Annotated in this window: 53 protein-coding genes, 1 tRNA gene and 1 riboswitch (1 of these 55 cut by a window edge); of the genes, 36 read left to right on the top strand and 18 right to left on the bottom strand. The window is 73.8% G+C overall.

What is annotated here, in order from left to right; all coding sequences use genetic code 11:
• The first annotated feature begins 79 nt into the window (after positions 1–79).
• Positions 80–484: a hypothetical protein gene (locus ADL08_RS13390; protein WP_053642488.1), complete on the top strand. Its 405-nt coding sequence runs from the start codon at positions 80–82 to the stop codon at positions 482–484.
• Between the two features lie 20 nt (positions 485–504).
• Here the strand turns inward: ADL08_RS13390 and ADL08_RS13385 are convergent, their stop codons facing one another.
• Both ADL08_RS13385 and ADL08_RS13380 read right to left on the bottom strand, forming a co-directional pair.
• On the bottom strand, positions 505–2,964 hold the full coding sequence (locus ADL08_RS13385) for a Tex family protein (RefSeq protein WP_053642486.1): 2,460 nt from the start codon (positions 2,962–2,964) through the stop codon (positions 505–507).
• 126 nt (positions 2,965–3,090) lie between these two features.
• Positions 3,091–3,957: an SCO6745 family protein gene (locus ADL08_RS13380; RefSeq protein WP_053642484.1), complete on the bottom strand. Its 867-nt coding sequence runs from the start codon at positions 3,955–3,957 to the stop codon at positions 3,091–3,093.
• A gap of 194 nt (positions 3,958–4,151) precedes the next feature.
• Between ADL08_RS13380 and ADL08_RS13375 the strand changes: the two genes are divergently transcribed.
• Complete coding sequence (locus ADL08_RS13375) at positions 4,152–5,123, top strand: GlxA family transcriptional regulator (RefSeq protein ID WP_053642482.1); 972 nt, start codon at positions 4,152–4,154, stop codon at positions 5,121–5,123.
• Positions 5,124–5,157: 34 nt separating this feature from the next.
• Positions 5,158–5,796, top strand: coding sequence for a DJ-1/PfpI family protein (locus ADL08_RS13370; RefSeq protein ID WP_053642480.1), 639 nt, complete (start codon positions 5,158–5,160; stop codon positions 5,794–5,796).
• A gap of 12 nt (positions 5,797–5,808) precedes the next feature.
• Here ADL08_RS13370 and ADL08_RS13365 read toward each other — a convergent pair whose 3' ends face one another.
• Positions 5,809–6,552, bottom strand: coding sequence for an enoyl-CoA hydratase/isomerase family protein (locus ADL08_RS13365; protein ID WP_053642478.1), 744 nt, complete (start codon positions 6,550–6,552; stop codon positions 5,809–5,811).
• 120 nt (positions 6,553–6,672) lie between these two features.
• Here ADL08_RS13365 and ADL08_RS13360 point away from each other — a divergent pair, with 120 nt between their 5' ends.
• Together ADL08_RS13360 and ADL08_RS13355 are read left to right on the top strand one after the other, a co-directional pair.
• Positions 6,673–7,086, top strand: a complete 414-nt coding sequence (locus ADL08_RS13360) for a hypothetical protein (protein WP_078968141.1) — start codon at positions 6,673–6,675, stop codon at positions 7,084–7,086.
• Positions 7,087–7,216: 130 nt separating this feature from the next.
• Positions 7,217–7,738 (top strand): ATP-binding protein, encoded by a 522-nt coding sequence (locus tag ADL08_RS13355; RefSeq protein ID WP_053642474.1) that lies wholly within the window; start codon positions 7,217–7,219, stop codon positions 7,736–7,738.
• Here ADL08_RS13355 and idi read toward each other — a convergent pair.
• The 3 genes from idi to ADL08_RS13340 form a co-directional block, all read right to left on the bottom strand.
• Positions 7,704–8,324 (bottom strand): isopentenyl-diphosphate Delta-isomerase, encoded by a 621-nt coding sequence (gene idi, locus ADL08_RS13350; RefSeq protein ID WP_053642472.1) that lies wholly within the window; start codon positions 8,322–8,324, stop codon positions 7,704–7,706. The genes ADL08_RS13355 and idi overlap by 35 nt on opposite strands.
• A 151-nt stretch (positions 8,325–8,475) precedes the next feature.
• On the bottom strand, positions 8,476–9,648 hold the full coding sequence (locus tag ADL08_RS13345) for a methyltransferase domain-containing protein (protein WP_053642470.1): 1,173 nt from the start codon (positions 9,646–9,648) through the stop codon (positions 8,476–8,478).
• A gap of 207 nt (positions 9,649–9,855) precedes the next feature.
• A complete protein-coding gene (locus ADL08_RS13340; RefSeq protein WP_053642468.1) occupies positions 9,856–10,797 on the bottom strand; it encodes a cation diffusion facilitator family transporter in 942 nt (313 codons plus the stop codon).
• Positions 10,798–11,210: 413 nt separating this feature from the next.
• On the opposite strand from ADL08_RS13340, the gene ADL08_RS13335 reads away from it, so the two are divergent.
• The 18 genes from ADL08_RS13335 (at position 11,211) to ADL08_RS37605 (ending at position 30,169) form a co-directional block, all read left to right on the top strand.
• Positions 11,211–13,007: a DUF5941 domain-containing protein gene (locus ADL08_RS13335; protein WP_053642466.1), complete on the top strand. Its 1,797-nt coding sequence runs from the start codon at positions 11,211–11,213 to the stop codon at positions 13,005–13,007.
• On the top strand, positions 13,004–13,741 hold the full coding sequence (locus ADL08_RS13330) for a sugar phosphate nucleotidyltransferase (protein ID WP_053642463.1): 738 nt from the start codon (positions 13,004–13,006) through the stop codon (positions 13,739–13,741). The genes ADL08_RS13335 and ADL08_RS13330 overlap by 4 nt, the downstream gene beginning before the upstream one ends.
• Entirely contained in the window at positions 13,729–14,790 is a 1,062-nt protein-coding gene (locus tag ADL08_RS13325; protein ID WP_053642461.1) for an iron-containing alcohol dehydrogenase family protein, read from the top strand. Before ADL08_RS13330 ends, ADL08_RS13325 begins: the two co-directional genes overlap by 13 nt.
• Positions 14,768–15,547, top strand: a complete 780-nt coding sequence (locus ADL08_RS13320; RefSeq protein WP_078968137.1) for a CDP-alcohol phosphatidyltransferase family protein — start codon at positions 14,768–14,770, stop codon at positions 15,545–15,547. Before ADL08_RS13325 ends, ADL08_RS13320 begins: the two co-directional genes overlap by 23 nt.
• An 8-nt stretch (positions 15,548–15,555) precedes the next feature.
• Positions 15,556–16,440, top strand: a complete 885-nt coding sequence (locus ADL08_RS13315) for a glycosyltransferase family 2 protein (RefSeq protein WP_053642452.1) — start codon at positions 15,556–15,558, stop codon at positions 16,438–16,440.
• 50 nt (positions 16,441–16,490) lie between these two features.
• Entirely contained in the window at positions 16,491–17,420 is a 930-nt protein-coding gene (locus ADL08_RS13310) for an ABC transporter permease (RefSeq protein WP_053642450.1), read from the top strand.
• Positions 17,413–18,198, top strand: coding sequence for an ABC transporter ATP-binding protein (locus ADL08_RS13305; protein WP_053642448.1), 786 nt, complete (start codon positions 17,413–17,415; stop codon positions 18,196–18,198). Before ADL08_RS13310 ends, ADL08_RS13305 begins: the two co-directional genes overlap by 8 nt.
• A 120-nt stretch (positions 18,199–18,318) precedes the next feature.
• Complete coding sequence (locus ADL08_RS13300) at positions 18,319–18,975, top strand: TetR/AcrR family transcriptional regulator (RefSeq protein ID WP_053642446.1); 657 nt, start codon at positions 18,319–18,321, stop codon at positions 18,973–18,975.
• A 313-nt stretch (positions 18,976–19,288) separates the two neighbouring features.
• On the top strand, positions 19,289–20,200 hold the full coding sequence (hpnC, locus tag ADL08_RS13295) for a squalene synthase HpnC (protein WP_053642444.1): 912 nt from the start codon (positions 19,289–19,291) through the stop codon (positions 20,198–20,200).
• Entirely contained in the window at positions 20,197–21,147 is a 951-nt protein-coding gene (gene hpnD / locus ADL08_RS13290; RefSeq protein WP_053642442.1) for a presqualene diphosphate synthase HpnD, read from the top strand. Before hpnC ends, hpnD begins: the two co-directional genes overlap by 4 nt.
• A gap of 319 nt (positions 21,148–21,466) precedes the next feature.
• Positions 21,467–22,867: a hydroxysqualene dehydroxylase HpnE gene (gene hpnE, locus ADL08_RS13280; RefSeq protein WP_053642439.1), complete on the top strand. Its 1,401-nt coding sequence runs from the start codon at positions 21,467–21,469 to the stop codon at positions 22,865–22,867.
• Complete coding sequence (locus tag ADL08_RS13275) at positions 22,864–23,964, top strand: polyprenyl synthetase family protein (RefSeq protein WP_078968136.1); 1,101 nt, start codon at positions 22,864–22,866, stop codon at positions 23,962–23,964. Before hpnE ends, ADL08_RS13275 begins: the two co-directional genes overlap by 4 nt.
• Before the next feature lie 108 nt (positions 23,965–24,072).
• Entirely contained in the window at positions 24,073–26,076 is a 2,004-nt protein-coding gene (gene shc, locus ADL08_RS13270; protein WP_053642435.1) for a squalene--hopene cyclase, read from the top strand.
• Positions 26,076–26,750, top strand: a complete 675-nt coding sequence (locus ADL08_RS13265; RefSeq protein WP_053642433.1) for a 1-hydroxy-2-methyl-2-butenyl 4-diphosphate reductase — start codon at positions 26,076–26,078, stop codon at positions 26,748–26,750. Before shc ends, ADL08_RS13265 begins: the two co-directional genes overlap by 1 nt.
• A 7-nt stretch (positions 26,751–26,757) precedes the next feature.
• Positions 26,758–27,780: an adenosyl-hopene transferase HpnH gene (gene hpnH, locus ADL08_RS13260; protein WP_053642431.1), complete on the top strand. Its 1,023-nt coding sequence runs from the start codon at positions 26,758–26,760 to the stop codon at positions 27,778–27,780.
• Between the two features lie 7 nt (positions 27,781–27,787).
• A complete protein-coding gene (locus tag ADL08_RS13255) occupies positions 27,788–29,176 on the top strand; it encodes an aspartate aminotransferase family protein (protein ID WP_053642429.1) in 1,389 nt (462 codons plus the stop codon).
• A gap of 167 nt (positions 29,177–29,343) precedes the next feature.
• Entirely contained in the window at positions 29,344–29,973 is a 630-nt protein-coding gene (locus tag ADL08_RS13250) for a helix-turn-helix domain-containing protein (protein ID WP_053642427.1), read from the top strand.
• Positions 29,974–30,019: 46 nt separating this feature from the next.
• A complete protein-coding gene (locus tag ADL08_RS37605) occupies positions 30,020–30,169 on the top strand; it encodes a DUF6126 family protein (protein WP_163013793.1) in 150 nt (49 codons plus the stop codon).
• A 13-nt stretch (positions 30,170–30,182) separates the two neighbouring features.
• Here the strand turns inward: ADL08_RS37605 and ADL08_RS13245 are convergent, their stop codons facing one another.
• Positions 30,183–31,004, bottom strand: a complete 822-nt coding sequence (locus ADL08_RS13245; protein ID WP_053642425.1) for a tyrosine-protein phosphatase — start codon at positions 31,002–31,004, stop codon at positions 30,183–30,185.
• A gap of 389 nt (positions 31,005–31,393) precedes the next feature.
• A riboswitch (cyclic di-AMP (ydaO/yuaA leader) is annotated at positions 31,394–31,553 on the top strand.
• Positions 31,554–31,557: 4 nt separating this feature from the next.
• On the opposite strand from ADL08_RS13245, the gene ADL08_RS13240 reads away from it, so the two are divergent.
• On the top strand, positions 31,558–32,529 hold the full coding sequence (locus ADL08_RS13240) for a M23 family metallopeptidase (RefSeq protein ID WP_053642423.1): 972 nt from the start codon (positions 31,558–31,560) through the stop codon (positions 32,527–32,529).
• Between the two features lie 160 nt (positions 32,530–32,689).
• Positions 32,690–33,502 carry an SGNH/GDSL hydrolase family protein gene (locus ADL08_RS13235; RefSeq protein ID WP_053642421.1) on the top strand — a complete coding sequence of 271 codons (813 nt, stop codon included), beginning with the start codon at positions 32,690–32,692 and terminating at the stop codon, positions 33,500–33,502.
• On the opposite strand, the gene ADL08_RS13230 is transcribed toward ADL08_RS13235, so the two are convergent.
• Genes ADL08_RS13230 through ADL08_RS13210 form a run of 5 tightly spaced genes read right to left on the bottom strand, consistent with a single transcriptional unit; the run spans position 33,489 to position 38,702 of the window.
• Entirely contained in the window at positions 33,489–34,349 is an 861-nt protein-coding gene (locus ADL08_RS13230) for an STM4011 family radical SAM protein (protein WP_053642413.1), read from the bottom strand. The genes ADL08_RS13235 and ADL08_RS13230 overlap by 14 nt on opposite strands.
• A gap of 9 nt (positions 34,350–34,358) precedes the next feature.
• Entirely contained in the window at positions 34,359–35,732 is a 1,374-nt protein-coding gene (locus tag ADL08_RS13225; protein WP_234352117.1) for an STM4012 family radical SAM protein, read from the bottom strand.
• Complete coding sequence (locus ADL08_RS13220; protein ID WP_053642546.1) at positions 35,729–36,550, bottom strand: STM4013/SEN3800 family hydrolase; 822 nt, start codon at positions 36,548–36,550, stop codon at positions 35,729–35,731. The genes ADL08_RS13225 and ADL08_RS13220 overlap by 4 nt, the downstream gene beginning before the upstream one ends.
• Before the next feature lie 11 nt (positions 36,551–36,561).
• Positions 36,562–37,746: an STM4014 family protein gene (locus tag ADL08_RS13215; protein ID WP_053642411.1), complete on the bottom strand. Its 1,185-nt coding sequence runs from the start codon at positions 37,744–37,746 to the stop codon at positions 36,562–36,564.
• The gene (locus ADL08_RS13210; protein WP_053642409.1) at positions 37,743–38,702 is read right to left on the bottom strand and encodes an STM4015 family protein; all 960 of its coding nucleotides are present in this window, start codon (positions 38,700–38,702) and stop codon (positions 37,743–37,745) included. Before ADL08_RS13210 ends, ADL08_RS13215 begins: the two co-directional genes overlap by 4 nt.
• Before the next feature lie 240 nt (positions 38,703–38,942).
• Here ADL08_RS13210 and ADL08_RS13205 point away from each other — a divergent pair, with 240 nt between their 5' ends.
• The 3 genes from ADL08_RS13205 to ADL08_RS13195 all read left to right on the top strand — a co-directional run bounded on the left by ADL08_RS13205 (position 38,943) and on the right by ADL08_RS13195 (position 41,289).
• The gene (locus ADL08_RS13205) at positions 38,943–39,269 is read left to right on the top strand and encodes a hypothetical protein (RefSeq protein WP_053642407.1); all 327 of its coding nucleotides are present in this window, start codon (positions 38,943–38,945) and stop codon (positions 39,267–39,269) included.
• A 62-nt stretch (positions 39,270–39,331) separates the two neighbouring features.
• Positions 39,332–40,372, top strand: a complete 1,041-nt coding sequence (locus ADL08_RS13200; RefSeq protein ID WP_053642405.1) for a DUF6745 domain-containing protein — start codon at positions 39,332–39,334, stop codon at positions 40,370–40,372.
• Positions 40,373–40,515: 143 nt separating this feature from the next.
• Positions 40,516–41,289, top strand: a complete 774-nt coding sequence (locus tag ADL08_RS13195) for an SIMPL domain-containing protein (RefSeq protein WP_053642403.1) — start codon at positions 40,516–40,518, stop codon at positions 41,287–41,289.
• 152 nt (positions 41,290–41,441) lie between these two features.
• On the opposite strand, the gene ADL08_RS13190 is transcribed toward ADL08_RS13195, so the two are convergent.
• Positions 41,442–42,119, bottom strand: coding sequence for a TetR/AcrR family transcriptional regulator (locus tag ADL08_RS13190; RefSeq protein ID WP_063885282.1), 678 nt, complete (start codon positions 42,117–42,119; stop codon positions 41,442–41,444).
• A 197-nt stretch (positions 42,120–42,316) separates the two neighbouring features.
• Between ADL08_RS13190 and ADL08_RS13185 the strand changes: the two genes are divergently transcribed.
• Entirely contained in the window at positions 42,317–43,516 is a 1,200-nt protein-coding gene (locus tag ADL08_RS13185; RefSeq protein ID WP_053642401.1) for an MBL fold metallo-hydrolase, read from the top strand.
• A gap of 253 nt (positions 43,517–43,769) precedes the next feature.
• Here the strand turns inward: ADL08_RS13185 and ADL08_RS13180 are convergent, their stop codons facing one another.
• Positions 43,770–44,306, bottom strand: a complete 537-nt coding sequence (locus ADL08_RS13180) for a GNAT family N-acetyltransferase (RefSeq protein ID WP_053642399.1) — start codon at positions 44,304–44,306, stop codon at positions 43,770–43,772.
• Between the two features lie 139 nt (positions 44,307–44,445).
• Positions 44,446–45,549, bottom strand: coding sequence for a hypothetical protein (locus tag ADL08_RS13175; protein ID WP_053642396.1), 1,104 nt, complete (start codon positions 45,547–45,549; stop codon positions 44,446–44,448).
• Positions 45,550–46,055: 506 nt separating this feature from the next.
• On the opposite strand from ADL08_RS13175, the gene ADL08_RS13170 reads away from it, so the two are divergent.
• From ADL08_RS13170 to ADL08_RS13145, 6 genes are all read left to right on the top strand, one after another.
• Positions 46,056–46,838 (top strand): phosphotransferase family protein, encoded by a 783-nt coding sequence (locus ADL08_RS13170; RefSeq protein WP_053642394.1) that lies wholly within the window; start codon positions 46,056–46,058, stop codon positions 46,836–46,838.
• A gap of 639 nt (positions 46,839–47,477) precedes the next feature.
• Complete coding sequence (locus tag ADL08_RS13165; RefSeq protein ID WP_053642392.1) at positions 47,478–49,424, top strand: sensor histidine kinase; 1,947 nt, start codon at positions 47,478–47,480, stop codon at positions 49,422–49,424.
• Between the two features lie 7 nt (positions 49,425–49,431).
• On the top strand, positions 49,432–49,866 hold the full coding sequence (locus tag ADL08_RS13160; protein WP_030215496.1) for a roadblock/LC7 domain-containing protein: 435 nt from the start codon (positions 49,432–49,434) through the stop codon (positions 49,864–49,866).
• Between the two features lie 2 nt (positions 49,867–49,868).
• Entirely contained in the window at positions 49,869–50,240 is a 372-nt protein-coding gene (locus ADL08_RS13155) for a DUF742 domain-containing protein (protein ID WP_053642390.1), read from the top strand.
• The gene (locus ADL08_RS13150; protein ID WP_053642388.1) at positions 50,218–50,841 is read left to right on the top strand and encodes a GTP-binding protein; all 624 of its coding nucleotides are present in this window, start codon (positions 50,218–50,220) and stop codon (positions 50,839–50,841) included. The genes ADL08_RS13155 and ADL08_RS13150 overlap by 23 nt, the downstream gene beginning before the upstream one ends.
• On the top strand, positions 50,838–51,410 hold the full coding sequence (locus ADL08_RS13145; protein ID WP_053642386.1) for a GAF domain-containing protein: 573 nt from the start codon (positions 50,838–50,840) through the stop codon (positions 51,408–51,410). The genes ADL08_RS13150 and ADL08_RS13145 overlap by 4 nt, the downstream gene beginning before the upstream one ends.
• Before the next feature lie 81 nt (positions 51,411–51,491).
• On the opposite strand, the gene ADL08_RS13140 is transcribed toward ADL08_RS13145, so the two are convergent.
• The gene (locus ADL08_RS13140) at positions 51,492–52,700 is read right to left on the bottom strand and encodes an acyl-CoA dehydrogenase family protein (protein WP_053642384.1); all 1,209 of its coding nucleotides are present in this window, start codon (positions 52,698–52,700) and stop codon (positions 51,492–51,494) included.
• A 481-nt stretch (positions 52,701–53,181) separates the two neighbouring features.
• Here ADL08_RS13140 and ADL08_RS13135 point away from each other — a divergent pair.
• A tRNA-Pro gene (locus ADL08_RS13135) sits at positions 53,182–53,258 on the top strand.
• Positions 53,259–53,355: 97 nt separating this feature from the next.
• On the opposite strand, the gene ADL08_RS13130 is transcribed toward ADL08_RS13135, so the two are convergent.
• On the bottom strand, positions 53,356–55,458 hold the full coding sequence (locus tag ADL08_RS13130) for a xanthine dehydrogenase family protein molybdopterin-binding subunit (protein ID WP_053642382.1): 2,103 nt from the start codon (positions 55,456–55,458) through the stop codon (positions 53,356–53,358).
• Positions 55,459–55,493: 35 nt separating this feature from the next.
• Positions 55,494–56,196 carry the 3' portion of an FAD binding domain-containing protein gene (locus ADL08_RS13125; protein ID WP_053642380.1) on the bottom strand. The gene runs 293 nt beyond the window's last position, so 703 of the gene's 996 nt are visible here — the last part of the coding sequence; the start codon falls outside the window, past its right edge; it ends in the stop codon at positions 55,494–55,496.

Genomic DNA, 56,196 nt, shown 5'->3' with positions numbered 1-56,196 from the left:
CGTGAACTGTACGGACACCGCTCTCCGCGGGGCGCGGCCGGCCCCGTCCCCGCGGACGGCACTCTTCAGGAGGCACCACATGACCGACGACGGCATCACCCGGCTCCTCGCGATGCTGGACGACCTCGACGCGGACGTCGACGCGACGATCGACCTCGCCGACGAGATCGCGGCGACGGGCGGCCCGGAGCTGCTGCCGCGTCTGGAGGCCGGGCTCGACCGGGCGGTCGAGGAGCGCAACGGCTACGCCCGCGAGCTGCTCGGCGGCGTCGTCGCGGGCGTCGGCGGCACCGGCAGCCTCCCGGTCCTGGTGCGGGCCTCCGCCGTCGACCTGGGCGACGACCAGGACGGCCTGGCCGCCGAGATCGTCGACCTGGTCCAGGCGGACCCGCAGACGGCCCGCGGCCTCCTCCAGCCCCTGACGGAGGACGACGACCTCGCCGTCGCCCACCGCGCCGACTGGGCCCTGCGCTTCCTGCCGTAACGCCCTCCCCCCGGCGGGCGCTATCGCCGCTTGCCGCCGCCCTCGCCCAGCAGGCCCGCCTTGCGGAGGGCGTCTGCCATCGCGCTGTTGGCGGGAGCGGGGGCCGCGCCCCGGTCCCGGCCGTTGCCGCCCCGGTCGCCCCGGTCGCCCCGGTCGCCCCGGTCTCCGCGCTCGGCCCGGCGACCGCCGCCGCCGCCCTGCCGCTGCTGCGGCGGCCTGCCGGAGCGCTCGCCCCGGTCGCCCTGGTTGCCCCGGTCGCCCCGCTCGCGCCGGGGGGCGCCGCCCGCCGCGTCCGCGCCCGGCTCGTCGTCGAGCCGCAGCGTCAGCGAGATCCGCTTGCGCGGGACGTCCACGTCGAGGACCTTCACCTTCACCACGTCGCCGGGCTTCACCACGTCGCGCGGGTCCTTCACGAAGGTCTTCGACATCGCGGACACGTGCACCAGCCCGTCCTGGTGCACGCCGACGTCCACGAACGCCCCGAACGCCGCCACGTTGGTGACGACGCCCTCCAGGACCATCCCGGACGCCAGGTCGCCGATCTTCTCGACGCCGTCCTTGAAGGTGGCCGTCCGGAACGCCGGACGCGGGTCGCGGCCCGGCTTCTCCAGCTCGCGGAGGATGTCCGTCACCGTCGGCAGACCGAAGGTCTCGTCCACGAAGTCGCCCGCCCGCAGCGAGCGCAGCGTGCCCGTGTCGCCGATCAGCGCCGCGACCTCGCCGCCCGTCGTCTTCGCCATCCGGCGCACCACCGGGTACGCCTCCGGGTGCACGGAGGAGGCGTCCAGCGGGTCCTCGCCGCCCCGGATGCGCAGGAAGCCCGCGCACTGCTCGTACGCCTTCGGGCCGAGCCGGGCCACGTCCTTGAGCGCCCTGCGGGAGCGGAAGGGACCGTTGGCGTCCCGGTGCGCGACGATGTTCTCCGCGAGACCGGAGCTGATGCCGGAGACGCGCGAAAGGAGCGGCGCGGAGGCGGTGTTGACGTCCACGCCGACGCCGTTCACACAGTCCTCGACCACCGCGTCCAGCGAGCGCGAGAGCTTCACCTCGGCGAGGTCGTGCTGGTACTGGCCGACGCCGATCGACTTCGGGTCGATCTTCACCAGCTCCGCCAGCGGGTCCTGGAGCCGCCGGGCGATGGAGACGGCGCCGCGCAACGACACGTCCAGGCCCGGGAGTTCCTGCGAGGCGAACGCGGAGGCCGAGTAGACCGAGGCGCCGGCCTCCGAGACCATCACCTTGGTCAGGTTCAACTCGGGGTGCTTGGCGATGAGTTCGGTCGCCAGCCGGTCGGTCTCGCGGGAGGCCGTGCCGTTGCCGATCGCGACCAGCTCGACCGCGTGCTCCTTCGCGAGCCGCGCGAGCGCCGCCAGGGCCTGGTCCCACTTGTTGGCGGGGACGTGGGGGTAGATCGTGTCGGTGGCCACGACCTTGCCGGTCGCGTCGACGACGGCGACCTTCACGCCCGTACGGAAACCGGGGTCGAGGCCCAGGGTCGCCCGGGTGCCGGCCGGGGCGGCGAGCAGCAGGTCGCGCAGGTTCGCCGCGAAGACCCGGACCGCCTCGTCCTCGGCGGCCGTCCGCAGCCGCAGCCGCAGGTCGATCCCGAGGTGGACCAGGATCCGGGTCCGCCAGGACCAGCGGACCGTGTCCTGGAGCCACTTGTCCCCGGGGCGCCCCCGGTCGGCGACGCCGAAGCGGTGCGCGACGATCCCCTCGTACGAGGAAGGGCCCTCGACGGGCTCCTCCGGCTCCAGCTCCAGGGCGAGCACGTCCTCCTTCTCGCCGCGCAGCATGGCGAGCACCCGGTGCGAGGGGAGCGCCGTGAACGGCTCCGCGAAGTCGAAGTAGTCCGCGAACTTCGCCCCGGGCCCCTCTTTGCTGTCGCCTTTGCCCTCGCGGACCTTCGACACCAGGCGGCCCCGGCCCCACATGCGCTCGCGCAGCTCGCCGATGAGGTCGGCGTCCTCGGAGAACTTCTCCGCGAGGATCGCCCGCGCGCCCTCCAGGGCCGCCGCCGCGTCCGCGACGCCCCTGTCCGGGTCCACGAAGCCCGCCGCGGACGCCGACGGCTCCACGGACGGATCCGCGAGCAGCCCCTCCGCCAGCGGCTCCAGACCGGCCTCGCGGGCGATCTGCGCCTTGGTCCGGCGCTTCGGCTTGAAGGGCAGGTAGATGTCCTCCAGGCGCGCCTTGGTGTCGGCGGCCCGGATCCGGGCCTCCAGCTCCTCCGTCAGCCTGCCCTGCTCGCGCACCGAGTCGAGGACCGCCGACCGGCGGTCCTCCAGCTCGCGCAGATAGCGCAGCCGCTCCTCCAGGGTGCGCAGCTGCGCGTCGTCGAGCGTCTCGGTCGCTTCCTTGCGGTAGCGCGCGATGAACGGCACGGTCGAACCGCCGTCGAGGAGCTCGACGGCTGCCCTCACCTGTCGCTCGCGTACGCCGAGCTCCTCGGCGATCCTTGCTTCGATGGACGTCGTCACGGTGTCCCGACTCGCCTTCTCGTGCCTCAAGCTTGCGACTGCATTGTGCCGGGTCGGTCACCCGGACGCGGCAACCGACCCGGCCCGGACGTCCTCGCGTGTTCCGCACGGCCCGCCGGCCGCCTCTCAGCCCTTGCCGACGAGGTCCTCCGGGAAGGCGCCCGCGGCCGCCGCCGCGAAGAGGAAGCCGCGCCCCAGCTCGGTGAGGCGCTCGACGCCGGCCGCGCCGAGGTGCTCGTACGGGGCGGTGTCCAGCCGGTCGGTGTGCTCCTCGAGCTCGGCGCGCAGGGCCGTCCCGGCCTCGGTCAGCTCGCCCTGGGCGTCGATCACGCCCCGGTCGCGCAGCCGCGCCACCGCCGCCTCCCAGTCGGTGCGCCGCCAGCCCCGGGAGCTGAGGGCCCAGCGCGGGGCCATGCCCCTGCCGGTGGCGGTGTGCGAGGCGAGGGCCTCGACGGGGTCGAGCCCGGCGGAGAGCAGGGCCGCGAGGTGCCCGTCGCCCCGGTGCTCGCGCAGCAGGGTGGCGGCGTGCCAGTAGGCGAGGTGGGGCTCCTCGGGGACCGGCAGGTCGGCGTTGGCCGAGTACAGGGGCCGGGCGTGCCGCGTGCAGGCCTCGGCGGCGCGCAGCGCCAGCTCCGCCGCCTCGCTCATCTCCGGGGAGGCGACGGCGTCCTCGCCGAGCAGCCGGCGCAGGGTGGTGTCGACGGTGCGCAGCCGCGCGGCCAGGACCTCGGCGGGGGAGGCGGTCTCCCACACGGCGGGCAGGTGCCGGGCGAGCAGCTCGTGGTTGTAGTTGTAGAAGGTCGCGGCGACCGTGCCCGCGCCCACCGCGCCGAGCGGGGCGCTGCGGGCGGCGAGCCGCATCGCGCTCGGGTCGGTGAAGCCGAGGGCGGAGAACTCGCGGTCCAGGTCGGGCGAGAAGTACAGCGAGGAGTGCAGCGGGTTCAGGGCGTTGTGGCAGCGGCGTCCGGCGCGCGGCGGCAGGGCATTCGTCATGCCCCGAACGTTACCGACTGGTCGGTACGACGGGAACAGGCGCACCCCCCTCCACTGACGACGGCGACAGGACCGACGACGGCGATGGCAGGAGCAGCGACGGCGACGACGGCGACAGGACCGACGACGGCGACGGCAGGAAAGGTGGGGTCCTCGTCCTTGTGGACACCCTCTGCCCCGCCAAGGATGGAGCCATGCCACAGCGCCCCGTCCTCGTCGTCCTCTTCGACGGCGTCCTGAGCCTCGACGTCTCCGGACCCGTCGAGGTGTTCGCCGGTGCCGGCCGGGCCACCGGGGACCCGTCCGCCTACCCGATCCGCACGGCCTCCCCGGACGGCGGCCCGGTCCGCACGCAGAGCGGGCTGCGCCTGCTCCCCGACACCACGCTCGCGGACGCCGTCGCCGACGGCCCGCCGCACACCCTGGTGGTCCCCGGCGGCGAGGGCACCCGGACGCCCGACCCGGCGCTGATCGACTGGCTGCGGACGCACGGCCCGCGCGCCCGGCGCCTGGTCTCCGTCTGCACCGGGGCGCTGCTCCTCGCCGAGGCCGGACTCCTCGACGGACACCGGGCGACCACCCACTGGAACGCCTGCGAACACCTCGCCCGCCGCTACCCCGGGGTCGACGTGGACCCCGACCCGATCTTCGTACGGGACGGGCGCGTCTCCACCTCGGCCGGGGTCACCGCCGGGATCGACCTGGCGCTCGCCCTGGTCGAGGAGGACCTCGGCCGGGACGCCGCCCTCACCGTCGCCCGCCACCTGGTCGTGTTCCTGCGCCGCCCCGGCAACCAGGCCCAGTTCAGCGTCCAGCTGTCCGCCCAGACCGCCCGCCGGGAGCCGCTGCGCGACCTCCAGCACTGGATCACCGAGCACCCGGACGCGGACCTCTCCGTCGAGGCGCTCGCCGCCCGCGTCCGGCTCTCGCCCCGCCACTTCGCCCGCGCCTTCCACGCCGAGACGGGCACGCCCCCCGGCCGCTACGTCGACCGGGTCCGGCTCGAACACGCCCGCCGCCTCCTGGAGGACACCTCGCTCGGCGTCGAGGAGGTCGCCCGCGCCTCGGGCTACGGGACGCCGGAGGCGATGCGCCGCGCCTTCCTCAAGGCCCTGGAGACCGCCCCGGCGGAGTACCGCCGCCGTTTTCACGTTCCCGTCCGCTGAACCCGCCCCCCACCACCTACCGAGAGGAACCCCCGTGCAGATCGCCGTCCTTCTCCACGACCGGTTCACCGCCCTCGACGCCGTCGGACCGTACGAGCTGCTCGCCCGGCTCCCCGGCGCCGAGACCGTCTTCGTGGCCAAGGAGCGCGGCCCGGTCCGCAACGACCAGGACAGCCTCGCCCTCGTCGCCGACCGGACCCTCGCCGAGGTCCCGGCCCCGGACATCGTCCTCGTGCCCGGCGGCCCCGACGTCCGGGCGGCCATGGACGACCCTGAGGTCCTCGACTGGCTCCGCGCGGCCGACGCCACCAGCACCTGGACCACCTCCGTCTGCACCGGCTCGCTGGTCCTCGCCGCCGCGGGCCTGCTCGACGGCCGCCGGGCGACCACCCACTGGCTCGCCTTCGACGAGCTGCGGGCCCTCGGCGTCGAGCCCACCGGCGAGCGGGTCGTCTTCGACGGCAAGTACGTCACCGCCGCCGGGGTCTCCTCCGGCATCGACATGGCGCTCCACCTGCTCGGCCGGATCGCCGGGGACGAGACGGCCCAGACGGTCCAGCTGCTCACCGAGTACGACCCCCAGCCGCCCTACGACGCGGGCTCGCCGGAGAAGGCCCCGGCCGAACTCGTCGCGAAGTGGCGCGCGGAGGCCGGACGGACGGGGACCGAGTAGCCCGTACGGGGCTCAGATTCCGTACGTGAAGCGGGGCGGGCGGCGCTCCAGGAAGGCGGCGACGCCCTCCGCGGCGTCGCCGCTGCCGCGCGCCTGCTCCGCCCAGTGCCCGTCCCGGTCCGCGCGCCCGTCGGCGAACTCCTTGGCCGCCGCCTGGGTGAGCAGCGAGCGGGAGGCGAGCACCCGGCAGAAGGTCTCCACCCGCTCGTCCAGTTCGCCCACCGGGTGGAGCTCGTCCACGAGCCCCGTCCGCAGCGCCCGCTCCGCGTCGATCAGTTCGCCGGAGAACAGCAGGTACTTGGCGGCCGAGGGGCCCACGAGGGCGGCGAGGCGGCGGGTCGACGAGGACGGGTAGACGATGCCGAGCTTCGCGGGGGTGATCCCGAAGCGGGCGCCCTCCTCGGCGAACCGCAGGTCGCAGGCGGCCGCCAGCTGACTGCCGCCCCCGACGCAGAAGCCCCGGACGGCCGCCAGGGTCGGCTTGGGGAAGGCCGCGAGGGCCTCCTCCGCCCGTACCGCCAGGCTCTGCTGCTCGTCCCCGGGCTCCCGCAGCGCCGAGATGTCCGCCCCGGCGCAGAAGGTGTCGCCCTCGCCGGTCAGCACCAGGACCCGGACCTCCGGGTCGGCGGCGAGCCGCTCCAGGACGTCCGGCAGGGCGCGCCACATGCCGGCGCTCATCGCGTTGCGCTTGGCGGGGTTGGCGATGACGACGGTGGCGATCCCGTCCGTGACGCTGGCCTTCAGCTGCGGCTCCATGGGCCGGATGCTATCCGGCGCGCCCGAACGTACGATCAGGAAGGGGTCGCCCTGCCGAGGAGGCACCGGATGGCCGAGGACCACCGCGAGGCGGAGGCCGTCCCCGATCCGGCCGGAGAGATGCGGCGCCGGGGCAAGGAGTTCGACCGCGGCTTCGGTCGGCTCGCCGTGCTCGGCGCCCTGCTCGTGGTCGGCGGGATCGTCGGCCTGGTCCACACGGGCGCCGCCACCCTGACCTCGATGCTGCTCTTCGGCTGGACCCTCCTCCAGGGGGCCTTCGGCCTGCTGCTCGGTCTGCTCGCCCTGTTCGACTGGCCGCACAGCAGCTGGTACGTCCTCGGGGCCTTCTTCTCGCTCGCGCTGCTCTTCGACGGCCTCGGCCTGATCGCGATCGGGGTGGGGGGCCGACGGATCGTCAGTATGGTGACCCCGCCGGAGCCGGTTTCCGGTCCCGCCCCGAAGCCGCCTCGGGGGTCCTCCGCGGAGCCCTTTCCGGAGTCCTCAGAAAGCGTGCGCAATCGGTCGAACAACTGACATCGGCATACTCACCCGATCAGAAGGCGGCCGATAAGTGTCGACTTCTGGTCAGTAGGCCGGTCCGCCCCCGCGCATTGCCAAGACTCGATCCGTGGCGAGAATCGAGCACGAGGGCGGGAACCGGACGGTGGAGCCCAGCGAAAGCGGCCCCACCCGGCACCCGTCCTACGAAGGAGTCTGGCGCTTCACCGCTGCCGCGGTCGACGTCTCCGTCCCGCAGGCCCGGCACGCCGTGCGCGACCTGCTGGTCCGCCAGGGCGTCCCCCTCCACGACGAGATCATGGACGGCCTGCTGCTGATCGTCTCCGAGCTGGTCACCAACGCCGTGCGGCACGCGGCGCTGCTGTCCCCGGAGATAGCGGTCGAGGTGGCGATCGGCCCCGAGTGGATCCGGGTGTCCGTCGAGGACAACCACCCCTACCGTCCCAAGGCCCTGGAGGCCGACTGGGGTCAGACCGGCGGCCGGGGCCTGCTCCTGGTCCGCGAGATCGCCCAGGAGGCCGGCGGCGCCTGCGACGTCGAGCACACCGCGAGCGGCGGCAAGATCATCTGGGCGGCACTGCCCCTGGCCCCGGCGGCCCCGGAGCCGGGAGCGGCGCCGCACGAGCCGGTGGTCACCAGCCCCCGGACGGACCCGTCAACTCCCTGACGGCCGGACGCGCCGCGTCGAGCACCGTCATGAACCAGGCGGAGAACGGCGCGGCGGCGTGCCGCTCGGCCAGCTCGGCCGGGGTCACGAAGACGGTGTCCTCGATCTCCTCCGGGTCCGGGCGCGGCTCGGCCTGCACCATGCCGACGAAGAGGTGGTTGAACTCCTGCTCCACCAGGCCCGAGGCCGGGTCCGGGTGGTTGTAGCGGACCGTGCCGGCCTCCGCGAGCAGCGAGGGCGAGACGCCCAGCTCCTCGAAGGTGCGCCGGGCCGCCGCCGCGAACGGGGCCTCGCCCGGGTAGGGGTGGCCGCAGCAGGTGTTCGACCAGACGCCGGGCGAGTGGTACTTGCCGAGCGCCCGCCGCTGGAGGAGCAGCCGGCCCGACTCGTCGAAGAGGAAGACGGAGAAGGCGCGGTGCAGCTGGCCCGGTGCCCGGTGGGCGGCGAGCTTCTCCGCCGTGCCGATCGTCCTCCCGTCCTCGTCGACGAGTTCGAGCATGATCGGGGCCGGGTCTCCGGACGGCTGGACACCGTTCGACGCGATCTCCGGCGAGATCTGAGCCGCGGTGGCTGGTGTGGTCGGCATACCCATCCTTCGCTTCGGTCCTCGGCCCGGTGGGGCCCCCTCAGTCTGCCGTACAAAAGCGGCTTGTCCGTACTTCGGCGGCCGGACGCGCCCGCTCCCGCCGCCCCGGAGCGCGTCCCGGGGCGGCGGGAGCGGAGCGGACCCGGGGGCGCTACCCCCCGAAAGCCGCCGGATGTACCAGCGCGCCCCGGGGAACGGGCGCGGAGCCGTCCGGGACGAGCGCCCTCATCGCCTCGTCCGGAACCTCGAAACCTGGCCTGATTCCATACGCGGACGCCCGTTCGAACCCGAACCGGGGGCAGTACTCGGGACGGCCCAGGACGAGCACCGGGGTCTCGCCCCGCAGCCGGGCCGCGTCGAGGACCGCCCGGACGACGGCCTGCCCGGCCCCCGTCCGCTGGTGCCCGGGCGCCACCGCGACCGGGGCGAGCGCCGCCGCCGGGGCGCCGCCCACCCGGAGCGCGTCGGCCGGATCGGCCTCCGCCTCCGAACCGAAGGCCGCCGCCTCGACCCGCCGGACCTCCGCCTCCTCGCCGGCGGCCTCCGGCCGGGTGCGCCGGCGCGGAGCGGCGGGCCGGAGCACGAAACCGGCGTAGCCGTAGTCGGAGCCGTGCGCGCGCCGCAGCGCGATCTCGGCGCGGGCCCCGGCGACCGCCTCGGCCATGCCGGGCACGGAGGTGTCGGCCGCCTCGGCGCGGACGGCCAGCGGACCGTAGTACTCGTCCCAGTCGCCCTCCGGCTGGGTGAGGGTCCCCAGGACGTGGTAGCCGGCCGCGACCGCGGCCGCCGCGTTCCCGGTGACGGTACGGAGCGGATGGTGCTCGTCCCAGAAGGCGCGGGCCGCCGGGTCCGGCTCCCCGGTGGTCCACACGCACTCGGTGAGCACGAGCGTGCCGCCGGGCGCGAGGAGGCGGCGCCACTCGGCGAGGGCCCGGTCGAAACCGAGCACGAAGACGGAGCTCTCGGCCCAGACGAGGTCGAAGGAGCCGTCGGGGAACGGCAGGGCGCCCATGTCGGCGCGCAGGGCGCGGACGCGGCCGCTCCCGGGGACGGAGCCGTCGAGTCCGCGCGCGGCGGCGCACTCCCGCAGCTCGGCGAGGAACGGCTCGTGGGTGTCGACGGCGGTCACCTCGGCGCCCGCCTCGGCGGCCAGCAGCAGCGCCGAACGGCCCGGGCCGCACCCCAGGTCGAGCACGCGCGGACGCGCGGGAAGCGGCCCCGCGAGCGCGAGGAGCCGGCGGGTGGTGGTGTCGGAGCCCGGACCCTGGCGCGGCAGGCCGTGGCGCAGGGCGAAGAAGGAATCGTGCGGGGCGTTGTCGGACAACGTGGGAGACCCTTGGGTGAGAGGGCCCCGGCCGACGACGTGACGTACCGGTGCGAGCACCGGGATCAGGTCAGCCGGAGACCCGGAGGCTGAGGGACGACCGGGCGCTGCCGCACGGGGCAGCCTCCATCGCGACGGTCATCGACCCCAGCTCCTCTCACCACACGTTCGTACGAAAAGACTAACAGGCGCTCAGGTGCGCCCGTACTACAGGCAGAGCTTCGCCTCGTGCTCCGCGTGGCCCACCGGTTCCAGCTGGAAGGTGCAGTGCTCCACGTCGAAGTGCGAGCCCAGGCAGCCCTGGAGCGCGTGCAGCATCTTCTCGTGCCCCACCGAGTCAAGGGCCCCCTGGTCGACGACCACGTGCGCCGAGAGGACCGGCATCCCCGAGGTGATCGTCCAGGCGTGCAGGTCGTGCACGTCCTCGACCCCCGGCAGGTCCAGTATGTGCGCCCGCACCTCCGCCATGTCGACGCCCTTGGGGGCCGCCTCCAGGAGGACGTCCAGGGTCTCCCGCAGCAGCTTGACCGTCCGGGGGACGATCATGAGGCCGATCGCGATCGAGGCGATCGGGTCGGCGTACTGCCATCCCGTGGTCAGGATCACCGTCGCCGCGACGATCACCGTGACCGAGCCCAGCGCGTCCGCGAGCACCTCCAGGTACGCCCCGCGCACGTTGAGGCTCTCCTGCTGGCCCCGCACGAGCAGGGACAGCGAGATCACGTTGGCGACCAGGCCGACCGCCGCGAACGCGATGGCGAGGCCGCCCTTGGTCTCGGCCGGTTCGACGAACCGCTGGACCGCCTCGTACAGCACGTAGCCGCCGACGACGAGCAGCAGCAGGCAGTTGGCGAGCGCCGCCAGGATCTCGGCCCGCGCGTAGCCGAAGGTGCGGTTCCCCGAGGGCGGCCGGTTGGCGAAGTGGATCGCCAGGAGCGCCATCGCGAGGCCGACCGCGTCGGTCGCCATGTGGGCCGCGTCCGCGATCAGCGCGAGCGAGTCCGCGACCAGGCCGCCGATGATCTCGATCACCATCACGGAGAGCGTGATGCCGAGTGCGATCCGCAGCCGGTTCCGGTACGCGGCCCCCGCGGTGCCCGTCGGCGGCGGGCCCCCGTGAGCGTGCCCGTGATCGTGTCCAGCCCCCATGACATGGCCTCCCGGTCGCGTCGTCCGTATGCCCCGGTGCGCAAGTCAACTACGGGTGGGGGGTATGCGCAACACGGCACTGAACACCGTTGTCATATGCTCTGACCTGCGGTGATGTCGTCCGGACGGGGAGTGTGGGGAAACGCCTGGAAGGAGGCCCCGCCAGGGCGCGCGACCGGGGTTTGTGGGGCGGGCGGGCGATCACCCATCATGATCTCCGGCGGGCGGGGCGCATCCGGACGGACACCGGCGGGCCCGGGGGAGTCCTGCCCGCGAAGCCTCGGTGAACTGTCCTTCTGTTCATCGGATAGCCTCAGCCGACGTGTCGCCGCCCGGTGCCGGGCCGCACCGCCGTGCCCGGGGCCGCCATGGGCCCCGCCGGCCCCTCCGTCAGCTCCAAGGAGTGAGTTCGTCTGTCGACCGCCATCCTCACCGGCCCGCCGGCACCCGGATCCTCGCTCGACGGTGATCTGCGGTCGCTCGGCTTCGACGTCCGGATCGCCTCCGGCGCCGAGGAGGCCGGCGCCCTGCTGGCCGCCGTCCCGGCGGGCGAGCGCGTCGCGCTCGTCGACCCCCGGTTCGTCGGCCATGTGCACGCGCTGCGCCTCGCCCTCACCGACCCCCGGTTCCCGGCCGCCGCGGCGCCCGGCGCGCTCACCGCGCAGAGCGGGGCCCGCCCCGCCCTGACCCGCGCCCTGAGCGGCGCCCGCACGGCCCCCGGCGCCGCCGACGACCTCCCCGGCACCCTCGCCGACGCCCTCGACGCCGACGGCGTCGCCGTGCACCGGCCCCAGCTCGGCACCCTCGTCGCCACCGTGCCCACCGACGCCGGGGCCCGCCACGCGGCGCGCGCCGCCGTCGAGGCCGTCGACGACGAGGCCGTACGCCTCCGCTCGGCCGTGAAGGCCCACGACGGCTTCTTCACCACCTTCTTCATCAGCCCGTACTCGCGCTACATCGCCCGCTGGTGCGCGCGCCGCGGACTGACCCCCAACCAGGTCACCACCGCCTCGCTGCTCACCGCCCTGATCGCGGCCGGCTGCGCGGCGACCGGCGAGCGCGGCGGCTACGTCGCCGCCGGCGTCCTCCTCCTCGTCTCCTTCGTCCTGGACTGCACCGACGGGCAGCTCGCCCGCTACGCGCTGAAGTACTCGACGATGGGCGCCTGGCTCGACGCCACCTTCGACCGCGCCAAGGAGTACGCCTTCTACGCGGGCCTCGCCCTCGGCGCCGCCCGCGACGGCGACGACGTCTGGGCCCTCGCCCTCGGCGCCATGGTCCTGATGACCTGCCGGCACGTCGTGGACTTCTCCTTCAACGAGGCGAACCACGACGCCACCGCCAACACGAGCCCCACCGCGGCCCTCTCCGGCCGCCTCGACAGCCTCGGCTGGACCGTCTGGGCCCGCCGCATGATCATCCTGCCGATCGGCGAGCGCTGGGCGATGATCGCCGTCCTCACCGCCGTCACCAGCCCCCGGATCGTCTTCTGGGCGCTGATCGTCGGCTGCGCCTTCGGCGCCTGCTACACCACCGCGGGCCGCGTCCTGCGCTCCCTGACCCGCAAGGCGAAGAGGACCGACCGGGCCGCCCGGGCGCTCGCCGACCTGGCGGACTCCGGACCGCTCGCCCGGATCGCGAGCCGGCTCCTCGGCCGCTCCGGACTCCAGCTGCTCCCCGGGGTCGTCGCCGCCTTCGCCGGCACCGGCGCCCTGATCGCCGCCGTCCTCGGCCGCCCCTTCGGGGACGGGGGGACCGTCGTCGCCGCGGGCCTCTACGTGCTGTTCGCCGGCGTCGCCGTCACCCGCCCCCTCAAGGGCGCCCTCGACTGGCTCGTACCGCCGCTCTTCCGCGCCGCCGAGTACACCACCGTCCTCGTCCTGGCCGCCCGCTCCGACTCCCCGGGGGCCCTCCCGGCGGCGTTCGGGCTGGTCGCGGCGGTCGCCTACCATCACTACGACACGGTGTACCGCATTCGCGGCGGCACCGGCGCGCCGCCCGCCTGGCTGGTGCGCGTCACCGGCGGACACGAGGGGCGCACGCTCCTGGTGACCGTCCTCGCCGCCCTCCTCGCGGGCCGCGGCGACGACTTCACCCTGGCACTGACCGCCCTCGCGGTCGCCGTCGCCCTGGTGGTGCTCGTGGAGTCCATCCGCTTCTGGGTCTCCGCCGGAGCACCCGCCGTTCACGACGAAGGAGAAACAGCATGATCGGTCTCGTACTGGCAGCCGGTGCCGGACGGCGTCTGCGCCCCTACACCGACACCCTTCCGAAGGCCCTCGTGCCGGTCGACGGGGACACCACGATCCTCGACCTGACCCTGAAGAACTTCGCCGAGATCGGCCTCACCGAGGTCGCGATCGTCGTCGGCTACCGCAAGGAGGCCGTCTACGACCGCAAGGAGGCCCTGGAGGAGACGTACGGGCTGAAGATCACCCTCGTCGACAACGACAAGGCCGAGGAGTGGAACAACGCCTACTCCCTGTGGTGCGCCCGTGACGTCCTCAAGCGCGGTGTGATCCTCGCCAACGGCGACACCGTCCACCCCGTCTCCGTCGAGAAGACCCTGCTCGCCGCCCGCGGGAACGGGCAGAGGATCATCCTCGCCCTCGACACGGTGAAGAGCCTCGCCGACGAGGAGATGAAGGTCATCACCGCCGAGGGCGAGGGCGTCCGGCGGATCACCAAGCTCATGGACCCGGCGACCGCCACCGGCGAGTACATCGGCGTCACCCTGATCGAGGCCGAGGCCGCCGAGGAGCTCGCCGACGCCCTCAAGGCCACCTTCGAGCGCGACCCCGACCTCTACTACGAGGACGGCTACCAGGAGCTGGTCAACCGCGGCTTCACCGTCGACGTGGCCCCCATCGGCGACGTCAAGTGGGTCGAGATCGACAACCACGACGACCTCGCGAAGGGCCGTGAGATCGCGTGCCAGTACTGACCCGGCTGATCCCGTCGCCGGTCGTCGTCGACATCCGCGGGGGAGCGCTGGACGACCTGTCCGCGCTCCTCGCGGACCAGCGGATCTCCAGCAACGGCAAGATCGCCGTCGCCATCAGCGGGGGCTCCGGCCTCAAGCTGCGCGACCGGTTCGCCGCCGAGCTGCCCGGGGCCGACTGGTACCCGGTCGCCGGCGGCACCATCGACGAGGCCGTGAAGCTCGCCGACGCCATGCGCGGCAAGCGGTACGACGCGGTGGTGGCCCTCGGCGGCGGCAAGATCATCGACGTGACCAAGTACGCGGCGGCCCGGGTCGGGCTGCCGCTGGTGGCCATCGCCACCAACCTGTCGCACGACGGCATCTGCTCCCCGATCTCCACCCTGGACAACGACAACGGGCGCGGCTCCTACGGCGTCCCCACCCCGATCGCCCTCGTCATCGACCTGGACGTGATCAGGGACGCCCCGGCGCGCTTCGTCCGCTCCGGCATCGGCGACGCGATCTCCAACCTCTCCGCCATCGCGGACTGGGAGCTCTCCCACCGGGAGACCGGCGAGAAGGTCGACGGACTCGCCGCCGCCATGGCCCGCAGCGCGGGCGAGGCGGTGCTCCGCCACCCCGGCGGCATCGGCGACGACGACTTCCTCGTCACCCTCTCCGAGGGCCTGGTGATGTCCGGCATCGCCATGTCGATCAGCGGCGACAGCCGCCCCTCCTCGGGCGCCTGCCACGAGATCAGCCACGCCTTCGACCTGCTCCACCCGGACCGCGCCGCCAGCCACGGCGAGCAGTGCGGCCTCGGAGCGGCCTTCGCCATGCACCTGCGCGGTGCCCGCGAGGAGGCCGGACTGATCGTCGAGACGCTGCGCCGGCACGGCCTGCCCGTCACGCCGGAGGAGATGGGCTTCACCGTGGACGAGTTCGTCCAGGCGGTGTCCTTCGCCCCGCAGACCCGGCCGGGCCGCTTCACCATCCTCGAACACCTCGACCTGTCCGACGACGAGATCAGGGACGCGTACGCCGACTATGCACAAGCCATCGGTAGCTGAGCTCCGGCCGGTCGTCCACCCCCCGGGGGTGAAGGACCGGCGCAGCGGCGAGCACTGGGGCGGCCGCCTCTACATGCGGGAGATCTCGCTCCGGATCACCCGGCAGCTGGCGAACACCCGGGTCACCCCCAACCAGCTGACCTACCTGATGACCGTCTTCGGCGTGCTCGCCGCCCCGGCGCTCCTCGTGCCGGGCATCCCGGGCGCCGTCCTCGGCGTGCTCATGGTCCAGCTCTACCTGCTGCTCGACTGCGTCGACGGCGAGCTGGCCCGCTGGAAGAAGCAGTTCTCGCTCGGCGGCGTCTACCTGGACCGGGTCGGCGCCTACCTGTGCGACGCGGCGGTCCTCGTCGGCTTCGGCCTGCGCGCCGCCGACCTGTGGGGCACCGGGCGGATCGACTGGCTGTGGGCCTTCCTGGGCACCCTCGCGGCCCTCGGTGCCATCCTGATCAAGGCCGAGACCGACCTCGTCGGCGTCGCACGCCACCAGGGCGGCCTCCCGCCCGTCAAGGAGTCCGCCGCCGAGCCGCGCTCCTCCGGCATGGCGCTGGCCCGCCGGGCCGCCGCCGCGCTCAAGTTCCACCGGCTGGTCCTCGGGATCGAGGCCTCCCTGCTCATCCTGGTCCTCGCGATCGCCGACCAGGTCAGGGGCGACCTCTTCTTCTCCCGGCTCGGCGTCGCCGTCCTCGCCGGCATCGCCCTGCTCCAGACCGTGCTGCACCTGGTGTCGATCATGGTCTCCAGCAGGCTGAAGTGAGGCCGGCCGTGAGTACGCCGCTCAAGGTGGGCGCCGTCGTCATCACGATGGGCAACCGCCCCGACGACCTGCGCGCGCTGCTCGACTCGGTCGCCGCGCAGGAGGGCGACCCGGTCGAGGTCGTCGTCGTCGGCCAGGGCACCCCGGTCACCGGGGTGCCCGACGGGGTCCGCACCGTCGACCTGCCCGAGAACGTCGGCATCCCCGCCGGCCGGAACGTCGGCATCGAGGCCTTCGGCCCCGGCGGCACCGACGTCGACGTCCTGCTCTTCCTCGACGACGACGGCCTGCTCGCCCACACCGACACAGCCGAGCTGGTCCGCCAGGCCTTCACCGCCGACCCGCGCCTCGGCATCATCAGCTTCCGCATCGCCGACCCGGAGACCGGCGCCACCCAGCGCCGGCACGTGCCGCGGCTGCGCGCCGCCGACCCGATGCGCTCCTCGCGGGTGACCACCTTCCTCGGCGGCGCCAACGCCGTCCGCACCAAGGTCTTCGCCGAAGTCGGCGGCCTGCCGGACGAGTTCTTCTACGCGCACGAGGAGACCGACCTCGCCTGGCGCGCGCTCGACGCCGAATGGATGATCGACTACCGTTCGGACATGGTGCTGCTGCACCCCACGACAGCACCCTCCCGGCACGCCTCCTACCACTTCAACGTGGCTCGCAACCGGGTGTGGCTGGCCCGTCGCAATCTGCCCGCACCCCTGGTGCCGGTCTACCTCGGCGTCTGGCTGCTGCTCACCCTGGCCCGGCGGCCCTCGCTCCCCGCGCTGAAGGCGTGGTGCGGCGGATTCCGGGCGGGCTGGACCACCCCCTGCGGACCGCGCCGCCCCATGAGGTGGCGTACGGTGTGGCGGCTGACCCGGCTGGGTCGCCCCCCGGTCGTCTGACATCGTGGTACCCGACGTGCCGCGCATCTTGAACACGAAAGTTTCGACTTGTGAGTGACACACACCAGGGCGGGGCGGTCGCGACGAGCGCGCCCCCGTCCGTCGACGAGGGCCTGGCTCCGGCCGACCTGGCCGCGAAGTACGGCCTCTCGGTCAGCGGCGCCCGGCCCGGGCTGTTCGAGTACGTCCGGGAGCTGTGGAGCCGCCGCCACTTCATCCTGGCCTTCTCCTCCGCCAAGCTGACCGCCCAGTACAGCCAGGCGAAGCTGGGCCAGGTGTGGCAGGTGGCGACCCCCCTCCTGAACGCCCTGGTCTACTACCTGATCTTCGGGCTGATCCTGGGCGCCGGAAAGGGACTGTCCGAGGACGTCTACATCCCGTTCCTGGTCACCGGCATCTTCGTGTTCACCTTCACCCAGAGCTCGGTGATGGCCGGCGTCCGGGCGATCTCGGGCAACCTGGGCCTCGTCCGGGCCCTGCACTTCCCGCGCGCCACGCTCCCGATCTCCTTCTCCCTCCAGCAGCTCCAGCAGCTGCTGTACTCGATGATCGTGCTCGTGGCGATCGCGATCGCCTTCGGCAGCTACCCCTCGCTCCGCTGGCTGCTGCTGCTCCCGGCGCTGTTCCTGCAGTTCGTCTTCAACGTCGGCCTGGCCATGATCATGGCCAGGATGGGCTCCAAGACGCCCGACCTCGCCCAGCTCATGCCGTTCGTCATGCGCACCTGGATGTACGCCTCCGGCGTGATGTTCTCGATCCCCGCGATGCTCTCCGACAAGCCCGCCTGGATCGCCGACGTCCTCATGTACAACCCGGCGGCCGTCTACATGGACCTGATCCGCTTCTCCCTCATCGAGGGCTACGGCGCGGAGAACCTGCCGTCCCACGTCTGGATGACCGCCCTCGGCTGGGCCCTGGTCTTCGGCATCGGCGGCTTCGTCTACTTCTGGAAGGCCGAGGAGAGGTACGGCCGTGGCTGACACGAACCGGTCCAACGTTCCCACCGTCATCTGCGACGAGGTCCACATCGTCTACCGGGTCAACGCCGGCGGCGGGGGCAAGGGCAGCGCCACGGCGGCGCTCAGCCGGATCGTCGGCCGCGGCAAGGCCGAGGTCACCCGGGGCGTCCGCAAGGTCCACGCGGTCCGCGGCGTCACCTTCACCGCCTACCGGGGCGAGGCCATCGGCCTCATCGGCTCCAACGGCTCCGGCAAGTCCACGCTGCTGCGCGCCATCGCCGGCCTGCTCCCCACCGAGAGCGGCAAGGTCTACACCGACGGCCAGCCCTCGCTCCTCGGCGTCAACGCGGCCCTGATGAACGACCTCACCGGCGAGCGCAACGTGATCCTCGGCGGCCTCGCCATGGGCATGAGCCGCGAGGAGGTCCGCTCCCGCTACGAGGGCATCGTCGACTTCTCCGGGATCAACGAGAAGGGCGACTTCATCAGCCTGCCCATGCGCACGTACTCCTCCGGCATGGGCGCCCGGCTCCGCTTCGCCATCGCGGCCGCCAAGAACCACGACGTCCTCCTCATCGACGAGGCCCTCGCCACCGGCGACCGCAAGTTCCAGATCCGCTCCGAGGAGCGCATCCGCGAGCTGCGCAAGGAGGCCGGCACGGTCTTCCTGGTCAGCCACAGCAACAAGTCCATCCGGGACACCTGCGACCGGGTGCTCTGGCTGGAGAAGGGCCAGCTCCTCATGGACGGCCCCACGGACGAGGTCCTCAAGGCGTACGAGCGGGAGACCGCCCGCTGAGCGCCCCCGTCAGAGGTCCCGCCCCCGTCGCAGCTCCTGCGGCGGGGGCGGTCTCCGTTTCCGCCGGGCTCCGCGCCCGCCCGGAATGTTCATGCGGTCAACATCGGGCAGGATGAGCCCATGGCAGCGATCTCGGGGGGAAAGACCTACCACCACGGCGATCTGCGGAACGCGCTGATCTGCGCGGCCGTCGGCCTCGCCACCGAGGGCGGCCCCGAACGGGTCGTGCTGCGCGAGGCGGCCCGCCGGGTCGGCGTCTCGCCCACCGCCGCCTACCGCCACTTCGACGGCCGGGGCGAACTCCTCCGCACGGTCAGGGTCCACGCCCAGCGGATGCTCGCCGACTCCATGGAGCGCGCCGCCGCCCGCGAGCCCGGCGCCGACGACCCCGTCCTCGCGGCCGAGCGCCGGCTCTCCGCCCTCTGCCGGGGGTACGTCGGCTTCGCCGTGGAGCAGCCGGGGCTCTACCGGGCCGCGTTCTGCCTGCCCCGCCCGGCCGGGACGGCCGTCCCGGCGCCGGAGCGGCAGCCGCACGAGCCCGAGGTCCGCGCCTTCACCCTGCTCGGCGAGGCCCTCGACGCCCTCGACGCCCTCGCCCGGAGCGGCGCGCCGCGGCGGACCGTCCGGCCCGCCGCCGGTGTCGCGGCATGGTCGGCCGTGCACGGACTGTCACTTCTGCTGCTCGAAGGGCCTCTTCGCCGCCTTCCCGCGCAGCGCAGGAACGCCGTCGTCGAGTCCACCCTCGCCATGGTCGTCACCGGGACACGCGCTCCCTGAATTTCCGTCCGCTCCGAACTCCCTTGATCCACAAGCGCGTTGATGTCTCGCGCGGACGAAGTTCCTGGTGCGCGCCACCCCGGAATGGCGACGGTCGTCGTACAACGTAAGCTGGACCGGTCTGTTTCGCGGCAAGTAGGGCGATACCCCACGGCCATCGGGCCTCAGAGCGGCGGCCCTACGGGCAGGGGTCGGCGGCGTGTCCGAAATAGGATGGATTGGGTCAGCAGTGTAGAACGGGAGACGTGACGGCCATGACGCAGAATCTCCAGCTCCACGAGGGTGTCGCCGTCCCTCCGCCGGGCAGCGACCGGTGACGGACCCCCGGCAGGCGCGCCCCGGCGCCACCTCGCGTGCCACACTCGGCAAGGCGGCGGACGAGAACTTCCCCGTCGCCCCCTTCTTCCTGCCCCGCGCCTGGCGCGACGACCTCATGGCCGTCTACGGCTACGCCCGGCTCGTCGACGACATCGGCGACGGCGACCTCGCCCCCGGCGGCGCCGACGCCCGCCACCTCGGCGTCGCCCCCGGGGAGGCCGACGACCGGCTCGTCCTCCTCGACGCCTTCGAGGCCGACCTCCACCGCGTCTTCGGCTCCACCCCGCGCCACCCCCTGCTGCGCGCCCTCCGGCCGACCGTCGAGCGGTGCGGACTCACCCCCGAGCCCTTCCTCGACCTGATCGCCGCCAACCGCCAGGACCAGCTGGTCGGCCGCTACGAGACGTACGACGACCTCCTCGCGTACTGCGCGCTCTCCGCCAACCCCGTCGGGCGCCTCGTCCTCGGCATCACCGGCACCGAGACCCCCGAGCGGATCCGGCTCTCCGACGGGATCTGCACCGCCCTCCAGATCGTCGAGCACCTCCAGGACGTCGCCGAGGACCTCGGCCGCGACCGGATCTACCTGCCCGCCGAGGACCTCAAGCGGTTCCACGTCACCGAGGACGACCTCGCCCGGCCCACCGCCGGAGCCTCCGTCCGCGCCCTGATCGCCTTCGAGGCCGAGCGGGCCCGGGCGCTGCTCCACGCGGGCACCCCCCTCGTCGGCAGCGTCCACGGCCGCCTCCGCCTCCTCCTCGCCGGATTCACCGCCGGAGGACTCGCGGCCCTCGACGCGATCACCGACGCGGGATTCGACGTACTGACCGGCCCGCCCGGGCCCACCAAGCCGAGCCTGATGCGCCGGGCGGGAGCGGTCCTGCTCCGGGCGCGGAGAGAGGGGTGACCGTGACCGTGGAGGGACAGCACCAGCCGTCCGCGCCGGTACAGGCCGCCTACAGCTACTGCGAGGCGGTCACCGGGCAGCAGGCCCGCAACTTCGCCTACGGCATCCGGCTGCTGCCGGCCGAGAAGCGCCAGGCGATGTCCGCCCTGTACGCCCTCTCGCGGCGCGTCGACGACATCGGCGACGGCACGCTCGCGCCCGGGGCCAAGCGGGAGCGCCTGGAGGCCACCCGGGACCTGCTCGACCGGATCCGCTCCGACGAGGTCGGCGAGGACGACACCGACCCGGTCGCCGTCGCCCTCGCCGACTCCGCCCGGCGCTTCCCGATCCCGCTCGACGGCCTCGACGAACTCATCGACGGCGTCCTCATGGACGTCCACGGCGCCACCTACGAGACCTGGGACGACCTCAAGGTCTACTGCCGCTGCGTCGCCGGCGCCATCGGCCGCCTCTCCCTCGGCGTCTTCGGCACCCAGCCGGGCGCCCACGGCGCCGACCGCGCCCCCGAGTACGCCGACACCCTGGGGCTCGCGCTCCAACTCACCAACATCCTCAGGGACGTGCGCGAGGACGCGGAGAACGGGCGCACCTACCTGCCCGCCGACGACCTCGCCAAGTTCGGCTGCGGGGACGGCTTCGGCGGGCCCCTGCCCGAGGGCTCCGACTTCGCCGGGCTCGTCCACTTCGAAGTGCGGCGCGCCCGCGCCCTGTTCGCCGAGGGCTACCGGCTCCTGCCCATGCTCGACCGGCGCAGCGGCGCCTGCGTCGCCGCCATGGCCGGCATCTACCGGCGCCTGCTCGACCGGATCGAGCGCGACCCGGAGGCGGTCCTGCGCGGCCGCGTCTCGCTGCCGGGCCGCGAGAAGGCGTACGTCGCGGTCCGCGGCCTCTCCGGCCTCGACACCCGCCACATCGCCCGGCGCGACGTCAGGAGGCGCACCCGATGACCCCGTACGCGCCGACCCTTCCGGCCGCGCCCGGTACGGCGACCCACGGACCCGGCACCGTCCTCCGGGCGGCCACCGGGACCGCGGCCCCCGCCCGCGCGGCGGTTCACGGGTCCGGCGCCGGCTCCCGTACGGCCGTAGCCCCCGCCCGTGCGGCGGCCCACGGGTCCGGCACCCGTCCCCGTACGGCCGCCGCCCCCGCCGCAACCCCCGGCGCCGTTCCGGCGTCCCTGACCACGGCCGTCGTGCACGGCCCGTGTCCGAAACCGCCGGAACCGTCCGCGACGGGACCGGGCACGACCGACCGATCGGAGGCCGCGTGACCCAGGACGCAACCGGGCGGGACGCCCGGCGGCCGCACGCCGTCGTCGTCGGCGGCGGGCTCGCCGGGACCACCGCCGCGCTCCGGCTCGCCGACGCGGGCCTCCGCGTCACCCTCCTCGAAGGCCGGCCCCGGCTCGGCGGCCTCGCCTTCTCCTTCCGCCGCGGCGAGCTGACCGTCGACAACGGCCAGCACGTCTACCTGCGCTGCTGCACCGCCTACCGCTGGTTCCTCGACCGGATCGACGGCGCCCACCTCGCCCCCGTCCAGGACCGCCTCGACGTGCCCGTCCTCGACGTCGGCCACCGCCGCGGCCCCCGGCTCGGCCGGATCCGCCGCGACGACCTGCCCGTCCCGTTCCACCTCGCCCGGAGCCTGGCGACCTACCCCCACCTCAGCGCCGTCGAGCGCGTGGGCGTCGGCCGGGCCGCGCTCGCCCTGAGCCGGCTCGACCCCGCCGACCCGGCCCTCGACGGCATCGACTTCGCCACCTGGCTCGGCCGCCACGGACAGTCCCCGCGCGCGGTGGAGGCCCTGTGGGACCTCGTCGGCGTCGCCACCCTCAACGCCACCGCCCCGCACGCCTCCATGGGCCTGGCCGCCATGGTCTTCAAGACCGGCCTCCTCTCCGAGCCCGGCGCCGCCGACATCGGCTGGGCCCGCGTCCCGCTCGGCGACCTCCACGACACCCTGGCCGGAAAGGCCCTCGCCGCCGCCGGGGTGCGCACCGCACTGCGCGCCAGGGCCGAGCGGATCTCCCGCACCGACGACGGCCGCTGGGCCGTGGAGGTGCCCGGCGAGACGCTCGACGCCGACGCCGTCGTCCTCGCCGTACCGCAGCACGAGACCCACGCCCTGCTGCCCGAGGGCGCCCTCGACGACCCCGACCGGCTCCTCGACATCGGCACCGCCCCCATCCTCAACCTGCACGTCGTCTACGACCGCAAGGTGCTGAAGCGGCCCTTCTTCACCGCCCTCGGCTCCCCGGTGCAGTGGGTCTTCGACCGCACCGACGCCTCCGGCCTCAAGGGCGGCGGCCAGTACCTCGCCGTCTCCCAGTCCGCCGCCCAGGACGACATCGACGAACCCGTCGCCGTCCTGCGCGAGCGCTACCTCCCGGAGCTGGAGCGGCTGCTGCCCGCCGCCCGCGGCGCCGGGGTGCGCGACTTCTTCGTCACCAGGGAGCGGACGGCGACGTTCGACCCCGCCCCGGGCACCGGCCGGCTCCGCCCCGGCGCCCGCACCCGGGCACCGGGCCTCCACCTGGCCGGAGCCTGGACCGCCACCGGCTGGCCCGCGACCATGGAGGGGGCCGTCCGCAGTGGTTTCAGCGCCGCGGGCGCGGCGCTCTCCGCCCTCGGCCGCCGCCATGACCATCCGCTGCAGGAGGCGGTATGAGTGTGAGTACCGGAACAAGAGGAGAGACCGTGCCGACAGCGCCGCCGGGACACCCGGCCGTCGACACCGCGGACGTGTCCGCACTGCTGGAGCGGGGACGGACCCTGTCCACCCCCGTACTGCGGGCGGCCGTCGACCGCCTCGCGCCGCCCATGGACACCGTGGCCGCCTACCACTTCGGCTGGATCGACGCCCAGGGCAACCCTGCCGACGGCGACGGCGGCAAGGCCGTCCGCCCCGCGCTCGCCCTGCTGTCGGCCGAGGCCGCGGGCGCCGCGCCCGAGGTCGGGATCCCCGGCGCCGTCGCCGTGGAGCTCGTCCACAACTTCTCGCTGCTCCACGACGACCTGATGGACGGCGACGAGCAGCGCCGCCACCGCGACACCGTGTGGAAGGTGCACGGCCCCGCGCAGGCCATCCTCGTCGGCGACGCCCTCTTCGCCCTCGCCAACGAACTGCTCCTCGAACTCGGCACCGTCGAGGCCGGGCGGGCCACCCGCCGGCTCACCACGGCCACCCGCAAGCTCATCGACGGGCAGGCCCAGGACATCTCCTACGAGCACCGCGAGCGGGTCACCGTCGAGGAGTGCCTGGAGATGGAGGGCAACAAGACCGGCGCCCTCCTCGCCTGCGCCGTCTCCATCGGCGCCGTCCTCGGCGGGGCCGACGACCGGACCGCCGACAAGCTGGAGGAGTACGGCTACCACCTCGGCCTCGCCTTCCAGGCCGTCGACGACCTGCTCGGCATCTGGGGCGACCCGGAGTCCACCGGCAAGCAGACCTGGAGCGACCTGCGCCAGCGCAAGAAGTCCCTGCCCGTCGTCGCCGCCCTCGCCGCCGGCGGCCCGGCCTCCGAGCGGCTCGGCGAGCTGCTCGCCGCGGACGCCAAGTCCAGCGAGTTCGCCTCCTTCTCCGAGGAGGAGTTCGCCTTCCGGGCCGCCCTGATCGAGGAGGCCGGAGGCCGGGAGTGGACCTCCCAGGAGGCCCGCCGCCAGCACGCCGTCGCGATCGCGGCCCTGGACGAGGTGGACATGCCCGCCCGCGTGCGGGCGCAGCTCACCGCCCTGGCCGACTTCGTGGTCGTACGGAAGAGATGATCACCATCACCCTGATATGAGTTCGCGGTCGCCGGCCGGTGCCACCCGGCGCCGGCCGACGGCAGACCCGCAGGAGCAGAAGGAAACAGACTGCGCGAAGGGGAAGCCATGACAGCGACGACCGACGGAAACGCCGGGGCCGTGAGCCCCCGGACGGCCGTGGCCGGCAAGACGACCGACACCGCTCTCCCGGAGGGGGCCGACGCCTCCCCGGGAAGACTCGACGAGACCGCCGCGCGGGCCGCGGCACGCGCCGCCGAGCACCTGCTCGCCCGCCAGGATCCGGCGGGCTGGTGGAAGGGCGACCTGGAGACCAACGTCACCATGGACGCCGAGGACCTCCTCCTCCGCCAGTTCCTGGGCATCCTCGACCCCGACACCACCCGGGCCGCGGCCCTCCACGTCCGCCGCGAACAGCGCGAGGACGGCGCCTGGGCCACCTTCTACGGCGGACCCGGCGAGGTCTCCGCCACCGTCGAGGCCTATGTGGCCCTGCGCCTCGCCGGGGACCCGCCCGAGGCCCCGCACATGGCCCGCGCCGCCGCCTGGGTCCGCGCCCGCGGCGGCATCGCGGCCGCCCGGGTCTTCACCCGGATCTGGCTCGCCCTCTTCGGCTGGTGGCGCTGGGAGGACCTGCCCGAGCTGCCCCCGGAGCTGCTCTTCCTGCCCAAGTGGTTCCCGCTCAACATCTACGACTTCGGCTGCTGGGCCCGCCAGACGATCGTGCCGCTCACCGTGGTCTCCGCCAAGCGCCCGGTCCGCCCCGCGCCCTTCCCCCTGGACGAGCTGCACACCGACCCGGCCCGCCCGAACCCGCCCCGTCCGCTCGCCCCGGTGACCGGCTGGGACGGGATCTTCCAGCGGCTCGACAAGGCACTGCACCTCTACCACCGGGTGGCCCCGCGCCCGGTGCGCAAGGTGGCCATGGACCTGGCCGCGCGCTGGATCGTCGAGCGCCAGGAGAACGACGGCTGCTGGGGCGGCATCCAGCCCCCCGCCGTCTACTCGATCATCGCCCTGCACCTCCTCGGCTACGACCTCGGCCACCCCGTCATGCGGGCCGGCCTGGAGTCCCTCGACCGCTTCGCCGTCCGGCGCGAGGACGGCTCCCGGATGGTCGAGGCCTGCCAGTCCCCCGTCTGGGACACCTGCCTCGCCACCATCGCCCTCGCCGACGCCGGGCTCCCGCCCGACCACCCGGCCCTGGTCAAGGCCGTCGACTGGATGCTGGACGAGGAGATCACCCGGACCGGCGACTGGACGGTGCGCCGGCCCGGACTCCCGCCGGGCGGCTGGGCGTTCGAGTTCCACAACGACAACTACCCCGACATCGACGACACCGCCGAGGTCCTGCTCGCCCTGCGCCGGGTCCGGCACCCCGACCCCGCCCGGGTCGAGGGGGCCGTCGCCCGGGGCGCGCGCTGGACCCTCGGCATGCAGTCCCGCAACGGCGCCTGGGCGGCCTTCGACGCCGACAACACCAGCGTCTTCCCCAACAAGCTGCCCTTCTGCGACTTCGGCGAGGTCGTCGACCCGCCCTCCGCCGACGTCACCGCCCACGTGGTGGAGATGCTGGCCTACGAGGGCCTGGCCCAGGACCCCCGCACCCAGCGGGGGATCGAGTGGCTGCTCGCCGAACAGGAGCCGCACGGCGCCTGGTTCGGCCGCTGGGGCGTCAACCACGTGTACGGGACGGGCTCGGTGCTCCCCGCCCTCGCCGCCGCCGGGATCCCCGCCTCCCACCCGGCGGTCCGCCGGGCCGTCGGCTGGCTCGGCTCCGTGCAGAACGAGGACGGCGGCTGGGGCGAGGACCTCCGCTCGTACGACGACGAGCAGTGGGTCGGGCGCGGCGCCTCCACCGCCTCCCAGACCGCGTGGGCGCTGATCGCGCTGCTCGCCGCGGGCGAGCGGGAGACCGAGCCGGTCCGGCGGGGCGTCGCCTGGCTCGCCGCGACCCAGCTCCCGGACGGCTCGTGGGACGAGCCGTACTTCACCGGCACCGGCTTCCCCTGGGACTTCTCGATCAACTACCACCTCTACCGCCAGGTCTTCCCCCTCACGGCGCTCGGCCGCTACGCGTACGGGGAGCCGTCGCCCCGCAAGGAGGGCTGATGGGCCGCGCGCCGGGCCCCGGCGCCACCGCCCCGCCGCTGCTCATCGCCTGCGCGCTCGGCATCGAGCAGCTCGCCCTGCGCAGCGGCGACCGGGGCGGCGCCCCCGGCCCGGTCACCGTGCTGCGGACGGGCATGGGGCCCGAGCGGGCCCGGGAGGCGGTCTCCCGGGCGCTGGGGGAGCGGCACCGGTGGGACGCGGCCGTGATCGCCTCCGGGTTCTGCGCGGGGCTCGCCCCGGGCATGCACCCCGGGGACCTGGTCGTCGCCGACGAGACCCGGGGGCCCGACGGCACGACCGCGTGCACCGGTACGGACCTCCTGGTGAAGGCCCTGGTCAGGGCGGTGCCGGGCCGGTCCGTGCACACCGGCCCGCTGAGCGGCTCCGACCACGTGGTGCGGGGCCCCGAGCGGGCCGCGCTGCGGGGCACCGGCGCGATCGCCGTCGACATGGAGTCCGCCGCGACCCTGCGGACCGCACGGGCCGCCGGAGCCTTCGGGGAGGGGCCGGGCGCGCGTCCGGTTGCGGCCGTCCGGGTGGTCGTGGACGCTCCAGAACATGAGCTGGTCCGTATTGGCACGGTGCGCGGGGGAATATCAGCCTTTCGCGTCCTTCGTGCCGTCCTTCCCGCTTTCTTCGAATGGCACCGTTCTTTGCTGCTCCCCAGGAGGTGAGCGAGTTATGGCCATGCCGCTCCGTCAGTCCATCCGGGTCGGGACCTACCTCTTCGAACAGAAGCTCCGCAAGCGTGACAAGTTCCCGCTGATCGTCGAGCTCGAACCGCTCTTCGCCTGCAACCTCAAGTGCGAGGGCTGCGGGAAGATCCAGCACCCGGCGGGTGTCCTCAAGCAGCGCATGCCGGTCGCCCAGGCGGTCGGCGCGGTCCTGGAGTCCGGCGCCCCCATGGTGTCCATCGCGGGCGGCGAGCCCCTGATGCACCCTCAGATCCACGAGATCGTCCGCCAGTTGGTGGCGAAGAGGAAGTACGTCTTCCTCTGCACCAACGCGATGCTGCTCCGCAAGAAGCTGGAGGACTTCACCCCCTCCCCGTACTTCGCCTTCGCCGTGCACATCGACGGGCTGCGCGAGCGGCACGACGAGTCCGTGGCCAAGGAGGGCGTGTTCGACGAGGCGGTGGCGGCGATCAAGGAGGCCAAGCGGCGCGGCTTCCGGGTCACCACCAACTCGACCTTCTTCAACACCGACACCCCCCAGACCATCATCGAGGTGCTCAACTACCTCAACGACGACCTCCAGGTCGACGAGATGATGATCTCGCCCGCCTACGCCTACGAGAAGGCGCCCGACCAGGAGCACTTCCTGGGCGTCGAGCAGACCCGGGAGCTCTTCAGGAAGGCCTTCGCCGGCGGGAACCGGCGCCGCTGGCGCCTGAACCACTCGCCGCTCTTCCTGGACTTCCTGGAGGGCAAGGCGGACTTCCCCTGCACGGCCTGGGCCATCCCCAACTACTCCCTCTTCGGCTGGCAGCGCCCCTGCTACCTGATGAGCGACGGCTACGTCCCCACGTACCGCGAGCTCGTCGAGGAGACCGACTGGGAGAAGTACGGCCGGGGCAAGGACCCGCGCTGCGCCAACTGCATGGCGCACTGCGGCTACGAGCCCACCGCCGTCCTCGCCACCATGGGCTCCCTCAAGGAGTCCCTGCGCGCGGTCCGGGAGACCGCCTCCGGGAACAGCAGGTGAGCGGCGCGTGACCGGCGGCGGGTTCGACCTGCGAGGGCTGCTCGCCGAGCGCGGCGGCGAGCGGTACGAGCTGCACGCCCGGTACCTCAACCCCCAGCTGCCGCGCATGCTCCACACCCTCGGCTTCGACAAGGTGTACGAGCGGGCCGAGGGCGCCCACTTCTGGGACGCCGACGGGAACGACTACCTGGACATGCTCGCCGGCTTCGGCGTGATGGGCCTCGGACGGCACCACCCCGTCGTCCGCAAGGCCCTCCACGACGTCCTGGACGCCGGCCTCGCCGACCTCACCCGCTTCGACTGCCAGCCGCTGCCCGGCCTCCTCGCCGAGCGGCTGCTCGCCCACAGCCCCCACCTGGACCGGGTCTTCTTCGGCAACAGCGGCACCGAGGCCGTGGAGACCGCCCTCAAGTTCGCCCGGTACGCCACCGGGCGGCCCAGGATCGTCTACTGCGACCACGCCTTCCACGGGCTCACCACCGGCTCCCTCTCCGTCAACGGCGAGCGGGGCTTCCGGGACGGCTTCGCCCCGCTCCTGCCGGACACCGCGATCGCCCTCGGCGACCTCGACGCCCTGGAGCGGGAGCTGCGCAAGGGGGACGTGGCCGGCTTCGTCGTGGAGCCGGTCCAGGGCAAGGGCGTCCACGCGGCCCCGCCCGGCTTCCTGCGCGGGGCCCAGGAGCTGCTGCACCGGCACGGCGCCCTGCTGATCGCGGACGAGGTGCAGACCGGCCTCGGCAGGACCGGCGACTTCTACGCGTACCAGCACGAGGAGGGCGTCGAGCCGGACCTGGTCTGCGTCGCGAAGGCGCTCTCCGGCGGCTACGTGCCGGTCGGCGCCACCCTCGGCAAGGACTGGATCTTCAAGAAGGTCTACTCGTCGATGGACCGGGTCCTGGTCCACTCCGCGAGCTTCGGATCGAACGCGCAGGCCATGGCGGCCGGGCTCGCCGTCCTCTCCGTGATGGAGGACGAGGGCACGGTCGCCCGCGCGCGCCGGATCGGCGACCTGCTCTCCGGCCGCCTGAAGGAGCTGGTGCCCCGGTACGAGCTGCTCCACGAGATCCGCGGGCGCGGTCTGATGATCGGCATCGAGTTCGGCCGGCCGTCCTCGCTCGGCCTGCGCGGCCGCTGGACGATGCTCCAGGCGGCCCGCAAGGGCCTCTTCGCCCAGATGGTCGTCGTCCCGCTGCTCCAGCGGCACAGGATCCTCACCCAGGTCTCCGGGGACCACCTGGAGGTGATCAAGCTGATCCCGCCCCTCGTCGTCGACGAGGCGGACGTGGACCGGTTCGTCACCGCCTTCACGGCGGTCATGGACGAGGCCCACGGCGGGGGCGGGCTGATGTGGGACTTCGGGAAGACCCTGGTCAGGCAGGCGGTCGCGCAGCGCTGACGCGGCGGGGCCCTCGGGCGTACGAGGGCCCTCGGGCGCATGAGGAGCCTCGGGCTTGCGAGGGGCCTCCGGCGCATGAAGAGCATCGGGCGCGCGAGGAGCCCTCCGGGTTTTGCCTCCGAGGCAAGAAACTTGCCTCGGAGGCACGATCCTGGCGGAATGGGGGCATGGACCACGTCCCCGGGGACACCTCCCCGGACCCCGCCCCCTCCGGCGTCCTGCCCGACGTCGCCCCGCGGCTGCGGGCCCTGCGCCGCCGCCGGGGGCTCACCCTGGAGGCCGCCGCCCAGCGGGCCGCCCTCTCGCCGGCCCACCTCTCCCGTCTGGAGACGGGGAACCGGCAGCCCTCGCTGCCGATGCTGCTCGCCCTGTCCCGCACCTACGGTACGACGGTCTCCGAGCTCCTGGGAGAGGCGCCCCCCGAGCGCGACCCCGTCGTCCGGGCCGACCGCTCCGAACCCGTCGAGGCCGACGGCTGGATCTACCGCCAGGCGGGCGGCGCCGGGCGCGCCCTCCAGTGCCTGCGGGTCCACGTGCCGTACGCCACCCGGGCCGACATCGTGCGCGTCCACCCCGGCGAGGAGTGGATCCACGTCCTTGAGGGCCGGGTGCGGCTGGCGCTCGGCGAGGCGGTCCACGTCCTCGACCCCGGGGACGGCGCGCACTTCGACTCGCTCACCCCGCACCGGATCGGCGCCGCCACCCCCGGCGGGGCCGAGCTGCTCTTCGTCCACACCCTGCTGCAGAGCCCCGTCGCCGAGCTGTGCCTCGGCGACGGGGCTCTGCACCGGGGCTGACCGCCGCAACGATTCCCCTGTGATGGTTTTTCAGGAAAGGACCGACATGTCCGAGAAGTCCGCACCCGTCACCGGCGAGGAGCGCGGGGAAGGCAAGTTCCCCAAGGGCCTGGTGCTCCGCCTCTTCGCCTACCTGATCGCCGGTCACCTCTTCGCCGGCTTCCTCTACCTGCTCTTCGCGATGGGCGCCAAGTAGGCTGCCCGGCTGTCTACGCCCCGGTGACCAGACGCTCCCGCAGCCGCTCGCGGGTCTCCGGGGACAGCTTCAGCCCCCCGCTGAAGTAGGCGTCCGCCGAGCCCCAGGTCGTCTCGATCGTCTCGAAGGCGGCCCGCAGGTACTCCGCCCGCGCGTCGAAGAGCGGGCTCAGCAGCTCCATCACCTCGGGCCCCATGGCGTCCGGGGCGGTGGAGCTGCGGCGCACCTTGTAGCGGCGGTGCGGCTCGTTCGACTTCACGTAGTCGGCCTCGATCGCCGTCCGCTCGACCCCGACGGCGAGCAGCGTGATCGCCACGGCGAGCCCGGCCCGGTCCTTGCCCGCCGCGCAGTGCATCAGGGCCGGGACGCTCTCCTCCGCCATGGAGTGCAGGATCCGGCTGTGCTCCGCGGTCCGCTCGATCACCATCCGCCGGTACGAATCGGACATCCGGGCCGCGGCCCTGCCCGCGCCGAGGATCTCCCGCAGCTGCGCGGTCTCGCCGTCGCGCACCAGCTTCCAGAACTCCTTGCCGTCGGCCGGATCGTTCAGGGGTATGTTCACGTTCCGTACGCCGGGCAGCTCGACGTCCGGGCCCTCGATCCGCCGGTCGGCCTCGTTGCGGAAGTCGAAGACCGTGTGCAGCCCGAGGGTGGCGAGGAAGGCGGCGTCGCTCTCGGTCGCGTGGGCGAGGTGGCCGCTGCGGAAGAGACGGCCGGGGCGGACCGCCAGCCCGTCCGTCGTCGGCAGGCCGCCCACGTCCCGGAAGTTGCGGACCTCCGTCAGCTCGGGCTCGGCGGCTTCGATGGGCGGGACCTGCGGCAGCTGCTGCGTCACGGATGCTCCTGGGGAGTCGGCGTTCGGGTGCCCGACGAGAAATCGGTTCCTGGGGCAATCATCCAGACGGGAGGGACGCGGCGCACCCCCTCAGACGGGAATGGGTGATCTGTCCGAATTGGGTCATTGGATATAACACGCCCTGTTTACGGGCGAGATGGGTTCCGGCGCGTGAGCAGCGTCATAGAAGTGACGGATCGTGGCCGGACCTCCGGCGCAATTTCCTTACGGGAAAAGGAAGTCGAAGGACCGTCATCCACGGAGGGTGACCGGAATCCCGGAGGAACGATCTAGGGCGGAATCCCGGGACAAAACAGCGGCTTGTTCGCGCCGACCCCGCTCGTCTAGCGTCACCGTCAATCCGGACGGACCGCCTAATCCTGCCACCGCCCGGAATTCCACCCATCCCATGCGTGGCAGGAGCGGGGGACCCAGGAAGTACGCCGGTCCCGCGATGCAGGACGGCTCGGGGTGAAGCCGCGTGAGAGCGCGGCCGGGCATCTCCAGTCCGAACCCGACAGCTCACCTCGCAGGCGCCGGAGAGGAATTCGCCATGCCCGCGAAGGGTAAGCACCGCCGTCCCAAGAGCAACCCCCTCACCCGCGGATTCGCCGCCGCCGGTACGGGAGGCGCCGTCGTCGCCCTCCCGCTCCTCGGCGCCACGGGGGCCCACGCCGCCGAGCAGACCGCCCCGGCCGCCGCCTCCGTCCAGTCCGCCGTCACCGCGCACGCCGTCGCGGCGAAGGCCGCCCCCGCGAAGGCCGCCGCGCAGACCGGTCCCCGGACCTACTCCGTCGTCTCCGGCGACTACCTGTCGAAGATCGCCGCCGACCACCACCTCGCGGGCGGCTGGCAGAAGGTGTACGAGGACAACCGCCGGACCATCGGCGCGGACCCCTCCCTCATCCTGCCCGGCATGAAGCTCACCATCGGCGCCAAGGGCTCCGCCCCCGCCGGCCCGAAGAGCACCACCGGTGCCCAGGAGGCCGGCAAGAACGGCGACGACGCCCCCCGCGCCTCCCGCGAGAGCCGCCGCGCCGCCGCCCCGGCCGCCGCCGCCCCGAAGGCCGAGGAGAGCTCCACCGGCTCCTCGTCCTCCACCGGCTCCACCGCCTCCTCGTCCGGCTGGGTCGCCCCCGTCACCGGCGGCTTCTCCACCCCGTACCGCGCCTCCGGCTCCATGTGGTCCTCCGGCTACCACACCGGCGTCGACTTCATCGCCTCCTCCGGCACCACCGTCCGCGCCGTCGGCGCCGGCACGGTCGTCTCCGCCGGCTGGAGCGGCTCGTACGGCAACGAGGTCGTCATCCAGCACGCGGACGGCAACTACTCGCAGTACGCCCACCTCTCCTCCCTCTCGGTCTCGGCCGGGCAGAGCGTCAGCGGCGGGCAGCAGATCGGCCTCTCCGGTTCCACCGGCAACTCCACCGGCCCGCACCTGCACTTCGAGATCCGCACCACGCCGAACTACGGCTCGGACGTCGACCCGCTGGCCTACCTGCGCCAGCACGGCGTCTCCGTCTGACGCACCGAAGGGGAGACCCTTTCCGACGGCCCGGCACACCCGTGCCGGGCCGTCGGCCTATTCCGACTTGGGCGAATCTTTATCGGTGGCATATGTCACCCGTCGTCAACCCCTCCTTACGGTCGCGTAGGTCACACGCGAAAGGGAAGGATGTGCCCCCGTGGCAGACGATTCGAGATCAAGAGACAAGAACGCATTCGGGTCGTACGCGGCGATCGGTGACAGCTTCACCGAGGGCGTCGGAGACCCCGGCCCCGACGGGACGTACGTCGGCTGGGCGGACCGCTTCGCGGTCCTGCTCGCCGACCAGCTGCCGGAGCACGACGCCTTCCGCTACGCCAACCTGGCCGTACGCGGGCGCCTCCTCGACCAGATCGTGGCGGAACAGGTCCCCCGGGCGAAGGAACTCGCCCCCGACCTGGTGACCTTCTGCGCGGGCGGCAACGACATCATCCGCCCCGGCACCGATCCGGACGACGTGGCCGAGCGCTTCGAGCGCGCCGTCGCCGACCTGACCTCCGCCGTCGGGACCGTCATGGTCACCACCGGTTTCGACACCCGCGACGTCCCCGTGCTCCGGCACCTGCGCGGCAAGATCGCCACCTACACCGCGCACGTCCGGGCGATCGCGGACCGGCACGGCTGCCCGGTCCTCGACCTCTGGTCCCTGAAGTCCGTGCAGGACCGGCGGGCCTGGGACGGCGACCGGCTGCACCTCTCGCCCGAGGGGCACACCCGGGTCGCCCTGCGCGCCGCCCAGGTCCTCGGCCTGCCGGTGCCCGCCGACCCCGACCAGGTGTGGCCGCCGGTGCCGCCGCGCGGCTCCCTCGAAGTGCGCCGGGACAACATCCAGTGGGCGCGGGAGTACCTCGTGCCCTGGATCGGGCGACGGCTGCGCGGCGAGAGCTCCGGGGACCACGTCGAGGCCAAGCGCCCCGACCTGATGCCCCTCGGCGACCTCATGCCCCTGTAGCGGGCGGCGCGGCGGGGATCCGCTCCAGGACCCCGCCGGCGAACACGTCGTACAGCGGCAGCGTCTCCAGGTGGACGTAGCCGATGTGGCAGTCGCAGACGGCGAGGGGGCAGGCGCGGGGACGCAGGGCGGCGCGGTACGAACCGTCGTACAGGTTCCCCAGTTCGGCCTTGACGAAGTGGCAGCGCCGCACCGTCCCCCCGCCGTCCACCGAGATCACCGACTCGCCGGTGCGGCAGGGCAGCCCCGCCGAGCGGTGCGGATGCCGGCTGTACGGGAAGAGCGGGTCGAGCTCCGTCCACCCGTCGGCCTCCTCGTCGGTGTACGCGTGCCCCTCGGCCGCGTTCACCCACAGGTACACGTGCGGCGGCAGCGCGTCCCGCAGCCGCCGCGCGTGCTCCCGGTGCTCCGGGAGCCCCACCACGCCCACGCTGAACCGCACCCCCCGCTCCGCCAGGTCGTGGCACTTGGCGAGGAAGCGCCCGTACGGCGTCTGCCCCGGGTGGTACGTGCACCAGAGCGCCACGCCCTCCGGGTCCGCCTCCGCCAGCCAGTCGGTCCGGCAGCTCAGATTGGTCTGGATGGCCACCCGCTCGACGTGCGGCAGCCGCGACAGCTCGACGAGCGCCCGCCGGTACCAGGAGCGCACCAGGCCCTCGCCCCACGGCGTGAACAGGATCCGCAGCCGGTCCCCGGTCTGCGCGGCGGCCCACCCGGTGAACCGTTCGAGCGCCGCCCGGTCCGCGCGCAACTGCTCGCGGCTGTCCCGCCGCTTGGCGAAGGGGCAGTACGGACAGTCGTAGTCGCAGGAGGAGAGCGGCCCCCGGTAGAGCAGCGTCAGGTCCACGGCCGCCCCCTACTTCGGCTCGTACGCGGCCATCGCGGCCCGCACCCCGGGGGAGAACAGCTCCGGACCGAGGCCGTCCGAGTGCGCGAGCCCCTCCGGCGAGAGCCTCAGCAGTCCCTCCGGGGCCTCCCCGTCCAGCCAGCCGAGCGCCTCGAACCGGCCCAGCTCGCCGGGGAAGTCCGCGAACGGCGAGGACCCGAACCGCTCCTCGTACCCGGCGACCGGCATCCCCTCCGCCTGGAGCAGCGACTGGAGCAGATGGCGCCGCCGGGCCTCCCCGGCGTCCACCCACCGGCCCACCCGGGCGCGCGAGAAGTCGCCGGTCTCCGTGTAGGCGTCGATGATCGAGCGGATCTCCCGCATGTCGACGGCGTAGTCGAAGGAGTAGTGCAGGGCCGAGGTGTACGAACGGGCCCCGCAGCCCAGCCCGATCATCCCGTCCGTCTGGCACGCGTGGTCGTCCGGACCGAGCGGCGCCGCGTCCCGCCGCCGGAACATCCGCATCGACACCTGCTCGTAGCCGCGGGACAGGAGGTGGTCCCGGCCGTGGCGGTAGAGCCGCAGCCGCCGCCCGTCCCACTCCCGGTCGTCCTCGGGGGGCGTCCGGCCCAGACCGGTCAGCGGCCGGACGTACAGCGGGTACAGGTACAGCTCCTCCGGACGCCAGGCCAGGGCCGCGTCCAGGGAGCGGCGCCAGGACTCCTCGGTCTGCCCGTCGATCCCGTAGATCAGGTCGATGTTGAGCACGGGGACGCCGGTGTCCCGGATCCGGCCGAGCGCCGCCTCGACGTCCGCGCGGCGCTGCGGCCGGACCGCCGCCCTCGCCTCGGCCTCCACGAAGCTCTGCACCCCGATGCTGAGCCGGGTCGCGCCCCGCTCCGCGAGCACCGCGAGCCGGTCGGCGGTCGCGGTCGCGGGCGAGGTCTCCACGGACAGCGGCACCGCCCGCAGGTCCGCCCCCATGCGCTTCTCCGCGATGTCGCAGAGCCGCTCCAGCTCGGCGGCGGTCAGGAAGGTGGGCGTGCCGCCGCCGAACGCGGCCGTGGCGAACCGCACCGGCTCCCCGTCCCCGAGGGCCTCGCGCACGGCGGTCGCCTGCCGGTCGAGGGCGTCCAGGTAGCGGGTGGTCAGCTCGCCGGGGGCGCCGATCCGGGTGAAGAGGTTGCAGAAGCCGCAGCGGACCTCGCAGAACGGCACGTGCGCGTAGAGCGAGAGCGCGTCCTTCGGCTCCCCGGCCCAGAGCGCGGCGAGCTCCGGGGGATCGGTCAGCTCCCGGTACGCCGTCTTGTGCGGATAGGCGTAGACGTAGCTGCGGTACGGGCGGGGGGCGGGGGTGCGGGCGCTCACGCGGTGGCCTCCCGGGGCGTGGTCGGTGGTGCTCACGCGGCGGCCTCCCCGTCGGGTCCCGGCAGGACGAACTGCGCGTACGGCACCGTCCACACGACCTCGTGGCCGAGCCGGTGACCGGTGAAGCCGTCCTCCCCGTACGCGGTGCCGTGGTCGGAGCAGACGATCGCGAAACAGGGGCGCCGGGAGCTCACGGCGGCGAAGAGCCGCCCGATGTGCCGGTCGACGTACTCCAGGGCCGCCGCGTGCGTCTCCCGGGAGTCGCCCGCCCCGCGGGTCGCCCCCGGCAGGTGGAACCAGTTGGGCTGGTGCAGCGCGGAGACGTTGACGAAGAGGAAGAGCCGCTCCTCGTCGGGGAGTCCGGCCACGACCTCCTCGGCGCAAGCGACCTGGGACTCGAACGAGGTCGGGGACGCGACGCCGAAGGAGGGCTCCCAGTGGCTCTCCCGGAAGAGCCCGGGGAGCACGGAGCCGAGCGGCGGCCGCTTGTTGAAGAATCCCACCCCGCCGACGCAGACCGTCCGGTAGCCCTCGCGCGCGAGGCCGGAGACGAAGTCGGGGGTGTCGTGGACCCAGGTGCCGTCGGCCGTCGACTCGCTCCCCGCGAACCGGGCCGCGAACAGCCGGGGATGGGGCCCCTGGGCGGCCGGGGTCGGCAGGAAGCCGGCGAAGATCGCCTGGTGGGAGGCGTAGGTGAAGCTCCCCGGCGCGTGCCGCCGCTCCCAGGCGCCGCCGGGCAGGTGACGGGCCAGGTTCGGGATGCGGCCCTCGGCCGCCAGCTCGGCGGCCACGTCGTACCGGAGCGTGTCGAGGGTGACCAGGAGCAGGTCGTGGCTGCCGACGATCGCGTTCATGTCGGTCCGGTTCACGCGGTGCTCGTTCCTGTGGTGCGGGTGGTGCCTGTGAGGCGGGCGGTGGGTGCGGGGCCTGTGCTCCGGTGGGCGCCCGCGGTACGGGGGAACTGCGCGGCCACCTGGGCCGCGTAGGTGTCGAGGCCCTCGGCCCCGCTGCCGGGCAGGCCCGTGAGCCGGGGCAGCAGATCGCCGAAGGCGTTGACCTCGCCCACGGAGAAGCGGCGCCATCCGGACGCGGGCAGCAGGTCGACGCCCACGCACCGGGTGCCGGGGAACGCGGCGGCGGCCCGCTCGCACACCTCCAGCGCGTCCGTCCACCGCGCGCCGGCGGCGGCGATCGCGGCCCGGGCCGCGTCCAGGTCGCCCCGGGCCCCGCCCAGGTGCAGATTGGTCATGGGGGAGCGGCTGGTGCGGAGCACCGCGTGGGTGGCCCGCCCGTCGATCACCACCACCCGCAGGTCGGCGGCCCGCCCGTCCTGGTCGGCCTTCGGCAGCCACCGCTCGACGTGCAGGCCGTCGGGGGCCAGGGCGTCCACGATCGCGGCGACCTCGCGCTCGCTCGTGTAGCGCCGCACCCGCAGGGAGTTGAAGAGCCGTCCGGCCGGATCGCGCTCCACCGAGGTGGTGGCCCGGACCCGGCCCGCGCCGTTCGTCTCCACCGCGAGCACCCCCGAGGCGGAGGAGCCGTGCGCGAGCTTCACGAACACCCGGCGCATCCCCGCCCCGGCCGTCACCGCCCGGACGTCCGCCCAGCCGCGCACGGCCGGCGCGGAGGCGCCGGAGGTCGGCGACTCGGGCACCGGCACGCCGGCCGCCCGCAGCCGGCCGTGGCTCAGCCGCTTGTCGAACAGGACCGGGAGCTCGGCGGGATCGTCGACGAGGGCGGCCCCCGCCTCCCCGACGCTCCGGCCGAGGTCCGCCACGGCGGCGGTGAACCGCTCGTACCAGCGGCCGGTGCCCTCGACCCGGGCCGGGTCGCCGGCCCCGCGCAGCAGCCGGTCGGACTCCGGGTCCTCGCCGGGCGAGTCCAGGCGCACGGTCTCGCCCGCCGCGAACCGGGCCCGGCCCCGCAGCACGTCCGGCCAGGACACGACCCGCGCCCCGGGCAGCCCGGCGGACCGCAGCGCGTCCTGGAAGAACGCGACGCGGCGGCCCGCCGGAACGCCGACGACCACGGGGCGCGGGCCGGAGGTCATTCGGCGACCGCGACGTACCGGTGGACCTCGCCGTCGCCGTCGTCCTCTCCCGCCTGGGCGTCGTCCAGGACCACGGTCACGCCGTGCGGCACGAGCGCGGCCCGCAGCCGCTCCCGCATCGGCTCCGAGAGGTAGTGGTGCGAGAGGTCGAGGTGCGACAGGTGGGTCAGGGGCTGCCCGTCGAGCAGGGCCCTCGCGCCCTCGTCGGTGAGCACGCCCATGGACAGGTCGAGCCGCTCGATCCGGGCGACGACGGGCGCGCCCGCCACGGCGGCGGCGATCGCGTCCTCGATCACGCTGTTGCGCAGGCCCAGGCGGCGCAGGGCGGGGAAGGCCGTGCCGGCGAGCAGCGGCGCGAGGTCCTCGGGGGTGCTGTCACCGCCGTACTCGTCGGTGCCGAGCCAGAGTTCCAGGTTCTCCAGGGCGGGCAGGTCGCTGCCGACGATCCCGCGCACGACCTCGGCGCCGAGGCCGCCCGTCTCCACCGTCAGGGCCTCCAGGGCGGTGTGCCGGACCGGCGGGAAGACCAGGCCCGTGCCGCCGCGCACGCCCAGCTCGCGCAGCGCCGGATAGGCCGCGAGCAGGGGCGTCACGTCGGACTGGACGATCCACGAGATCTCGCAGTCCTCGAAGGTCATGTCGCCGAGGAAGAGCGCCTCCAGGCCGGTGAGCCGGTTGTTGGCGCCCATCAGGGCGGTGACGATGCCGGCGGACGAGGTCTCGTACGGCTCGTCCCAGCCGCCGACGACGAGCGCGCGCACCCGCGGGGCGTCGACCGCCTTCAGGAACCGCTCGAAGCGGGTGCCCCAGTCCTCGTCCCCGGGGTCGGAGTACGTCGGCGCGGAGATCCGCCAGGCGACCCCGGCCGCGTCGGGCGGCTCGACCGGCGCGGCCGCGTCCGGGAAGTCGAAGACGGGAAGGCCGTGGAACTCCCGCAGGTGGTGGCCGATGGTCATGACGGTGCTCCAGGGGACGGACGGCGTGGGTCGCTGAACCCCTGAGTTCTACCAAGCGGCACCGACAGGACCCGCGCCGGGTGCGGTACGGGTCCGGGTCGGGTCCGTGCGCGTCCCGGCCGGGTGCCGTACGGGGACGGGACCGGGGCCCGTGGATCCGGGCCGGGGCCGATTGTCAGTGCCGCCCCCTAGCGTCGTTCTCGTGTCCGGCCGACCGCGCCGGACGGGGAGGGGACAGCCATGTACCGGCAGGGAGACGTGCTGATCGTGTCCGTCGACGAGACGGCCGTTCCGGAGCGCGCCAGGACGGCGGCGGGGGAGCCGAGGGACGCCCGGGGCCGTCTCGTCCTCGCCTCCGGCGAGGTCACCGGGCACGCCCACGCGATCCCCGGCCCCGGCCGGCTCGTGCGGGAGCCGGGGCCCCACGGCCCCTTCCTGCTCCACCTGCCCGAGGGCGGCCGGGTGGTGCACGAGGAGCACGCGCCGATACCGCTGCCGAAGGGCTGGTACCGGGTGGTGCGCCAGCGGGAGTACGTGCCCGGCGCGTACCGGCTCGTCGCGGACTGACGGGCCGACGGGCCGACGAATCGACAAGCCGACGCACCAGAGGGACTTCGGGGGACACCGACATGAACAGCACCACCGCACGGGACAAGTGGCGGGCCGTCGCCGCGGCCACCGGGCCCGCCGACCGCGCCGCCGCCGAGGCCGGCGTCCGGCTCGCCTACCGCACGGCCGGCCTCGGCGAGCCGGAGCGCGTCCTCTGGGCGGCCTCGCCGCTCGCCGCCGTCGCGCTCCTGGACGGCCTGGCGGACCGGGGCCGGCCGGTACGGGAGGAGGTGCGCACCCGGCCGTGGGCCGAGGAGCGCCGCCGGCTCCACGACGCGCTCGGCCCGGCGGGCTGGGCGGCGCACTGGCAGTCGACGGGGGCGGTGCTCTGGGACCTCAACCGGGCCCTCGCCGACCGGATACGGGCCGCGGTGACGGAGGCGCACGAGAAGACGTACGAGAAGGCGCACGGGAGGGCGGAGACGGACGGCGGACCGGGCGACGTCCGCCTCGTCCTGCTCGACGCCGTCCTCGGCCAGCACGACGCCGCCTGGCTCGCCGCCTTCGACGGGCACGGCGAGCGCCTCGCGGGACTCGCCGCCGTCGCCGCGCACGCGGGCTGGTGGTGGCCGTACGAGAACGTCGCCGTGGTCTGCGAGCGGCCCGTCGAACTCCACCGCGACGAGGCCGGGCGCCTCGACCGCGGCGACGGTCCGGCGCTCGCCTACCCCGACGGGTTCGCCCTCCACGCCTGGCGGGGCATGACGGTCTCCGCCGCCTTCCTGGCCGGCCTCGCGGACCTCACCCCCGAGCGGATACGCGCGGAGGAGAACGCCGAACTGCGGCGCGTGATGCTGGAGCACCACGGCTACGACCGCTATCTCGCCGCCTCCGGGGCCCGGCACGAGCACCGCGACGAGACGGGCGTCCTGTGGCGGATCGAACTGGCCGACGACGAGGACGTGGTGACCGTCGAGGTCGTCAACTCCACGCCCGAACCGGACGGCACCCACCGCACGTACTGGCTCCGGGTGCCGCCCACCACCCGGACCGCGCGGGAGGGCGTCGCCTGGACCTTCGGCCTGCGCCCCGAGGCGTACGGGCCACTCGTCCAGACCTGAGCCGTGTGCCCCGGTAGCGGTACCCGGCTGGTACGGACAGGGGAAGGGGGACGCCGGTCAGGAGTGGCGTACCGGGTGCGGCGGCGCCGGGTGCTGGGATGTGCCCGCCGGAGCCCCGGCACCCACACCCGAAGGGACCGCCTGTGACGACCCGCCGGCCACGCGCCGCCCGCACCATCCGTCTGCTCGCCGCCACCGCCGTGCTCGGCGGCCTCCTCGCCGGCACCGCCGCCCCCGCCCTGGCCGCCGCACCCGGCAGGACGGCCCTCTCCGCCGCCGCCCCGGCGGCCGAGGCCGCCACGGTCACCGTCGCCGGGCACGGGCGCGCGGCCGCCGCGCCCGACCTGGCGATCCTGTCCATCGGGGTCGAGGCCAGCCGGGCGACGGCGAAGGAGGCGATGGCGGCGCAGAAGACCGCGGCCGAGACCCTCCTCGTGGTGCTCCACCAGCAGGGGATCGCCGAGCGGGACATCCGCACCGACAGCCTCTCGCTGGCCCCGGTCTACACCCAGAGCGCCGAGGGGGAGAGCCGGGTGACCGGCTACCAGGCCGGTCAGGCCTTCTCCGTGAAGGTCCGCGACATCGACAGGACCGGGCAGGTCGTCGGCGCCGTCAACGACACCACCCGGGACGCGGGCCGGATCAACGGCGTCGTGTTCGACGTGGCCGACCCGTCGGCGCTGCGGACCAGGGCGCGGGAGGCCGCCTTCCGTGACGCGTACGACAAGGCGGCGCAGCACGCGCGGCTCAGCGGTCACCGGCTCGGCCGGCTGATCTCGCTGAGCGAGGGCGAATCCGTGCGCCCCGGCCCCGGCGGGGCGGCCCAGGCCCTCGCCGCCGAGGAGCCGAGCGTTCCGCTGGCCCCCGGCGAGATCGAGGAGCAGGTCACGGTCTCGGCGGTCTTCGAACTGCTCTGACGAGCGGAGCCCACCGCGCTGTCTCCGCCGGGCGGGGGCCCGGCGGAACCGATCCCCCCGATCGGGGCCCCGTCGACCCGGGCCCGTCGACCCGGGCCCGTCGACCCGGGCCCGTCGACCCGGGCCCGTCGACCCGGTTCCGGTGGCGGGTGTCAGCCCCCTCCGGGCCGCGCGTCCTCGCCGTATCCGCTCTCGCTCCCGTCCCCGTCCTCGCCCCCGCTTCCCTCCCGGTCCCCGTCCGGAAGGTCGAGTTCCCGGACGAGGGCGGCGTCGGCCCAGCGGAGCATCGCGGCGCGGGAGAGGGGGCCGGCGTAGGCGGTGGTCTGGACGGCCAGGCCGTCGAGGAAGGCGGTGAGCCGCCAGGCCGCCTCGGCCGGGTCCGGACAGGAGAACTCCCCGGCGGCGGCCCCCTCCGCGATCACCCGGGTCAGCGCCGCCTTCCACTCCTGGTCGAGGGAGGCGGCGACCCGGCGCAGCTCCGGGTCGCGCAGCGAGGCGGCCCAGCCCTCGATCCACAGCCGCCAGCCCTTGGCCTGCCCGGTCGGGGCGTACCAGCGGACCGCCGCCCGCAGCCTTCGCACCGCCGTGGAGCGCTGGCCGAGCAGTCGCCGCAGATGGGCGAGGTCGGCCTCGGCGGCGTGCGCGAAGGCGGCCGCGACCAGCTGTTCCTTGGACGCGAAGTGGTAGAGGACGAGCGCGTTGCTCACGCCGAGCGCGGAGGCCACGTCGGCGATCCGCACGGCCGCGACCCCGCGCGCCTCGATCTGCTCCACGGCCGCCCGCAGCAGCTCCTCCCGCCGCTCGGCCACGCTCAACCGCACTCTCGTCACGTCCGGCAGCCTACACAGCACATGACAAGAGCATGATCATCATCTACTCCACCGGGCGACGTCGCCGACACCGTCCGTAACCCCCCGGAGGTCACTGGAAGCCGTTCCTCCGTCGAAGCGCGCACCGTGCCACCCGCCCCGGGCGTCCGGGCACGGGCCGCCCATAATGGGATGACCCCCAGAGATCAGGAGCTCCTGTGACCGGAACCGGCTCAGACCGTTCGCCGCGGGCCCGGCTGCGCGCCCTGCGCCCCGAATCCTTCGGTGCGGAACCCACCGGCGAGCGCCTCGCCCGGATCCGGCGTTCGCCGAACTTCAGGGACGGGATCTTCCAGAACCCCGAGCAGGCCCGGCGCGGCCCCTCCGGTTCCACCGTCGAGCTCGCCAGGACCTACTTCGAGAAGGAGGGGCGTGCGCGCCGGGCCCCCACCGGCGCGATCCCCGTCCATCCCACCACCGTGGCCGACCTGGCGCGACCCCCGGCCACCGGTCTGCGCCTCACCTGGCTGGGGCACTCCGGCGTCCTCGCGGAGGTGGACGGCCACCGGGTCCTGTTCGACCCGGTCTGGGGCGACCGCTGCTCCCCGTTCCCGTTCGCCGGCCCCAAGCGGCTCCATCCGGTGCCCGTGCCGCTCGCCGAGCTCGGCCCGGTCGACGTGGTGGTGATCTCGCACGACCACTACGACCACCTCGACCTGCCGACGATCAAGGCGCTCGCCACCACCGACACGCTCTTCGCGGTGCCGCTCGGCGTGGGCGCGCACCTGGAGCGCTGGGGCGTGCCCGCCTCCCGGCTGCGGGAGCTGGACTGGAACGAGTCCACCGAGGTCGGCGCCCTGCGTCTGACGGCCACCCCGGCCCGCCACTTCTGCGGCCGCGGGCTGCGCAACAAGCAGCACACGCTCTGGGCCTCCTGGGTCGTGCGGGGCCCGGAGCACCGGATCTTCCACAGCGGTGACACCGGGTACTTCTCCGGCTTCCGGGACATCGGCGCGGAGCACGGCCCCTTCGACGCCACCATGATCCAGATCGGCGCGTACTCGGAGTTCTGGACCGACATCCACATGACCCCCGCCGAGGGGACGCGCGCCCACCTGGACCTCCAGGGCGGCGGCCCGGCCGGGGTGCTCCTGCCGATCCACTGGGGCACCTTCAACCTCGCCCCGCACCCGTGGGCGGAGCCGGGGGAGTGGACGAGGGACGCGGCGGACGAGGCGGGCCAGGCGGTGGCGCTCCCCCGCCCCGGCGAGCCGTTCGAGCCCGCGGGGAAGCTGCCGGTGGAAGCCTGGTGGCAGGCGGTGTCGGCGCCGATCGCGCACCCGTGGCGCCGTCTCCGACGCGCCGGGAGCGTGGCCGGGACGGAGAGGGGCGACCTGAACCTCGCGGGCGAGCTGTGACGTCGGCCGGGGGCGGGCCCGGCACGACACGGTCCGGATGCCCGGGCGCCTCCCGGCCGACGGGCCGAACCGTTCGCCGCCGGACCCGGGCGGCTCCGTACGGGGCGTGAAGCCGCCGCGCGGCGATCCGGGCCCCTGCCGTACGCCGTCCTCACCTCCGGCACCTCACCTCCGGCACCTCACTTCCGGCACCTCGGCGACGGCCCGGCACGGCTGGTCGCGTCACTGGTCACGGCACCTGTCACGGCACTCGTCACGGCAGAGGGACGGTCCCGCGTTCGCGTACGTGGAGATGCCTCTCGGCCTCGTGCGGCGTACGGGGCGGCAGGACGCGCTCCAAGGCGTAGCCCGCCTTCTGCGCGACCCGGCAGGAGGCGGGGTTGCCGGTGTTGTGGATCAACTCCAGACGGCTGAGTCCCCCTCCCGTCCCGGTGCCGAAGGCCCAGGCCGTCAACAGTTCCACGGCCCTGGGAGCGACGCCGAGGCCCCGTGCCGAAGCCCCCGTCCAGTAACCGATCTCACCGCAGGCCCCGCCCCCGGACCCGGACCGCTTGAGAACGATGTGCCCCACGATCCGTCCGGCCGTGAGGACGGCGAAACCGAGGCGCTCCCCGGACTTCCGACCCGCCTCCTGCAACGCTATCCAGCGCACCGCGTCCCGCTTCCCGGCGATGCGATGCGACGTCCAGCGACGCAGTTCCTCGTCGTCGGCCAGCGCCGCCAGCGCATCGGCGTCACCCGGCTCCCACGGACGCAGCGTCAGATCGGTCGAACTCAGCACCACGGCCACCCACTCGGTCCTTCCTGGTTTCCCGGCACCCTATGAAACCCCAGCCGCGCGGCCTGACCCGCACCGGAGCCGCCCAGCCCCCCGCCGGAGAGGCTCCGGAACGTGACGCGGGGAGCGTTCACGAGCGGCAGGGCAGGTCTCAGAAGATCCCGGCGCGCATGTGCCGAGTGAGGTTTTCGAGGATCCCGCCCAACCACGGATCGCGGACGGCCGGCAGCCGGACCAAGGTGTGCCGGAAGACGTCCGGATCGGCCCGGAACGAGTACCGGGGGCGCGGCGCCGGCGGGTCGTCGCGGAGGACGCCGTCGGGCATGCCGCCGGTCGCGGGAAACGGCAGGTGCGGCTCGGGGAAGGCCAGCCACAGCCACACCCCGAACGGCAGGGGCACCGGGCAGGCCGAAGCGGCCGGGCCGGACGGGAGCCACATCCGTCCGGTCCGCGGATGGACCGGCACGAGGACGATGTCCGCGTCCGCGTCGGCGGGCCGTCCCGGCCCGGCCAGAACGGCGCGTCGGACCGGCGGACCCGCGGGCAGCAGAGCGTCGAGGGCCCGTTGGAACACTTCCTTGCCCAGACCGTCCGGGACGGTCACCGGCCGGCCCTGCGAGGCCGCCAGCAGGTGGGCGAGCGCCCGGCCGACCGCGGCCTCCCACTGTGGGCTCCACGACCAGAAGCGGTCCGGCCCGAGCCGCGCCCCCCAGGTGGCGATCGGCTCGAACGGAGGTATGGACTTCCCTTCCTCCACCAGCTCCGCCCAGGTCGGCGGTACGGAGTCGGCGCCGTCGACGACCAGGCGGCGCACGGCGCCGGGCGCGAGCCACACCGCCTGCCAGAGCGAGCAGTCGTCGATTCGGCTCGCCACGGGCAGGTCGCACGCCTCGCAGGCCATGTTGGGGCCGTCTCCGCCGTCGAGGCCGCAGCAGTAGCCGCCGGCCCTCTCCGGGATCAGCACGGTCCCGCGGGCGTCACCGGGTGCGATGACGATCGAGCCGGGGGCGCCGTCGGAGAGGGCGTGGACCGGCGCGTAGACGCCGCGGGCCACCGCCTCGTCCGGACGGACCTCCTCCCACCTCCGCCACGGCGGCCCCCAGGGTTCCGGGTCCTCGGCGAACGTGCCCGCCTCCATGAGCACCGGGAGCTGCGCCCCGTTCCCGTACTTCTGATGAGCGTGCGCCGGCAGGGCGACCCGGGACAGCGGGACGGTCAGCTCGGCGCCGCATCCCGCACACACGAAAACGAACAAATGCCCTCCGTCCACCGGACAGTGCCCGGGGCGTCTTCGGAACAGGTCTCCAGCGACGCTGCCGTATCTGTCGTCCTGGTACTTGTACAGGTCCGTCGTCCGGCGGTCGAACGGCGTGGTGACGAGGCCCGTCGAGCGGCAGACGTACGCGCCCCAGCCGCCGCCGACCCGCACCCGGCGGGGCGAACGGGCCCCTGCCGTCGCCCTGGTGGGGCCGGAAGCCGCCGCAGTGCGAGCGGTCGGAGCAGTGAGCAGGGCGTCGGCGCCGAGAGCCGCGGCGGAGAGGACGCCCGTGACGGCCGGGCCGAGACGCCTGCCGGTGGTGCGGTGCTGCAAGGTGGAACCCCCGCGGGGAAGATCGGACACGCGTGTGCCGCAGCCGATGAGACTCGCGATCATTTCGAGCGGTTGTACGGAAACCTGCCGGAGGTATCGGCTCCGGAGGACCACCGGCCCGGCCGGTCCACCGGGCCGGCCGGGCGGCCCCCTCCGGGATACTGGAGTCCATGGATGAGGTCGAGGTCGTCGTTGCCCATTCCGAGCGTGCGACCCTGCGCGTCGGTGACGTGTTCCTGAAGGTGGACGCCGATCGGGCGCGTATCGACGTCGAGGTCGAGGCGATGTCCCGCGCGCCGGTTCCGACCCCGGAGGTCCTGTGGCGCAAGCCGTCCGTACTCGCGATCGCCGCACTCCCGGGGACGACGCTCGGGCGCCTCGGCGGGCCGTCGACCGGGTCGCCGGCGGCGTGGGCCGCGGCGGGCGCCGCCATCCGGAAGCTGCACGACGCGCCGCTGCCGCCCCGGCCCGGCCGGGCCGGCCGGACCGTCGCCGCACTGGCCTCGGAACTCGACGCCGAGTGCGAGTCGCTCGTGACGAACGGCCTCCTGCCCGCCGACCTGGTCGCCCGCAACCGCCAGGTCGCCGAGGCCGCGCTCCGGCCGTGGACTCCGGCGTTCACACACGGCGACCTGCAGATCGCGCACGTCTTCGTCGACGGCGACGAGGTCACCGGCATCATCGACTGGTCCGAGGCGGGCCGGGGCGACGCCCTGTACGACCTCGCCACCTTCACACTCGGACACGAGGAGCACCTCGACGACGTCCTCGCCGGCTACGGCACCGACGTCGACCTCGACGTGATCCACGCGTGGTGGTCGTTGCGGAGCCTGCTGGCGGTTCGCTGGCTGACCGAGCACGGCTTCGACCCGTTCGCACCGGGCTGTGAGGTCGACGTGCTGAGAGCCCGGGCGCGAGACCACGCGGGTACGACTGCCCCGTACGCGTTCTGACGCGTCGAGAAGGCCGTCCTCGGGCGATCCCCGCCCGCCCTCACTCGCGCGCGGTGCGGTGCGGTGCGCAGTCGTCGTCGGCGGACGGCGGGCGGCCGGAACGCCCGTGCCTTCACCCAATGTGATGCGCCCTCCGCCGCCGTGCCCTCGGGCATGCGGATCCGGCCACCGTGGCGAGCGCCGGCCGGACGGCGGAAGGCGTCCTTCGCGGATGCGGGCCGGGGGTGCCGGAGATCACGTATGCCCTGGGGTGCGGGTGGACCGGGCGGGTCCGCATACCCCGCCGGGGGATTCCGGTCAGGGGTGATTTCCGCAGGACGTGGAGGCGTGACGACGCCTCCGCCCCCTTCCGTTCCCGCTCCCCGGCGATCACTCCGCGCCACGGTGACGACTTTCGGCCGACTGTTCTCGGCCTGTCGTGCGAAGGGCGATACCAGAGCGGGTCGGTCTACCGGTAAGTTTGCCAACTGCGCACCGCACATGAACGGTTGACGACTACAGTGTGTGGTTGATGATCACCGGTAGGCTCACCGCACCCCCGTAGACGAACCCCGTAGTCCACCCCGGTAGAACACCCAGCACGCCCCTCCGCACGCTCCCCGCAGTACGCCGACTCCTGGGCACGTACCAAGGACACTCATGTCTCAACTTCGCGCACCCGCCTCGCGTTCCGACCGACGCGAGGGCGGGCGGCACGGCCGGCCGGGCGCCCGCTCCGCCACCGGTAACGGCAGCAACCCCACCCCGCAGTCCCCCGCGCCGCTCCCCGTGGAAGTCCGCATACGGCCCCAACTCCTGCGCACCTCCGTGCTCCCCGCCGTCGCGGTGGCCCTCGGTGGCGCGGCGGCCGTCCTCTTCACCATCCGCTCCACGGGAGCCGCCCCCACCCCCGGCCTCTGGGCCGCGCTCACCGGCGCCGCCGCCCTCACCGTCGCCTCCGTCGCGGCCGCCGCGCTCGGCGCCGACCGCGCGGCCAAGGCGGTCCTCGACCGCTGCAACGCCCTGCGCCGCACCAGCGCCCGGGGTCAGAGCGAACTGCGTGCGATCGTCGAACAGTTGCGCAGGGGAGAGGGGGTCCCGCCCCGCCCCGCGCCGCCGGCCGCTTCCACCACAGGTGACGAATTCGACCTCCTGTCACAGGAACTGACGCGCTCTCACGAAGCCTCCGTCGCCGCCGTCGTGCAGGCGTCCCGGCTCTCCAGCAGTGTCGGCAACGAACAGAAGGTCGAGGTCTTCGTCAACCTCGCCCGGCGCCTCCAGTCCCTGGTCCACCGCGAGATCCAGCTCCTCGACGAGCTGGAGAACGAGGTCGAGGACCCCGAGCTGCTCAAGGGCCTGTTCCACGTCGACCACCTGGCCACCCGCATCCGCCGCCACGCCGAGAACCTCGCCGTGCTCGGCGGCGCCATCTCCCGCCGCCAGTGGTCGAACCCGGTCACCATGACCGAGGTGCTCCGCTCCTCCATCGCCGAGGTCGAGCAGTACCCGCGCGTGAAGCTCGTGCCCCCGATCGACGGTACGCTCCGGGGCCATGCCGTGGCCGACGTCATCCACCTCCTCGCCGAACTCGTCGAGAACGCGACGCTGTTCTCCGCGCCGCACACCACGGTGCTGCTGCGCGCCCAGTACGTCACGGCGGGCCTCGCGATCGAGGTCGAGGACCGCGGACTCGGCATGCCCGCCGCCGAGCAGAACAAGATGAACGCCCTGCTCTCCGACCCCGACCAGGTCAACGTCTCGCACCTGCTCCAGGACGGCCGCATCGGCCTCTTCGTCGTCTCGGCCCTCGCCCGGCGGCACGGCATCGCGGTACGCCTCCAGTCCAACATCTACGGCGGCGTCCAGGCCGTGCTCGTCCTTCCGCAGGGCCTCCTCGGCGCCGACCCGGAGGGCCTCGCCCAGCACGAGCGCCAGGCCGCCGCGACCGCCGGATCCTCGGCGATCCCGCCCGGCCAGGTGCAGCTGCAGCCCCAGCCCGCGGTCGCGGCCCCGCAGACGGCGCCGGCCCACGCACCGGCCCCGTCCCCGGGCCACGTGCCGGACCCCCGGCACCCGGCCCCCGTACCGGCCCGGGTCCCGCCCCACCAGGCTCCGTCCCCCCTCGTCCCGTCCCACCCGCAGGCGCCCGTGCCCGCGCTGCCCGACGGGGCGGCCACCCCCCACGCCCCGGCGTCCTCGCCCTTCCCGGAGCGGACCGCCGTCCGCCACGAGGAGACCCCCGCCAACGGCTCGCACGCGTACCCCCGTACGACCGGGCCGCACGGCGGGTACGGGGACACCGGCCGCACCCCCGCGGTCCCCGACCGTCCGGCCGACACCGCACACCCCGGCCCGCCGCCCTCCCTGGTCTCGCCGCTTCCCCCGGCACCCGCCGCCGAGGACAACGGCCGGCCCCTGCTCCCCAAGCGGCGCGCCCAGGAGCACCTCGTCCCGCAGCTGCGCGAGGAACCCGTGGTCCGCAGGACCGAGGAGCACGCCCTGCACGATCCGGGTCTGATGGCCGCGTTCCAGCGCGGCATCGGCCTCGCCGAATCCCAGCCCGCCCCCCATGAGTCGCCGCGTCCCGGCGACCCCCACAAGGAGTAGATGCACCATGGCGAGCAATGCGCCGACCGGCCATTCCTCGGACCTCGACTGGCTGCTGAGCGGACTGGTCCAGCGGGTCCCGTACACCCGCAACGCCGTTCTGCTCTCCTCCGACGGCCTCGTCAAATCCGTCCACGGACTCGACCCCGACGCCGCCGACCACATGGCGGCGCTCGCCTCCGGCCTGTACTCGCTCGGCCGGAGCGCGGGCGCCCGCTTCGGCGACGGCGGCGAGGTCCGCCAAGTGGTCGTGGAGCTGGACTCCACCCTCCTGTTCGTCTCCACCGCCGGCTCCGGCACCTGCCTGGCCGTCCTCGCCGGGCGCGAGGCGGACGCCGCCGTCCTCGGCTACGAGATGGCGATGCTCGTCAAGAGCGTCCGTCCGTATCTGGTCACTCCCGCCCGGCAGGCCGCCGGCGCCCTCGGCGGCTTCGGGCAGTAGTCGTGACGTCCCCTCAGGAAGGACCCTGGCTCGACGACGCGGCCGGCCGGCTGATCCGCCCGTACACCGTCAGCGGCGGCCGGACCAGGCCCACCACCGCCCTCGACCTGCTGTCGATGGTGATGGCGACCGGTTCGTCCCCCCAGGCGCACATGGGTCCCGAGCACAGCCTGGCCCTCGGGCTGTGCGACGGGCCCACCTCGGTGGCCGAGATCGCGGCGCACCTGAGGCTCCCCGCCGTCGTCACCAAGGTCCTGCTCTCCGATCTCGTGGACTGCGGGGCGCTCACCGCCCGGGCGCCCCGCTTCCACGCCAACCCAACCGACCGTTCCTTGCTGGAGGCAGTGCTCGATGGCCTACGACAACGGCTCTGAGCGTCACGAGAGCCTCGCGACCGACTCCTTCCCCACCGCGGTCAAGATCCTGGTGGCGGGCGGGTTCGGCGTGGGCAAGACGACCCTCGTGGGCGCCGTCAGCGAGATCGAACCGCTGAGCACCGAGGAGCTGCTGACCTCGGTCAGCGCGGCCACCGACAGTCTGGAGGGCGTGGAGTCCAAGACCACGACCACCGTCGCCATGGACTTCGGCCGCATCACGCTCGACAACCACCACGTCCTGTACCTCTTCGGCACCCCCGGCCAGGAGCGCTTCTGGTTCATGTGGGACGAGCTCTCCGAGGGCGCGCTCGGGGCGGTCGTCCTCGCCGACACCCGCAGGCTCCAGGAGTGCTTCGCCGCCGTCGACTTCTTCGAGCGGCGGGGGATCCGCTTCGTCGTCGCGATCAACGAGTTCGACGGCTCCCACCGCTACGAACCGGACGAGGTGCGGTCCGCGCTCGACCTCGACCCGGAGGTGCCGGTCGTCCTCTGCGACGCCCGGATCTCCAGCTCCGGCATCAGCACCCTGCTCACCCTCGTCCAGTACCTGCTCACCACCCTCCCGGACACCGTGCCGAGCTACGGAGCCACGCCATGACCTACGACCCGACCGGTCACCTCCTGCTGACCCCCCAAGACAAGGACGCGCCGGCCCGGGTGCGGCGGCTGCGCGAACTCGGTCTGGGGGAGCGGCCGGAGCCGGCGTTCGACGACTTCGCGCACCGGCTCGCCGAGATGACCGGCGCCCCGTTCTCGATGGTCAACTTCATCGACGAGAACCGGCAGTTCTTCGCGGGCCTCCACACCCCCGAGGGCACCCACTCCGGCAGCGACCTGGGCGCCGCCGCCGCGGGCGCGGGCGGCGTCGGCCGTTTCATGGCCCGTGACCACGGCTACTGCCCGCACGTGGTGGTGCGGCGCAAGGCGCTCGTCCTGGAGGACGTCTGCGACTACCCGCGCTTCGCGGGCAACCCGGTCGTGGACGAGATCGGCATCCGCTCCTACATGGGGGCACCGCTGATCGACCGCACCGGAACCGCGCTCGGCACCATCTGCGTGGTCGACACCGACGTGTGCCCGTGGGGGCGCGCCGGCCTGGAGACGATCAAGGCGATGGCCGCGGAGCTGATGGAGCAGATCCACCGCCGCGAGGACGGCGGGCTCTGACCGCCGGCGCCCGGCGACGGCCCGGGGGCCCGGTGCGGCGGTGACCGCACCGGGCCCCCGGGCCGTCGATCCGCTCGCGGATCAGACGTGCAGCGGCTCCGGCTCCGGGGTGCGGACCAGCTCGGACAGCCGCTCCGACCAGCTGCCCTTGTCCTGGCCGAGGGCGACCTCGGCCAGTCGCAGGAGCTGGATGTCGGAGGTGCCGGCGGGAGCGAAGATGTGATGCGCGTCCCGGAGGTACCGCTCGATGGCCCGGTCCGTGAAGAGGCCGGCGGCGGCGTGGATCTCCATGGCGTTGCGGCCGGAGTCGAGCGCCGACTCGACGTTGACGAGCTTGGCGTTCATCAGCTCGGCGTCGCAGGAGAGGCCCTGGTCGAGCAGGTGCACGGCGTGGTACGCGGCCAGCCGGGCGATCATGAGCCGGGACTGCATCTGGCCCAGCTTCAGCTTGACCGTCGGGAGGTCGTGGAGCGGCTTTCCGTAGCGGATGCGCGCGGAGGCGAAGCGGGTGGTCTCCTCCAGGATCGCCTGGTGGATGCCGAGGGAGACGGCGGTGAGGTTGGCCCGTCCGTACAGCACGCTGGAGGAGTACGCGACGGAGAGGCCGTCGCCCTCGTCGCCGAGCCGGTTGGCGGCCGGGATCCGGCAGTTCTCGAAGATCAGCTCGCCGAAGCTGAAGCCGTGGAGGCCCATGGCCGTCTGCTGCGGACCGGTCCTGAAACCCGGTCGATCGGATTCGACCAGAAACGCACTGAGACCCTTCGAGCCGGGACCGGTCCTGACCACGACGCCGTGCAGATCGCCCACGTGGCTGTTGCCGACGTAGACCTTGCTGCCGTTGAGGACGTAGTCGTCGCCGTCCCGGACCGCACTGGCGCTCATGCCGAGGACGTGACCGCCGGCGTCGGGCTCGGTGACCGCGATGGTCGGCAGGCACTCACCGGCGGCGATCGCCGGCAGCCAGGTCTTGCGCTGCTCGTCGCTGCCGAAGTGGACGATCTTGGCGGTGCCCAGCTGGGAGGCCTGGACCATGGCGCCCATGGCGCCGCTGACCCGGGAGAGCTCCTCGATGATGATGGTCTTGGCCAGGTGGCCCGCGCCCATGCCGCCGTACTCGGGACTGATCGTCGCGCCCAGCCAGCCCTGCTCGGCGATCAGCCGGGACAGCTCGTGGTGGACCGTTCGGGACGCCTCCATCTCCGCTATGCGCGGCCGGACCTCACGCTCCGCGAAGTCCCGGACCGTCTCCCTGAGCTCATGATGCAGCCGGCTGCTGAAGTAGCTGTCCATTACGAGTCCCTCCGGCGAAACGCCTGACCGGTGGGTTGTCCGGTCAGGTGGTGCATCGGCAGTGGTCCCGTCCCGAACAGGCCGACCTCTTCATGGTGTTGATCTTTCCGTGATGGATCAATAACGGAACGAAGTTTGTCTGAAACAGGAGCGGTTGACGATTGAGTTCGACTATGTTTCGGGTGAACTTGGCCTGCTCGGCCCTATCCGCACTCCTTCGTCCGTGGGCATGTTTCTGCCACATGCCAGGGGCAAGGAGGTCCCGGGCGCATGCCCGCAAGCCTCTGACTTCACCATATGAGCACCTTCATCCATGGAAGAGCGGCATTCCGCTTTCCGTACGCCCCTTCCGTGCGCCCTCCACGCCCCTCGTGTCCGCGCCCGCCGGGGCGCCGGGAAAGGGGTTCGTGACCACCGGAGAAAGTGCGGTATTGTTCTCATGCGCGTTCGGCCGAGGGGAAACCCCAGGTCAGACGGGCAACGGGACGTGGCGCAGCTTGGTAGCGCACTTGACTGGGGGTCAAGGGGTCGCAGGTTCAAATCCTGTCGTCCCGACCACGCGGAAACGCAGGTCGGAGGCCGTTCTCTCATGTGAGGAGAGAACGGCCTTTTTCGTACGCCCTCAGGCCGGCGGGCGGCGGCCTCCCCCGCGTCCTCAGGCCGGCAGGTGGGGGAGGAGCCGGTCCGGGGTCAGGGGCAGCTCGCGCAGACGCACGCCGGTCGCGTGGTGGACGGCGTTGGCGATCGCCGCGGCCGTGCCGACGATGCCGATCTCCCCGATGCCCTTGCTGCCCATCGGATTGAGGTGGGGGTCGTGCTCGTCCACCCAGTGCGCCTCGATCTCCGGCACGTCGGCGCAGGCCGGCACGTGGTAGGAGGCCAGGTCGCGCTCGGTGTAGTCGCCGAAGGCGGGGTCCATGGTGCTGTGCTCGGTCAGCGCCATGCCGAGCCCCATCGTCATCCCGCCGATGAACTGGGAGCGGGCCGTACGGGAGTTGAGGATCCGGCCCGCCGCGTACACGCCGAGCAGCCGGCTCACCCGGACCTCGCCGGTGACGACGTCGACGCGGACTTCCGCGAAGTGGGCGCCGAAGGCGTGACGGGCGTACGGGGACTCCCGCCCCGTCTCCTCCTCCGTGTCCGCCTCGGCCGTGACGCCCCCGGCGGGCAGCGGGCCCGAACGGCCGGCCAGCTCCTCGCGCAGGGCGGTGCAGGCCTTGTGCACGGCCCAGCCCCAGGAACCCGTGCCGGAGGAGCCGCCCGCCACCGGGGCGTCGGGCAGACCGCTGCTGCCGAGCTCGACCCGTACGGAGTCGAGCGGGACGTCGAGGGCCTCGGCGGCGATCTGGGCCAGGACGGTGCGCGCGCCCGTGCCGATGTCGGTGGCGTCGACCCGTACGGTGTACCGCCCGTCCGGCCCGGCGTGCGCCGAGGCCTTCGACGCGCTCAGGAGGACGGGATAGGTGGCCGAGGCGACCCCCGTGCCCCACAGCAGGTCCCCCTCGCGGCGGACGCCCGGCCGGGGGTCGCGGTCCTCCCAGCCGAAGCGCCGCGCGCCCTCCCGCAGGCAGTCGGCGAGGCCCCTGCTGCTGAAGGGCCTGCCGCTGTCGGGCTCCGTGTCGGGCTCGTTGCGCAGCCGGAGCTCCACCGGGTCGACGCCCGCCGCCCCGGCCAGCTCGTCCACGGCCGACTCCAGGGCGTACATGCCGGACGCCTCGCCCGGGGCGCGCATCCACGACGGCGACGGCACGTCCAGGGCCACCACCCGGTGACCGGTGAAGCTGTGGGGAGAGGTGTACATGGCACGGGCCGGGACGGCGGCCTGCTCCACGAACTCCTTCACCGTCGACGTCTGGGTGACGACCTCGTGCGAGAGGGCGCTGATCACGCCCTCCTCGGACGCGCCGATCCGCACGCGCTGGACCGTGGGCGCGCGGTGGCCCACCACCGCCGCCAGCTCACGGCGGGGCAGGACGAGCCGCACCGGACGGCCGGTGTGCCGGGAGGCCATCGCCGCGAGGACGCACGGCGGCCGGGGCGTGCCCTTCGAGCCGAAGCCGCCGCCGACGAAGGCGGAGACGACCGTGACCCGCTCCGGGGGCAGCTCGAAGAGGCCCGCGAGGACGTCCCGCACCGTCGACGCCCCCTGGCTGGAGTCGTACACGGTCAGCCCGTCGTCCTCCCAGTGGGCCGTGGACGCGTGGGGCTCCATCGGATGGTTGTGCAGGGCGCTCATGGAGTACGTGGCGTCGAGCCGCACCGGCGAGGCGGCGAAGGCCGCGGCGAAGTCGCCGCGCTCGCGCACGGCCGGGTGACCGCCGTTGGCCTCCTCGGGCGTGTAGAGGTCCGGGTGGTCGGCGCGCAGCAGGACGTCGTGGTCCTCGACGGCGTAGTCGACGTCGAGGGCCTCGGCGGCCTCGCGCGCGATCTCCGGCGTGTCGGCGACGACGACGGCGACGTACCAGCCGCGGTGCGGGACCCGGTCGTCCTGGAGCAGCAGGAGCGTCGGGTCGTCCGCCTCGCCCAGGCGGGGCGCGTTCTCGTGGGTGAGCACGGCGCGCACGCCGGGGAGCTTCAGGACCGCGTCGGCGTGCACGGCGGCGACCCGGCCGCGGGCCACCGCGGCGGGCACGGGGCAGGCGTGCAGGCAGCCGGGCGGCGTCCGGTCGACGGCGTAGCGGGCCTCGCCCGTCACCTTCTGCCGGGCGTCGCGACGGACGGCTCCCGTCGTCGGCCGCGGCACGGGCTGGCTGGTCATGGCGCGGTGCCTCCTGTGGTGGGCGTCGGGTGGTTTCAGGACGCGTCGGCGCGGGACGCGAGGCCGCGCAGCACGCTCACGGCGAGGTTGCGGGCGAGGGGCACCTTGAAGCCGTTGTCGCGCAGCGGTTCGGCGGCGGCGAGCTCGGCGTTGGCTGCCCGCCCGTACGTCTCGGCGGTCGCCGGGGCGCCGCGCAGCACCTCCTCCGCCGCGCGGGCCCGCCAGGGCTTGTGGGCGAGACCGCCGAAGGCGAGGGCCGCGTGACCGATCCGCCCGTCCTCGACGGTCAGGACGGCGGCGACGGAGGCGAGCGCGAAGGCGTACGAGGCGCGGTCGCGGGCCTTGCGGTAGGCGCCGCGCGCCCCGGGCGGCGGCGCGGGCAGCGTCACGCCGGTGATCAGCTCGCCGTCCTCGATGACGGTGTCCCGGTCGGGACGGTCGCCGGGCAGCCGGTGGAACTCCGCGACCGGCACCGTCCGCTCGCCCGCCGGACCGCGCAGCCGGACCTCCGCGTCCAGGGCGGCGAGGGCGACCGCCATGTCCGACGGGTGCGTGGCGACGCAGTGGGCGGAGTGGCCGAGCACGGCGAGATCGCGGTGGACGCCTTCCCGGGCGGGGCAGCCGGAACCGGGCACGCGCTTGTTGCAGGGCTTCGACGCGTCCTGGAAGTACGGGCAGCGGGTGCGCTGGAGCAGGTTGCCCCCGGTGGTGGCCGCGTTGCGCAGCTGGGGGGAGGCG

Origin of the sequence: Streptomyces sp. NRRL F-6492 (assembly GCF_001280125.1) — a bacterium.
Lineage (GTDB): Bacteria > Actinomycetota > Actinomycetes > Streptomycetales > Streptomycetaceae > Streptomyces.
This window is presented reverse-complemented; position numbering and strand designations above follow the sequence as displayed.

What these genes read in the sequence shown, in the direction of transcription:
- ADL08_RS13210 (WP_053642409.1), bottom strand. Translation starts at nt 38,702, where the DNA reads ATGACCATCGGCCACCACCTGCGGGAGTTCCACGGCCTTCCCGTCTTC.
- ADL08_RS13140 (WP_053642384.1), bottom strand. Translation starts at nt 52,700, where the DNA reads ATGGACAGCTACTTCAGCAGCCGGCTGCATCATGAGCTCAGGGAGACG.
- ADL08_RS13365 (WP_053642478.1), bottom strand. Translation starts at nt 6,552, where the DNA reads ATGGAGCCGCAGCTGAAGGCCAGCGTCACGGACGGGATCGCCACCGTC.
- ADL08_RS13200 (WP_053642405.1), top strand. Translation starts at nt 39,332, where the DNA reads ATGAACAGCACCACCGCACGGGACAAGTGGCGGGCCGTCGCCGCGGCC.
- ADL08_RS13390 (WP_053642488.1), top strand. Translation starts at nt 80, where the DNA reads ATGACCGACGACGGCATCACCCGGCTCCTCGCGATGCTGGACGACCTC.
- ADL08_RS13275 (WP_078968136.1), top strand. Translation starts at nt 22,864, where the DNA reads ATGAGTGTGAGTACCGGAACAAGAGGAGAGACCGTGCCGACAGCGCCG.
- ADL08_RS13205 (WP_053642407.1), top strand. Translation starts at nt 38,943, where the DNA reads ATGTACCGGCAGGGAGACGTGCTGATCGTGTCCGTCGACGAGACGGCC.
- ADL08_RS37605 (WP_163013793.1), top strand. Translation starts at nt 30,020, where the DNA reads ATGTCCGAGAAGTCCGCACCCGTCACCGGCGAGGAGCGCGGGGAAGGC.
- ADL08_RS13340 (WP_053642468.1), bottom strand. Translation starts at nt 10,797, where the DNA reads ATGGGGGCTGGACACGATCACGGGCACGCTCACGGGGGCCCGCCGCCG.
- ADL08_RS13375 (WP_053642482.1), top strand. Translation starts at nt 4,152, where the DNA reads ATGCCACAGCGCCCCGTCCTCGTCGTCCTCTTCGACGGCGTCCTGAGC.
- shc (WP_053642435.1), top strand. Translation starts at nt 24,073, where the DNA reads ATGACAGCGACGACCGACGGAAACGCCGGGGCCGTGAGCCCCCGGACG.
- hpnH (WP_053642431.1), top strand. Translation starts at nt 26,758, where the DNA reads ATGGCCATGCCGCTCCGTCAGTCCATCCGGGTCGGGACCTACCTCTTC.
- ADL08_RS13160 (WP_030215496.1), top strand. Translation starts at nt 49,432, where the DNA reads ATGGCGAGCAATGCGCCGACCGGCCATTCCTCGGACCTCGACTGGCTG.
- ADL08_RS13300 (WP_053642446.1), top strand. Translation starts at nt 18,319, where the DNA reads ATGGCAGCGATCTCGGGGGGAAAGACCTACCACCACGGCGATCTGCGG.
- ADL08_RS13265 (WP_053642433.1), top strand. Translation starts at nt 26,076, where the DNA reads ATGGGCCGCGCGCCGGGCCCCGGCGCCACCGCCCCGCCGCTGCTCATC.
- ADL08_RS13250 (WP_053642427.1), top strand. Translation starts at nt 29,344, where the DNA reads ATGGACCACGTCCCCGGGGACACCTCCCCGGACCCCGCCCCCTCCGGC.
- ADL08_RS13240 (WP_053642423.1), top strand. Translation starts at nt 31,558, where the DNA reads ATGCCCGCGAAGGGTAAGCACCGCCGTCCCAAGAGCAACCCCCTCACC.
- ADL08_RS13215 (WP_053642411.1), bottom strand. Translation starts at nt 37,746, where the DNA reads ATGACCTCCGGCCCGCGCCCCGTGGTCGTCGGCGTTCCGGCGGGCCGC.
- ADL08_RS13320 (WP_078968137.1), top strand. Translation starts at nt 14,768, where the DNA reads ATGCACAAGCCATCGGTAGCTGAGCTCCGGCCGGTCGTCCACCCCCCG.
- idi (WP_053642472.1), bottom strand. Translation starts at nt 8,324, where the DNA reads ATGCCGACCACACCAGCCACCGCGGCTCAGATCTCGCCGGAGATCGCG.
- ADL08_RS13165 (WP_053642392.1), top strand. Translation starts at nt 47,478, where the DNA reads ATGTCTCAACTTCGCGCACCCGCCTCGCGTTCCGACCGACGCGAGGGC.
- ADL08_RS13145 (WP_053642386.1), top strand. Translation starts at nt 50,838, where the DNA reads ATGACCTACGACCCGACCGGTCACCTCCTGCTGACCCCCCAAGACAAG.
- ADL08_RS13130 (WP_053642382.1), bottom strand. Translation starts at nt 55,458, where the DNA reads ATGACCAGCCAGCCCGTGCCGCGGCCGACGACGGGAGCCGTCCGTCGC.
- ADL08_RS13330 (WP_053642463.1), top strand. Translation starts at nt 13,004, where the DNA reads ATGATCGGTCTCGTACTGGCAGCCGGTGCCGGACGGCGTCTGCGCCCC.
- ADL08_RS13170 (WP_053642394.1), top strand. Translation starts at nt 46,056, where the DNA reads ATGGATGAGGTCGAGGTCGTCGTTGCCCATTCCGAGCGTGCGACCCTG.
- ADL08_RS13380 (WP_053642484.1), bottom strand. Translation starts at nt 3,957, where the DNA reads ATGACGAATGCCCTGCCGCCGCGCGCCGGACGCCGCTGCCACAACGCC.
- ADL08_RS13150 (WP_053642388.1), top strand. Translation starts at nt 50,218, where the DNA reads ATGGCCTACGACAACGGCTCTGAGCGTCACGAGAGCCTCGCGACCGAC.
- ADL08_RS13220 (WP_053642546.1), bottom strand. Translation starts at nt 36,550, where the DNA reads ATGAACGCGATCGTCGGCAGCCACGACCTGCTCCTGGTCACCCTCGAC.
- ADL08_RS13360 (WP_078968141.1), top strand. Translation starts at nt 6,673, where the DNA reads ATGCGGCGCCGGGGCAAGGAGTTCGACCGCGGCTTCGGTCGGCTCGCC.